Raw genomic sequence first — 54,868 nt, forward strand, 5'->3', positions numbered from 1 at the left:
GCGACGGCAACAGCGACCGCGACGGCAACAGCGACCGCGACGGCGGGGCGTGGGGATGAGTGAGCTGGTGGAGCGGGCCGGAGGGGCCGTGGAGGCCGGTGCTCGCGGGCGGCTGGGGTGGGTCTGGGGGCAGCTGCGGGAACCGTACGTCAAGCTCGTCGCCTCTCAGCTTCTCGTGGGTGGGGTGGCCCTGGTCGCCAACGTGCTCATGGTGCGGGCGCTCACTCCCGGCGACCGCGGCGAAGTCGCGCTGCTGCTGCAAGTGGTCTATCTGTCGACGCAGGTTCTGTTGCTGGGGACCGAGCGGAGCTTCGTCGCCGCCTATCACGACACGACGCCGGCGGCGGGGGTGCGGGCGTACGCGCGGCTGCTCGCCTTTCCCTGCGGGATCGGGCTCGCCGCGGCCGTCGGCTTCGCCGTCATGGCGCCCGATCCGGGTACGGCCGTTGTCGGGCTGATCGCGGCCTACGCGCTTGTCGAGACCTGGGGGCTGGCCATCCGGTCGATCGCGATCGCGGCCGGGCGGGTCACCGACTTCCTCGTTCTGCGGGTTGTCGAGGCCGTTCTGCTGCTTTCGCTGCTCGTTGCGCTCTCCGTTGCCGGGGCGGCGCGGCCCGAAGTGTGGATTCTGGCCTATCTCGTGGCCGGGATCGTGCCCACCGGGGCCTATCTCGTGCTCTGGCTTCGCGGCGTGGCCGGGCCTCAGCGCGACCACAACCGGCTGGTTCGGCGGGAAGGGATCGCGCTCTTCCCGGCGGCCCTGTCGAACATGGCGATGCTGCGCGTGGACCGGCTCGCCCTGCCCGCGATCGCCTCGACGTCGGCGCTCGGGCTCTACGCCAGTGTCTCCACGATGACCGAGTTGCTGGCGTGGCCGGTGCGGGCCTACGCCGACTCGCGGCTGGGGCGGTGGCGGGTGGCGTACCGGGAGGGGACGTTGCGCAGCCGGCCCCTGGTGCTGGCGGCGAGCCTGTACTGCGTGGTGGTGGCGCCGATCGCGGCGGCCGGGCTGCTTCTGCTCATCGTGCCGGTGTTCGGGGAGGCCTACGCGCCGGCCCGGGGAATCGTGGTGCCGCTGGTCGTGGCGGCGGCGCTCTACGCGGTGTCGCGGGTCAGCCTGGGGCTGCTCATCGCCAAGGGGCGGGGCGGGCTGGTCTCGGCGGCCGAGATCGTCGGGTTCGGGGTGAGCTTCGTGGGCTACCTCCTGCTGATTCCGCCGTTCGGCATCGCGGGGGCCGCGTACGGATCGCTGATCGGGTACGGGGCCTGCCTGCTGTTCGCCCTGGGCGCGAACCGGGTGGCGCCGTCGTGACGTGGGTCTGGCATCCTCGCGTACTTCTGGCCCCGGGCCTGGTTCTGATCCTGGTGGCCATCGGCGGGCGGTACACGCTGGACCGGGCCGGTTTCACCGATCTCGCCTGGGTCGACCTGCGGGTCATCGGGCTGGCGGTGGGGCTGGTCGCGCTCGGCGTGGACGTGGCGCGGCGGCCGCGCCGGGAGCGGACGGGCACTCGGCGGGAGGGCTGGCTCGTCGCGGCCACGCTGTTCTTCGTCTTCCAGATCGCTTCGGGGCTGTGGGCGCCCGAACCGGCGCGGGTCGGGCCGCAGACACTCGATCTGGTGCTGATGGCGGTCCTCGTCCTGGCCTTCTATCTGTACGCCACGGGCGATCCGGACGCGGTCCTCCGTACGGCTTTCGTGCTCTTCTACGTCGCCGCGATCCTGTTCGCCCTGGCCGCCCTCGCGGCCGGGCCGGGCGAGCAGGGGCGCTACTCGGCGTTCGGGGGCGGGCCCAACGTCTTCGTCCGCATCCAGCTGCTGGGGGTCATCAGCGCGATCGCCCTGACGATGCTCAGCGGGCGCAAGCTGCCGCTGGTGGCCGTTCCGCTGTTCCTGCTGACCGCCGTGCTCTCCGGGTCGCGGGCCGGACTGCTGGCCGGGATGGTCGTGGGCGCGGCGGCGCTGTTCAAGATCCGGGGCCGGCTCCGGGCCGGAGCCGTCGTCGCGGTCGTCGGGCTGCTGGCGGCCGTGACCGGGGTCATCGGGCTGCTCGCGCCGCCGGCGTTCACGAGCCTCTTTCAGGAGCGGTTCGTCGAGCAGACCGTGCGGGACCGCTACCTCTCCGACCGGACCGACATCTGGGGCGCGGCCTGGCGGCTCGCCGTGGAGCATCCGGTCGCGGGCACCGGGCTGGACGGCTTCTACGGGACGGTCGGGGTCAACCAGCGGGTCGAATACCCGCACAACTATGTGCTGGGCGTCGCGGCCGAGGGCGGGCTCCTCGGACTCGGCCTGCTCGCCCTGGCGGTGCTGCTGTGGGCCGGGACGGTACGCGGTGGCGGCCCGCGGCCCCGGCTGACCGGGCTCGCCGTGGCGGCGGCCGCGCTGGTCGCCCTGTGCAGCCTCTTCTCCGGTGACTACTACGACGCCCGGCTCTTCTGGCTGTTCGCCGCTCTGGCCGCCGCGGCCGCGGTGACACCGCTGCCGGCGCGGCGAAGGCAGGCGGTGCCGTCATGAAGCTGAGTCGCCGGGCCGCGATCCTGCTGGCCGCCGGGTCGGTGACCGCCGCCTGCGGTTCGGCCGGCCCGGAACACGTACCGCCGATGCCGGAACCGATCCGCGAGAGCCCGGCCACCGAGGCCGGCATCAAACCCGTCTCCCACTGGGCCGGCGTCTTCGGCCAGGGCTGGGATTTCCAGTACGGCAGCAGCCTGCCGCAGAGCCGGTCCGGAGACAGCTGGGACCACTACAACCTCTCGTACACGCTGGACGCTCTCGTCGCGATGTTCCGGGCCACCCGCGAACGCCGCTACCTCGACCGCGCCCTGGAGTTCGCCGAGAACGTGATGGCCGCCGCGGTCCCGTCGAAGTCCCTTGCCGGCAGCCGGTTCAAGGACGGCTACCTCGGGTGGCCGTCGTCGATGAACGGCGAGGACGGCGACGAGATCCCGCTGTACGAAAGCTATTTCTGGCGCTACGCCACCGGCCTGCTCGCCGCCATGCGGGAATCGGCGATGGTGATGGCCGATCGCGGCTACCAGGCCCGGTTCGACCGGCTGCTCGCCTTCGCCGGCACCAACGTGTTCACCAAGTGGTACGAGCGCGGGGCCGACGACTTCGTGTACCGCGAGCGCACCCACATGGCCGCGCACTGGGCGCTCATCGCCCGGCATCTCGACGTGCTGACCCCGGACGCGCGCTACCAGGCCGTCCGCACCGAGATCGACCGTCGCCTGCGCGACCAGATGCGGCGCAGCCCGGTCGAGCCGACCGCCTACTTCTGGAGCGACGTGTGGGGCTCGGCGAAGCGGCCCGGCCAGGATGTGGGACACGGCAACGGCGTCATGGCGTACGTCGTGGAATCCCGCTCCTGGACCGCCGCCGACCTGGCCGCCTTCTCGGCCGTGCTGCCGGTGATCTGGCCCGGCGGCCGCGACTACCGGGCCTATGTGGACGGCACCGGCTCCGACAACGGCTGGCTGGCCGACGGTTTCGTGAAGCTGGGCCGCTCGAGTCCGTCGGTGCAGCGGCGGCTGGAGGACCACGAGGTGGTGAACGACCAGTTCGCGGCCAACATGGCGCTCAACGCCCGAATCCTTCACGCCGAAGGGATGACGAGATGACACTCACCGCGCACGCCGCGCTGCTCGACCCGGGAGCCCGGGAGTGGAAGGAGGCCCTTCAGCGGACCGCGCACGACATCTATCACCTGCCCGATTACGTGAGCCTCGACGCCACCCTGTGCGGCGGACGGCCGGTGGCGCTCTGGTACGAGGACGCGGGCCGGCACGCGTTGTTACCACTGATCGTGCGGGAGATTCCGGGTACGGGACGGCACGACGCCATGTCCCCGTACGGCTATCCCGGTCTGGTCGGCAGCGCCCGGCCCGACGACCGCCCGTTCTGGGAACGGGCCTGCGCCTCGATGGTGGCCACGATGCGCGAGGCGGGTCTGGTGAGCGCCTTCGTACGGATGCATCCGCTCGTGCCGTCGCCGCCGCTGCCGGTGCTGGCCGACTTCGGGACGCTGGTGCGGCACGGCGAGACGGTGTCGATGGATCTGACGGTCAGCGCCGAACAGATGTGGCGGCAGACCCGGGCCGACCACCGCAACCACATCAACCGGGCCCGCCGGGCCGGCACGCGGGTGGTCTTCGACGACTGGGACCGGCTGGCCGAATGGGTCGCCGTCTACCACGACAACATGCGCCGGGTCGGCGCGCAGCCGTACTACTTCTTCACGTACGGGCATCTGGCCGCCCTGCACGACGCGATCGGCGACCGGATGCACCTGGCCGTCGCCCTGGAGGGTGACGAGGTGGTCGGCGGGAACACCTTCTTCGAGTACGACGGGATCGCCACCGGATACGTGTCGTCCACCCGGCGGGCCAAGCACCGGTACGCCGACGAACTGCTCTACGACGAGGTGCGCCGCTGGTGCAAGGAACGCGGCGACACGGCGTTCCACCTGGGCGGCGGGCGGGGCGGGCGCAGCGACTCGCTCTTCTCGTACAAGGCCGGCTTCTCCCCGCGACGGCACGCCTTCCACACGTGGCGCGTGATAGCGGACCCACCGGCGTACCTGGAACTGGTCCGGATGAAGCCCGGCGCCGACCCGGCCGACCTCGCCGGGACGTTCCCGCCCTACCGCTAGGAGGCCACCATGCGCATCACCTGCGTCGGCGGCGGCCCCGCCGGACTGTACTTCGCCGTGCTGGCCAAGCTGGCCGACCCGGGCCACCGGATCACCGTGCTCGAGCGCAACCCGGCCGGGGTCACCTACGGCTGGGGTGTCGTGTTCTGGGACGACCTGCTCGACGACCTGTTCCGCTACGACCCGGTCAGCGCCCGCCGGGTCTGGGACGCCGCCTACAAGTGGGACGAGTACGAGGTGCGGTGCACCGGCAAGGACGTCACCCACCTGCCCGGCTACGGGTACAGCCTCGGCCGGCACCGCCTGCTCGACATCCTGTCCGAGCGCGCGGCCGAACTCGGCGTCGACGTGCGGTATCAGACCGAGTCGGCCGGGCGGCCTGTGCTGCCGGCGGCCGACCTGGTGGTGGCGTGCGACGGCGCCGGCAGCCGCCTGCGCGACCAGGCCGCCGAGCACTTCGGCGCCGAGGTGGAAACGGGCCGCAACAAGTACATCTGGCTCGGCACGCCGCAGGTCTTCCGCACCTTCACGTTCGGCTTCGAACGGACCCACGCCGGCTGGATCTGGTACCACGCCTACCCGTTCTCCCGAGACGCGAGCACCTTCATCGTCGAATGCACGCCCGAGACGTGGTCGGCGCTCCACCTCGACCGCCTCGACGCGGCGGCCGGATGCGCGCGCCTGGAGAAGATCTTCGCCAAGCACCTGGACGGCCGGCCGCTCATCGACCATCGGGCGGCTTCCGGCGGTACGGGCTGGATGAACTTCCGCCGCGTCACCAACCGGCGCTGGGACCACGGCGTGGTGGCCCTGCTCGGCGACGCCGCACACACCACGCACTTCGCCATCGGCTCGGGCACGAAACTGGCCATGCAGGACGCGATGGCCCTGTCCGACGCGCTCGCCGCCGACGAGTCCCTGCCGGCCGCCCTGGAACGCTACGAGCACCGCCGCCGCTCGGCGCTGGCCCCGCTGCAAAGGGCCGCGCTGGCCAGCAGCGGCTGGTTCGAGCGGATGCCGAACTACGCCGACCTGCCGGCGAAGCAGTTCTCGTACGCGCTCTCCAACCGCCGCGGCGACTATCCACTGTGGCGGTACGTTCTGCACCTGACGACACAGACCGCGGTCACCCGGGCCATGCTGCGCGGCGCCCTGTCGGCGCGCCGCCGGCACCGCGCCCGGCGCCGCCTTTCGGCAAGGGGCACCTATGGCTGAAGCCGCCATACTCGAGCCGGGCGACCGGGCGTGGGCCGACACGCAGGCGATGGTCCGGCACGACGTCTACCACCGGCCCGAGTACGCGCGGCTCGACGCCGGATCGTCGATCGCCTTCCGGTACGCCGAGGCCGGCGCGCCGTTCCGCTACAAGGCGGCCTTCTCGCCGGGCGGTCAGGACTTCCACACCTGGCGCGTCACCGGGCGACCCTCGGGCGTACGAGAAACCGGGCAGCCCCACCCCGGAGGCGCTGGAGGGCCGCTTCCCGCCCTACCGTTGACTGATCCGCCGGGGCGTGACCGGGCCCGCGGCCCGGTCACGCCCTACAGCGTCAGTGCGTGCGAGGGTCGGCGTCGCTGCTGCGGCTGCCGGCCTTGGCCAGCCCACGGCTGACCATGTAGCCGATGGTCAGCAGCGTGATGTACCACCACGCCTTGTCGGCGGATCCATCACCCCCGGTGTACGAGGCGATCAAAAGGAGGCGTCGTGACGTACGAGATTCACCCGATCGGGGTTGTCGAGTCGGCCTTGACCGATCCCGCGAGCGCCCCCAAACAGGGCACCGAGGGCGGCGCCGACGCCTGGCTGGCCTTCGAGCCGAGGGTGGCCGAGGGCCTGCGCGACCTCGCGGCCGGCGACGAGGTGGTCGTCCTCACCTGGCTGCACCTCGCCGACCGGTCCACACTCGTCGTCCACCCGCGCGACGACCCTCGTAATCCGCTGACCGGGGTCTTCAGCACCCGGTCGGCCGACCGCCCCAACCCGGTCGGGCTGCACCGGGTGCGGGTGCTCACGGTCGACGGCCTCCGCGTGAAGGTGGCCGGCCTGGAAGCCGTCGACGGCACGCCGCTCGTCGACATCAAGCCCGTCCTCTGAAGTCACCGAATTGGTGGATCGGGCGCGCCGTTTCCGGCGCTCGACAGGACGCGAGCCAGCCGATGGAGGTCGGCGTCGGTGCAGCGGTGGTCCACCGGGAGGGTGAGCATTCGGGTGGTCAGGGTGGTGGTCTGCTCGTCGTGGCTGTGGAAGGCGGTCTGCCGCCAATGCACCGGGGCGAAGATGTGATGCCTGGCCAGGTGCTGCTGCAAGGCGTCCCGGATCGGCTCGGAGCGGCACACCAACTGGAGACGGAACGGTGTCCGGCCCGGGGGCAGGAGCCGCCAGTCCGGCGTCTCGGTGGGGAGCAGGGCGGCCAGGGCCCGGGCCCGCTCGGTGCTTCGTCGTCGAACGCCGGCTATGTCCATCAGGGGCAGGACGGCGGCCGTTGTGGCGCACGGCCGGGCGCTGCTGCCCAGCAGGGTCTGCTCGCCCTGCTGTTGCAGGGCGCGGAAGACCTCACGAGGAACGTCCTCGCCGTCCAGCCAGGCGGATTTCAGGAGCATGGCGGCCAGCTTCAGGTCGCCGCCCGGGCCGGGCGGGCCGGACGAGGCCGGCAGGCGGCGGCCCGATGGGGACCAGAGCAGGCCGCCGTCGGGCAGGGGCAGGGTTTTGCGCAGGGACGCCACGGCGTAGGCGGCCGTACTGTGACGGGGCCACTCGCCGAACGGGTCGTGGGAGTGGTCCTCGATGACGGGCACCGCGGGGTGGGCCTCGATCCAGGCCTGCCACGGGGCGGCTTCCTCGCGGGCGAAGAGGTTCTGGGCCAGGACCACGTCGCCGGGCACCGCCGGCAACGCGGTCAGGTCGAGGGTGTCCGGCAGGTGGCGGTACCAGCCGATGGGGACGACGTGGGCCAGGGACTCGGCTACGCCGGTGCAGAAGTACGACGGGACGAACAAGCGGCCCCGGGGTTGCAGGAGCCGCAGCACCGCGTGCAGGGCGCCGCACGCGGTGGCGAACAGGGCGCGGCGGGCGGGAAACCAGGCGGGCGGGCCGTCGCCGCCCAGCACACCGGGCTCCCAGTGGAACTCGGAGCCGATGTCAGGCGGCACGGTCGATGTTCAGGTGGTCGACGTGGACGGGGGGCTCGCCGCGGTTCAGGGAGGTGGCCGTGCGCCACAGGATGCGCAGGTCGAGCATCGGGGTGCGGTGGTCGACGTACCAGCGGTCCAGGATGAAGCGCTGCGGCCAGTCGATGTCGTCGCGGCCGTTCACCTGGGCCCAGCCGGTGATGCCCGGCTTCACCTCCAGGCGGCGGGCGTCCAGCGGGGAGTAGTGGGCCACCTGGGGCAGCACGTCGGGGCGGGGGCCGACGAGCAGCATGTCGCCGCGGACGACGTTGAACAGCTGAGGCAGCTCGTCCAGGCTGGTGCGGCGCAGGAAGCGGCCGCACCGGGTGATGCGGGGATCGTTCTCGAGCAGGCCGTACGGGTCGGCCATGCCCAGCGACGACGACAGGGCCACCGAATCGTGGACCATCGAGCGGAACTTCAGCATGCGGAACGGCACGCCGCCGCGGCCGGCGCGGTCCTGGACGAACAGCACGCCCTTGCCGTCGGCCACGCGGATCCACACGGCCACGGCGACGATCAGCGGGAGCAGCAGCAGAATCAGCAGGGCGGCCACCACGCGGTTGAGGAAGTCCCACATCACAGTGCCTCCACGGTCGGTCCGGTCAGGCAGTGCCGGGTGTCGAGCACGTACGCGGCGTGCGCGGCCACCAGGCTCAGGTCGAACTCGGAGTGGTCGGCCAGCACGACGACGGCGTCGGCCCGGGCGGCCTGCTCCGCGGTGAGGGCGACCCGGGCCACGCGGGGGTCGATGTGCGTGTCCTCGACGACGTGCGGGTCGGCTGCGGCCACGTCGGCGCCCATCTGCAGCAGCAGTGCGGCGACGCGGCGGGCCGGTGACTCGCGGGCGTCGCCGCTGTCGCGTTTGTAGGCCAGGCCGAGCAGGAGCACGCGGGAGCCGTTCACCGGTTTGCGGCGCTCGTTGAGGGCGGCGACCAGACGCCGTACGACGTAGTCCGGCATGTGGTTGTTGATGTCGTTGGCCAGCTCGACGAAGCGGAAGCTCTGCCCGAGCGTGCGCTGCACCCGCCACGAGAGATACGACGGGTCGATCGGCAGGCAGTGCCCGCCGACGCCGGGTCCGGGGGTGAAGCGCATGAAGCCGAACGGCTTGCTGGACGCGGCGTCGATCGCCTCCCACACGTCGATGCCGAGCTCGTGCGCGAAGACGGCGAGTTCGTTGACGAGCGCGATGTTCACGTGCCGGAAGGTGTTCTCCAGCAGCTTGGCCAGCTCGGCCGCCTTGCAGTCGGAGACCGGCACGGTGTGCTCGACGATGGTGTCGTAGAAGGCCCGGATCCGCTGCAGGGACTCGGGATTGATGCCGGAGACGACCTTCGGGGTGACGGCCAGGCGCCATTCCCGGTTTCCCGGATCGATCCGCTCGGGACTGTATCCGAGGAAGAAGTCGGTTCCCGCGATCAGACCCGAGCCCTCTTCGAGGATCGGCGCGACCAGATCGGAGGTGGTTCCCGGGTAGGTCGTCGACTCGAGCGCGACAGTCGCGCCGGGCCGCAGATAGCGGGCCAGGGTCCGAGCCGATTGCTTGATGTACGTCAGGTCGGGCGTGCCCTCGCGCAGCGGGGTCGGCACCGCGATGACGGCGACGTCGAAACCCGCGCAGGACCGCGGATCCGAGGACGCGCGGAAGCCGGGCAGCGCCCGCAAGTCGTCCGAGGAGACGTCGTCGACGTACGACTCGCCGGCGGCCAGCCTCTTCACGCGCTCCTCGTCGACGTCGTAGCCGACGACCGTGTGCCCGGCCCGTGCGGCCTGGACGGCCAGGGGAAGGCCGACGTATCCCTGCCCGGCGACGACCACCTTCATGAGACGCGCTCCTTGACGAAGGCGGGGCTCGCCGAGAGCCAGCGCAGGACGGCGATCAGGTCGTTGCGGGGCGCCGACGCGTCGAGCAGGGACAGCACCGAGCCGTCGAGCGGCGGCACCGGCACCTGCGAGATGAGCGGGTGGTACGGACGGCTGTCGTGTTCGCCCGCGCCGAACAGGCTCTCCTCGAGCTTCTCGCCCGGCCGCAGTCCGGTGTAGACGATCGCGATGTGCCGCTCGGCCGCCTCGGCCAGGCGCTTGGCCACGTCGGCGATGCGGACCGGCTCGCCCATGTCCAGCACCAGCACCTCGCCGGAGCTTTTCAGCGCGCCGGCCTGGATCACCAGCCGTACGGCCTCCTGGACCGTCATGAAGTAGCGGGTGACGTCCGGGTCGGTGACCGTGATCGGGCCGCCCGCCTCGACCTGGGCCGCGAACGCGGTCAGCACCGAGCCGCGGCTGCCGAGCACGTTGCCGAACCGCACCGAGGAGAAGGAGGCGGCCGCGGTGAGCCGTTCGGTGATGCGCTTGGAGTAGCCGAGCACGCTCACCGGGTCGGCCGCCTTGTCGGTGGAGATGTTCACCAGCCGCTCGACGCCGTGCCGGAGCGCGGTCTGCAGGACCTGGTACGTGCCGAGGATGTTCGTCTTGAGCGCCTCGGAGGGGTGCATCTCGAGCAGGGGCAGGTGTTTGAGGGCGGCGGCGTGGAACACGACGTGCGGCCGGTGCTCGGCGAAGACCTCGTCGAGGCGTTGCCGGTCGCGGATGTCGGCCACCACGAGGTTGCGGTCGTCGAGCAGGCCGCGGCCGTCCAGCGAGAGCTGCACGGCGTGCAGGCCGGACTCGTCGCGGTCGAGCATCACCAGCCGGTCCGGGCGGAAGCGGGCGACCTGGCGGCACAGCTCGGATCCGATCGATCCGCCGGCCCCGGTGACCAGCACCCGGCGGCCTTCCAGATATCCGGCCACGGCGGCCAGGTCGATGCCGATCTCGCGGCGGCCGAGCAGGTCGGCGTGGGTGACCGGGCGGATGTCGTCGACGCTGACCGTGCGGCCGAACAGTTCCACCACCGGCGGCACGACTTTGACGTCGACGTTCATCGGGCCGGCGGCCTCGGTGAGCTCGCGGATGAGGTCGGCACCGGCGCTGGGGATGGCGATGAGGACGGAGTGGGCGCCGTAGCGCCGGACCACCTCGGCCAGCGCGCGCCGGGTGCCGGCCACCGGGACCCCCATGATGTGCAGGGTGCGTTTGGCCGGGTCGTCGTCGAGCAGGGCGACCGGCACGTACGGGCTGGACGGGCTGCGCAGCATCGACCGGACGGCCTGGGCGCCGCCCTCGCCGGCGCCCATCACCACCACCCGCAGGCCGCGTTCGGCCGAGGGACGCAGCCGCTGGTCCTGAAGGAGCCGGACGGCGTACCGCACACCGGCCGCCAGCACGAGCGCGACCAGCCCGGCGCCGATGATGGCCGACCGCGGCACGAGCCGGCCGAGCAGGGTGTCCAGCAGGAACAGGACAGGCGTGGTGACCGCGAGAGTCTTGGCCAGCGCCGCGATCTCCTCGAAGCAGCCGTACTGCCAGCGGCCCGTGTACAGGCCCCACCAGGAACCGGTGACGGCCAGCACGACCGCGGCCACGGCGGCCAGCACGGCCAGGCCGGTCAGATCGGCCTCGGCCAGGTCGCCGTCGTGGCGCAGCAGGGTGGCGATCAGCAGCGCCAGCGCCAGCGCGGCGGCGTCGGCCCCGGCCCGGGCGGCCCGGCCGGGCAGGACACCGGCCCGGGCGCGGTGGCTCGGGTCCTCGGTGACCTCGCGCGCCGCACTGCTTACGACCATGGAGTCCTCCCCCGAAAACAGCGCTGGGAATGCGCTTTCAAAGGCTCGCAGTCGTTATCTCACCTCCACAGTGGCAATTGTCACGAGCGATCTGAATATCTCTCATGTTCCACATGACATGGGGCCTGACCAGGCACTACTTCGCCCAATAAGATGAATATCGCTCTTGTTCGGCATGACATTTGCGCCTTTCATCGCGCCGGAGCGTCTGCGACCGTCCATTTGTCGAGAGAGGCCATCATGCGGGTCTTGCACGTCATCGGAGCGCGGCCCGGCAGCGGCGCCGAGCATCAGTTGCGCCTGCTGCTGGGGCGATTGCCGTACGACGGGCACGTGCTCACCCTCGGTCCCGCTCCCCCGGTCCTGCGGGCGACCGGCGCCACCCTGCACGAGTGGCCGACCACCCGCGACCGCGACCTCGGCGCGATCCGCCGGATGGGCCGCCTGATCCGCGAGGGGCGCTTCGACGTCGTACACACCCATCTCTTCCGCGCGTGCGTGCAGGGACGGGTCGCCGCCCGGCTGGCCCGGACACCGCGGGTGGTCGCCACCGAGTACCACGCCGACGAGGGCCGCCGGACCGCGGCCGGGGTGCGGGCGCTCTACCTGGCCGGGGAACGGCACAGCGGCGTGACCGTCGCGGCCGCCCCGGCCGTGGCCGACCGGCTGCGGCGCTGGGGCGTGCCCCTCGACCGGGTCACCGTCATCCCCAAGGCGCTCGACGCCGGCGAGTACGCGTTCGATCCGGCACTGCGCTCGGCGGCCCGGGCCCGGCTGCGCATCCCGCCCGGCACCCCGGTCGTCGGGGCCGTCGGCCGGCTCGAACCCGAGCGGCGCCTCGACACCCTGATCCGGGCCGTGGCCGAGGTTCCGGCGGCGACGCTGCTGCTGGTCGGCGACGGACCGGCCCGGGTCGCGCTGCAACTACTGGCCGGCATCGAGGGGGTCAGCGACCGGGTGCTGTTCGCCGGGCCGGTCGAGCACCCCCGCGAGATGCTGTGCGCCATGGACGTCTTCGCGTCACCCAGCCGTGGGACCTTCGGGCTGGCCGTGCTGGAGGCGATAGCGGCCGGACTGCCGGCGCTGTACGCGGCCTGCCCGCCCCTGGAGGAGATGACGGCGGCCCGCACGCCGGTGGAGCACACCCGGCGGCTCACCCCGCACGATCCGGAGTCGCTGCCCCGGGCCCTGCGAGCCGAGGTTCTGTGCCACCTCGAGAGGTACGGGGCCCGGCTGCCCCCGCGGACCCTGCCCGACCGCTACCGCGCGAACCGGATGGCCGCCGACGTGAACGAGCTCTACGAGCGGGTCGCCGCCAGCTGAGGCCGGCCGATCGCACAGCGCCGGGCCAGATCCCGTACGAAAGGGACCCGCAGCAAGCTCTCCAGGAAGATGAAGCCCAGCCAGGCACCCAGCGTGTTGGAGAGCAGGTCGTTGACGTCGGCCCAGCGGGTGCCGTGCACCGTGACCAGCAGCAACAGCTGGGTGAGCTCGATGGTGAGGCTGATCAGGAAGCCGATGAGGACCACGCGCGGCTCCCGGGTGACCCGGAACACCGTCTGCAGGAACCAGGCCAGCGGCAGCATCATGGCGCCGTTCAGGATGAAGTCGGCCGGGCGCATCTCCAGGATGGGCACGAGAATGATCCGGTACCAGTCGGGGGAACCGGGACCCCAGCCCACGTGCAGCGGCAGCATGGTCGCGCCGAGGACGGCCACCGCGTACCAGCCGGCGAGCCACGCGTTCACCAGTTGCGCCCGGTCGCGCACCCGGCTCGCGGCGAAGGCCATCAGGGCGATCCCCAGGACGAGCATGACGGGGATCGCGGGGATTACCAATCGCTGCACCGTTCTGAGGATACGTGGGCGCCCTACCGCAGCCAGCCGTCCTTACGGGCGATTCGAATGGCGTCGAGACGGTTGCGCGCGCCCGTCTTGGCGATGATGGCGGACAGGTAGTTACGGACCGTGCCGCCGGACAGGTAGAGCCGGCCCGCGATCTCCTTGACCGAGTCGCCCTCGGCGGCCAGGCCCAGCACCTCCAGCTCCCGGGTGGTCAGGCCACGCTCGGTGGTGAGCGAGGCCGCCTGCAACATCGGGGACACCACCCGCTCGCCGAGCGCGAGACGGCGTACGGAATCGGCGAGAAGGTGGGCACTGGCCGTCTTGAGCAGGAAGTTCAGGCAGCCGGTCCGGTGGCGGGGCGGCAGCATGCCGCGCTTGGCCGGATCGCAGAGCAGCAGCAGCGCGCAGGTCGGCGCCGACGAATGCAACTCGGTCGCAACCGGCAGAACCTGACTGACCATGCGGTCGGTGTCGATCACTATGACGCTCGGCCACGTCCGCGCGGCCAGCCGGGGCAGCTCGTTGCCGAACGGCAGCGTGCCGACGAACGCCATGTCGGGATTCGTCTCGAGCAGAGCGCGCACGGGAACGCCGAAATATCCCTCTTCCCTGGCCACCGCTACCCGGATCACCACATCACCTTCCCCCGATGGGCACTGCGGGACGGGCCTGGCTGATCTGGTGACGTGGCGGTGGAGAGCCACAGGTGCCCGTCGATCCGACGCCTCCTCACGGTAACGCGCCTGTCACGCGACGGATACCGCGCTCAGCCGATCAACCGATGCCAATGCACCGGATCTGCTGAGTGTCCACTGTCACGTCCTCTCAAGTCCGGGTGCCGCCGGCCGACCAGAACGCTTACCCCTGGTCATCTCGAACAGCAGGACGGGCCGTTGACTCGTACAGCTAGGCACATCGCTCGCATTGCGGCAGCCGGCATCGCAGCCGTTCTGCTCACCGGTTGCAGCAGCATCACCGACCTCACCAGCAGCAGCAAGCCGTTGCTCAAGTCCTCGCCGTCCGCGTCACCGGCCGCGTCGGCGTCGGCGTCGGCGGCACCGGCACCCACCCCCACCCGCGCCAGTGGCCCGCTCGACACGGGAACGGTCACCCACCGCGTCGACCAAGGCAACTTCTCGGTGCAGCTGACCTACTGGACCTCGGACAACGCCAAGCAGTACACGGCGGCCTCGTCCAAGACCATCAACGTCGCCGCCCACATCGAGGACGCCGACAGCACGCACCACGTCACCGTCACCACCTTCCAGGTGATCCAGGACGACAGCGCCAAACGGGCCGTGGTCACCACCGACAGCGGCAAGTTCGACGTCACGCCGCCCTACCCCTACAACACCGTGGTGACCCTTCCGGCGGCGACGGCGGGAGCAACGAAGCTCACGCTGACGATCCGGCTCGACCTCCTCGTGGAGACCGCGCCGAAATCGAACAGCTACTACCGCTCCACCGCTCTCGACACCCTGACCCTGCCGCTGCTCACGAACGGTACCGCCCGATGACCGAGTCCAGTCCCGGCCTGCGCCGGGCCACCGACCGCCAGATCCTGATGCCGCGCAGCGCCAAGGCGGGGCCGCTCGCCCTGCCACCGGCCGTGCCGAAGCTGTCCGACCTGGAGAACGTCGAGGTGGTGTCGGGCGAGATCGCCATGGCCTCCACGGCGACACCCCGCAACGCCACGATCAGCTGCATCATCCCCTGCTACAACGAGCAGGACACGATCGCCGACGTCCTCAAGAGCCTGCTCGGGCAGACCCGGCTGCCGGACGTCATCCACGTCATCATCAACAACACCGACGACGACACCCCGGAGATCGCGCGGTCGTTCGAGGGCCGGCACACCCGTACCGTCAAGGGTGAAGAGTTCGTCACCGTCGTGCACGTCCACGACATGGGCTCCAACCCCGACAAGAAGGTCGGCGCGCTCAACTACGGCTACTTCCTGTCCCGCGGCTACGACTACATCCTCGGCGTCGACGGCGACACCACGCTCGCCCGCGACGCCGTCGAACGGCTCGAACTGGAGATGACCGACGACCCCCGCATCGGGGGACTCAGCGCCATCTACAGCATCGACAAGAACCGCTACAAGGGCCTCATGGCGCGCTTCCTGATCGCCGGCCAGCGCGCACAGTTCGCCGCCTTCAACATGGACAACCTGCTGCGCGGCCGCAACATGGCCGTGCTCGGCGGCCAGTGCAGCCTGTTCAGCATCCGGGCGCTGGAGACGGTGATGGTCCGCCACCACCAGCAGGCCCCGTGGGTCCGCGACAGCGAGGTCGAGGACAGCAAGCTCTCCCTGCAGATCAAGGACGCCGGGTACAGCACGAAGATCAGCTCGACCGCCCGCGCCTTCGTGGGCCCGATGACCAACCTGCGCGCCCTGCACGGCCAGCAGGTCAAATGGAACTTCGGCGCCATCGACCTGTTCTGGCCCGGCACGCGCGGCGACAACCAGGGCCAGCCGCTGCACCCGAACCTGCGGCTGCGCTGGTACGAGAACATCGCGATGGCGTTCAACATCGCCTCCCGCCTCGGCTTCCTGCTGCTGCTGGTGGCGGCGCTGTCCATCCACGCCTTCGTGTTCAACCCGATCTGGCTGATCCCGCCGGCCGTGGCGGCGCTGCTCAACCTGCGCCTGGCGCTGTCGATGAAGGACAAGAGCGCTTCCGACATCCTGTACGCGGCGCTGGCCCTGCCGGCCGAGTTGTACATGTGGATCCGGATGGGGCACTTCGTGTCGGCCTGGACGCAGTTCCTGGCCAAGACGGACAAGGACAACTGGGCCGCCCAGGCCAACGCCGAGAAGGGCAAGGGCTCGGCGTACGTCATGCCCCTGGTGGTCCTGCTCGCCGTCCTCGGCGGCGCCACCTACGCGTGGAGCCAGCAGAGCGTGTCCGTGCAGTCGGCGATCCTGTCGCTGGGCTGGCCGATCCTCTACATCGCCACCATCGCCCAGACCGTCTTCATGATGCGCAAACTGTTCCGCCGCCACCGCGGCTTCGCCGTCTAAAGTTCGGTGTGTGCGAGCCCGGCCGATCCCGCGATCGGCCGGGCTCAACCTTTTGCCGGTGTGGTGGCGTTAACCTCGCATGCCTTCTGCTGAGGACTTCCGGGCGTTCGTCGAACGGGAGTGGGCGCCGCTGCTGCGCACGGCCTACCTGCTCACCGGCGATCGCGGCTACGCCGAGGATCTGGTGCAGGCCGCCCTCGAGAAGACCCACCGCCGCTGGCCGCGGGTGTCGCGGATGGAGGCGCCCGTCGCGTACGTCCGCAAAGCCATGGTCAACACGGCCGTGTCGTGGCGGCGGCGACGGCGGGTCAGCGAGGTGCCGCTGCTGCTCAGCGACGCGCCGGCCGGGGATCCGTACGGGCCGCTCGACCAGCGGCACGAGGTGATCACAGCGCTGCGCGGCCTGCCGCCCCGGATGCGGGCGGTGCTGGTGCTGCGCTACTTCGCCGACCTCAGCGAGGCCGAGACGGCGGCGACGCTCGGTTGTTCGGTCGGAAGCGTCAAGAGCCAGGCCTCACGCGGCCTCGACCGGCTGCGCGCCGAGTTCCGGCCCGCCCCGACTCTCGAAGGGAAGCGCGCATGACCACCGAGGCGACGCTGCGCGACGCGCTGGCGGCTGAGGCCGGCGCCCTGGGCGTACCGCAAGATCCGTGGAAGGGTTTCGCCAAGCGCGAGAAGACCCACAAGCGCAACCGGCGGATCCGGATCGCCGTGGTGGCGGCCGCCCTGGTGGCCGCGGTGGGCGTGCAGACCGGCGTGGTGCCGCTGCCCGGCTGGGCGCCGGGCCTCGCGATCGCGGGATGGGAGACGGCGCTGGCCAAGAGCCCGCCCCGAGGTTCGCTGGCCGACGACACCGCGTGGCTGGACGGCCTGCGCGGCGAGATCAAGGACGTCGAGGACCCCGGCGAGCTGTGGAAGATCCAGGACCGGAGCAAAATCCGGTTCCTGTACGCCGGTGACGTGCCCGGCCATCGGCTGGCGCTGGCGCTGGTGCCGCTGCGGTTCGGGTTCCTGACCAGCCAGACCCTGATGTGGTACCGGGGGGAGCCGGGCGCGGCGCCGGCCGAGATGAGCGAGGACGCCCGCACCGACGGCGACGACCCGGTGGCGATCTTCAAGCAGGGCCGCACCGACGCCCCGGGCGCGCTGGTGGTCGTGGCCCCCTCGGGCTCGACGGTGGCGGTGAGCAGCGGCTTCACCTACAGCCCGGCGGGCCGGGTCGAGCACGCCGCGCCGCGGACGGGCACGCCCGGCAGCGGGCTGGCCGAGCTCACCCTGCCCGCGGCGCCGTTCGACCCCGGCACCACGGTCACGGTGTACGACTCGCACGGGCGGGTCATCCACAGCGGACCGGCGTACGGCGGATGGACGGGCCGGGCCGGCCAGAGCACGCAGGAGATCAGCGAGCGGACGCTGACGGACGCGCTCGGCGGCCGGGCCTTCGACCGGCCCACGATGCGAGGCTGGATCGAAAGCGCGCTGATCGACGCCCGCCTGCCCGCCCGGGGCACCACGGTGCGGGTCCGGTGGACGGGCACGGTGAATGGCCAGCCGGCGGCGCTGCTCACGGTGCAGCCGAACGGCGGCGGGGTCCTGGCGTACGCGTTCCACGGCGGCGCGAACACCTACCGTCAGGATCTGCGCCTGCTCCTGCCGGCCGCCGGCGCCGACGAGCGCCCGATCGCCTGGCGCATGCGGGCCGAGGGCAAGGACGACCGCACGGACCAGGTGGTGGCCGTCGGCCCACCCGGCACGGCCCGGCTGTCCCCGGGCGGCGTCCCCGACACGACGGGCGCGGCCTTCGCCTCCCTCCCGGCCGACGGCGACGCGACGGTGACGGCGTTCGCCGCCGACGGTTCGGTCCTCGGCGCCACCCCGGTTCCCCCCTTCGAAACCGACAGCGGCGGCCTCCCCGGCGACACCCCGAAGACGAGAATCGTGCCCTAGTTGTGCTGGCCAGCGACGTTGGTCAACCTGGTGATGGGTGGTGGGCGGCCGGTGCGTTTGGCGGTGGCTTGCTGATGGCGTTTGCCCTGCGCTCGACCGACGTAGCCCCAGCCGCCGCCATCGGGGATGTTGCCGTATTCGGTGGCATCCACGTGCAGCATCGCGCCGGGCCGGTCGTGTTCGTAGCGTCGGACCGGCTCGCCGGTCACCCGGTCGAGGTGGCTCAGCCGACTGAGCCGGCAACGGGTCAGGACCGCGTGCACGGTCGAGACCGGCATACCGAGACGGCCGCCGATCTGGACCGGGCCGAGGCGGTGCTTGCATCACAGACGCACAATCTTGCGGACCTGCGGCTGCGGGGTGCGCGCCGGTGGCCCTGACGAACGGTCCCGCATACCGGCGGCACCGAGTTCGCGATAGCGCCCGGCCCAGCGTTTCGCCGGGACACGAAGGCCTCCCGCCTGCTGGAACTGGTTCCTAGACAGCTCCACTCCACAGCTGGAGGCCTTCACTCGTTCACAACATCAGACCCGGATCGTCAGACAACCTCGAGCAACCTCCCCGGACAGCACACCTGGTCCTCGTACTCCACGACGTACGCGACGAGGGCCTCATCCGCCTCGGTGGTGTGGTCCTCGCCGTCACGCCAGCGCACCACATCACCGGCCGCGACCGGCTGCCAGTCCCCGTCGCCGGAGCGAACCCGCCCGCGCCCCTCAACGACCAGGAGAAGCTGGTCCCCCGTGGCCGGATGACGCCCGATGCGGCCACCCGCCGCCACCCGCAACACCGTCACCGCCGTATGTTCCGCCCGCACCAGCGCCTCCGCGGTGAGCCCGGCACTCCCATACGCGGGAACCTCACGCCCACCGCCCCCAAGCAAGCTCCGGATCTCCACGGCGCCGAAGCCTAACGGAGCCGGGCCGGCCACGGGTGTCGCGTGGCCGGCCCGGCGTGATCCGCGGTTAGCGGGGTACGACCTTTTCGACCGCCCAGGTACGCCACGTGTCCAGGTGGTGCTGGACCTGGACGAGCTGGTCGGCGACCGGGCCGGGGCCGGTCGAGCCGGGGGTGGTGCGGGAGGCCAGGGCCGACTCGACGGTGAGGACCTGGCGGACGGACGGGTCCAGGTGTTCGCTGACCGTTTTGAGGTCGTCGTCGGTCAGGTCCTCGAGTTCGCACTCGCGGACCGAGCAGAGCGCGACCAGCTTGCCGGTGATCTCGTGGGCGTCGCGGAACGGGACGCCCTTGCGGACCAGCCAGTCGGCGACCTCGGTGGCCAGCGAGAAGCCGACCGGGGCGGCCGCGGCGAGGCGGTCCACCCGTACCGTCATGGTCGAGATCATGCCGGCCAGGGCGGGCAGCAGGAGCTCGAGGGTCTCGATGGCGTCGAAGACCGGCTCCTTGTCCTCCTGCATGTCGCGGTCGTACGTGAGCGGCAGGCCCTTGAGCATGGTCAGCACCGTGACCAGGCCGCCGATCAGGCGGCCGCTCTTGCCGCGGGCCAGCTCGGCGATGTCCGCGTTCTTCTTCTGCGGCATGATCGACGAGCCGGTGGCGAAGGCGTCGTCCAGTTCCACCCAGCCGAACTCGGTCGACGTCCAGAGCACGACCTCCTCGCCCAGCCGGGAGAGGTGCACGCCGATCAGCGACGTGATGAACAGGAACTCGGCGACGAAGTCCCGGTCGGCCACCGCGTCCATCGAGTTCGGCGCCGGGGCGGTGAAGCCGAGCTCCTTGGCCACCGCGGCCGGGTCGAGCGGCAGCGACGAGCCGGCCAGGGCCCCGCTGCCCAACGGCGAGATGGCCGTACGGGCGTCCCAGTCCCGCATCCGGTCGAGGTCACGCAGCAGCGGCTGCACGTGGGCGAGCAGCCAGTGCCCGAAGGAGACCGGCTGCGCGTGCTGCACGTGGGTCAGGCCGGGGGCCGGCGTGTTCACGTTGTTCGCGGCCTGCTCGGTGAGCGCGTCGGCCAGCTCGACCAGGGCTTGCGCGACCCCGCGGGCGTGGTCGCGCATGTAGAGGCGCAGGTCGGTGGCGACCTGGTCGTTACGGGAGCGACCGGCGCGCAGCTTGCCGCCGAGCGTGCCGAGCCGTTCCAGCAGGCCGCGTTCGAGCGCGGTGTGCACGTCCTCGTCGTCGATCGTCGGCCGGAACTCGCCGGACGCACAGGCCGCCTCGAGGTCGTCGAGGGCGGCCAGCATCTGGCCCAGCTCGTCCGGGTCGAGCAGCCCGGCTGCGGCCAGGACCCGGGCGTGGGCGCGGGAGCCGGCGATGTCGTACGGGGCGAGGCGCCAGTCGAACTGCACGCTCACCGACAGACGGGCCAGGGCGTCGGCGGGACCGCCGGCGAACCGGCCACCCCACAAGGATGTCTTCTCGGTCGTCACGGTGAGTCAGTCTCCCAGACGCTGGTCGCGGGCCGACGCCATGCGTGACGGCAGACCCCAAAGCTGAACGAAACCCTTGGCCAGGGACTGGTCGAAGGTGTCGCCGGTGTCGTAGGTGGCCAGGCCGAAGTCGTACAGGCTGGCCTCGGACCGGCGGCCGGTGACAGTGGCCCGGCCGCCGTGCAGGACGAGCCGGACCTCGCCGGTGACGTGCTTCTGACTGTCGTCGATGAAGGCGTCGAGCGCCTTCTTCAACGGCGAGAACCAGAGGCCGTCGTAGACGAGCTCGCCCCAGCGCTGGTCGACCGTGCGCTTGAAGCGGGCCAGGTCGCGCTCGACCGTCACGTTCTCGAGCTCCTGGTGCGCGGCGATCAGGGCGAGGGCGCCCGGCGCCTCGTAAACCTCGCGGCTCTTGATGCCGACCAGGCGGTCCTCGACCATGTCGAGCCGCCCGACGCCCTGGTCGCCGGCGCGCCGGTTCAGCTCGGTGATGGCCTGGAACGGGGTGACGGTCTCGCCGTCGATGGCGACCGGGTTGCCCTGGTCGAACGTGATGACGATTTCGTCGGGATCCCGGGCCACCGACGGGTCCTGGGTGTACGAGTAGATGTCCTCGATCGGGGCGTTCCAGATGTCCTCGAGGAAGCCGGTCTCGACGGCGCGGCCCCACAGGTTCTGGTCGATCGAGTACGGCGACTTGTGCGACACGTCGATCGGCAGGCCCTTCTCCTCGGCCAGCGCGATCGCCTTGTCCCGGGTCCACGCGAAGTCGCGGGCCGGCGCGATCACCTTGAGTCCGGGCGCGAGGGCGCCGATGCCGACCTCGAAGCGGACCTGGTCGTTGCCCTTGCCGGTGCAGCCGTGCGACACGACGGTGCCGCCGTACCGCTTGGCCGCCTCGACCAGGTGACGCACGATCAGCGGGCGGCTCAGCGCCGACACCAGCGGGTAGCGGTCCATGTAGAGGGCGTTGGCGCGCAGGGCGGGCAGGCAGAAGTCGGCCGCGAACTCCTCGCGCGCGTCGACCACGATGCTCTCGGCGGCGCCGCAGTCGAGGGCGCGCTGCCGGATGACCTCCATGTCCTCGCCGCCCTGGCCGACGTCGAGGGCGACCGCGATGACCTCACCGCCGACCTGGTCGGCCAGGTACGGGATGGCGACGGAGGTGTCGAGCCCCCCGGAATAGGCGAGAACCACCCGTTCGCTCACGGGGTGCTCCTTTCAAGAGTGTCGATCGTGAAGCCCGCCCACACGGCCAGTTTCTCGGCCAGCGCCTCACCGCCGTGGGCGTCGCGGGCCACGACGAAGATCGTGTCGTCGCCGGCGATGGTGCCGACGACGTCGGTCAGCCCCGACCGGTCCAGGGCGCTGGCCAGGAACTGCGCCGCGCCGGGCGGCGTGCGCAGCACGGCGATGTTCCCGCTGTAGTCGACGCTGGTGAGCAGCTCTTTGAGCAGCCGCAGCAGGCGGGCCGGCCCCTGCTCGGTGGTCTCGCGCAGCGGCCGCTTGCCGTCCTCGGGGATGAGGTAGGCGCCGCTGACCTTGACCGCGCCCAGCTCCTCGAGGTCGCGCGAGAGGGTGGCCTGGGTGACCTGGACGCCCTCGCCGGCCAGCAGCTCGGCGAGCTCGGTCTGCGAGCGGATGGACTTGTCCCTGATCAGCTCGACGATCCGGGCGTGCCGTCCGGCCCTGGTCACCGGCCCGGTCATCGCGCGTTCACCGCCAGCAGCCAGGCCAGAAGAGCCTTCTGGGCGTGCAGCCGGTTCTCGGCCTGGTCGAAGACCGCGCTCTGGGCGCCGTCCATGACGTCGTCGGTGATCTCCTCGCCGCGGTGCGCGGGCAGGCAGTGCAGCACGATCGCCTCGGGCCCGGCCGCCGCGAGCAGGTCCTTGTTGACCTGGTACGGCCAGAACGGGGTGAGCCGGTCGCGCCCGTCGTCCTCCTGGCCCATCGACGTCCACGTGTCGGTGGCGATCACGTCGACGCCGTCGACCGCCTCGTACGGGTCGCGGACCACTTCGATGGAGCCGCCGGTCCACGCCGCGATCTCGCCGGCGCGGGCGACCACGGCCGGGGACGGGTCGAAGCCGGACGGCCCGGCGACCCGGACGTGCATGCCGGCGGTGGCGCCCGCGAGAAGGTAGGAGTGGGCCATGTTGTTGGCGGCGTCACCGACGTACGCCAGTTTCCGGCCCTCGGTCGCGCCGAACCTCTCGCGGATCGTGAGCAGGTCGGCCAGCAGCTGGCACGGGTGGAACCCGTCGGTGAGCGCGTTGATCACCGGCACCTTGACGCCGGAGGCCAGCTCGGTGAGCCGTTCGTCGCCGGTGGTGCGGAAGACCATGGCCGCCACGTAGCGCTCGACCACCCGGCCGGCGTCGGCCAGCGACTCGCCCCGGCCGAAGTGGGTGGCCTGGGTGTCCACGATGATCGGCTGGCCGCCGAGCTCGGCGATGCCGGCCTCGAAGGACAGTCGCGTGCGCAGGCTGACCTTGTCGAAGAAGACGGCCACCGACTGCGGCCCGGCCAGCGGCCGGTGGGCGAAGCGGTCGGCCTTCATCTGGGCCGCGAGGTGCAGGACGTCGCTCTGCTCCTCAGGATTGAGGTCGTCGTCGCGAAGAAAGTGCCTGATTTGAGGGGACGAGGTCACCGGAGACCGTCCAGGGCGGCGATGAGGGCGTCGGCCTGCTCGGTGCTGATGATCAGCGGAGGGGCGAGCCGGATGACGTCCGGCGCGGGGGCGTTCACCAGGAAACCAGCTTCCTTGAGGTCGGCGGCGAGCTTGGCCGCGATCGGCTCGTTCAGGACGATGCCGAGCAGCAGGCCCGCGCCACGGACATGGTTGACGGCGGGGTGGCCTTCGATGCCGCGCCGCAGCTGTTCGCCGACCCGCTTCACGTGGTCCAGGAGACCTTCGCCGGCGATCGTACGGATGACGGCCAGCCCCGCGGCGCACGAGATCGGGTTGCCGCCGAACGTGGTGCCGTGCGACCCGGGGGTGAACAGGCCGGCGGCCGGCCCGAAGGCAACGCAGGCGCCGAGCGGCAGGCCGCCGCCGAGGCCCTTGGCCAGGGTGATGATGTCGGGTTCGACGCCTTCGCTCTGGTGGTGGAACCAGTGGCCGGTGCGGCCGATGCCGGTCTGCACCTCGTCCAGCACGAGCAGCGCGCCCGCTTTGTCGCAGATCTCCCGCACGCCGGCGAGGTAGCCGGCCGGCGGAACCACCACGCCGTTCTCACCCTGGATCGGCTCCACGATGACCATGGCAGTTTCCGACGTTACGGATTTGTCCATTTCGGTGAGATCTCCGAAGGGCACATGCGTCACGTCGCCCGGCAGCGGCCGGAAGGGATCCGCCTTGGCGGGCTGGCCGGTCAAGGCCAGCGCCCCCATCGTCCGGCCATGGAATGCCCCATTTGTCGCGACCACGTGGACCCGGCCGGTCAGGCGGGACAGCTTGAAGGCGGCCTCGTTGGCCTCGGCGCCGGAGTTGGTGAAGAGCACCCGGCCCGAGCGGCCGGCCAGGGCGAGCAGAAGCTCGGCCAGGGCGACGGTCGGCTCGGCGACGTAGAAGTTGGAGATGTGCCCGAGCTGCTGCACCTGCTGGGTGACGGCCTCGACGACGGCCGGATGGGCGTGGCCGAGGGCGTTCACCGCGATCCCGCCCAGGAAGTCGACGTACTGCTTGCCGTTCTCGTCGGTGAGGACCGCGCCCTCACCTCGGACCAGGGCCACCTGCGGAGTCCCGTAGTTGTTCATGCCGGCCTGCGACCACCGGTCGATCAAGGAGGTCATGCTTCAGTCCTTTTGAGGGTGGTGGCGGGGTGGCCGGCTGGGGAGGGGACCACCATTGTTCCGATTCCTTCCGAGGTGAAGACTTCCAGCAGCGTCGAATGCTCGACGCGGCCGTCGACGACGTGGGCGGCCGGGACACCGCCGCGCACCGCCCGCAGGCAGGCCTCCATCTTGGGGACCATGCCGGCCTCCAGGGTGGGCAGCAGCTTTTCCAGGGCGTCGGCGTCGATCCGCGAGGTGAGCGACGACGTGTCGGGCCAGTTGGTGTAGAGCCCGGGCACGTCGGTCAGCACGACCAGCTTGCGCGCGCCGAGCGCCTCGGCCAGCGCGGCCGCCGCCGTGTCGGCGTTGACGTTGTGCACCACACCGTCCGCGTCCGGCGCCACCGACGCGATGACCGGGATCCGGCCGGCCGCGATCAGGTCGTCCACCGCCGAGGTGTCCACCTGCTCGACGTCGCCCACCTGGCCGATGTCAACGAGCGCCCCATCGACCATGGCACCCCGGCGCACCGCCGTGAAAAGCCGCGCGTCCTCACCGGAGAGCCCCACCGCGAAGGGCCCGTGCTGGTTGATCATGCCCACCAGCTCACGCCCGACTTGTCCGACCAGGACCATACGAACGACGTCCATCGCTTCCGGAGTCGTGACCCGCAATCCGCCGCGGAATTCGCTCGTGATGCCCATTTTGTCGAGCATGCGACTGATCTGCGGGCCGCCACCATGCACAACGACCGGCTTGATCCCGACATATCGCAAGAACACCATGTCAGCCGCGAACGCCGCTTGCAGCTGCGGGTTGATCATCGCGTTGCCGCCGTACTTGATCACGACGGTCGCGCCGTGGAAGCGCTCCAGCCAGGGCAGCGCCTCGATCAGGACGCCGGCTTTCTCGATGGGCGTGGTCACGACGAGTACGCCGAGTTCTCGTGCACGTAGGCGTGCGAGAGGTCGGTGGTCCAGATCGTCGCTTCCATCTCGCCCTCGCGCAGGTTCACCGTGATCTTCACGTCGCGGCCGGTCAGGTCGACCCGGGAGCGATCCTCGGCGGCGGCACCGCCCTTGCAGATCCACACGTCGTTGATCGCCACGTCGACCCGGTCGGGCTCGAAACGCGCCCGCGTCGTGCCGACCGCGGCCAGGATGCGGCCCCAGTTGGGGTCGTTGCCGAACAGCGCCGTCTTGACCAGGTTGTTGCGGCAGACCGTGCGGCCCACCTCGACCGCGTCGGCCTCGGTGGCCGCGCCCTTGACCTCGATCGCGATGTGCTTGGTGGCGCCCTCGGCGTCGGCGATCAGCTGCTGGGCCAGGTCGTGGCAGACCTCGGTGACCGCCGCCGTCAGCTCTTCCTGTGTGGGCTGCCGGTCGGAGGCGCCGCTGGCCAGCAGCAGCACGGTGTCGTTGGTGGACATGCAGCCGTCGGCGTCGATCCGGTCGAAGGTCACCCGGGTCGCCTCGCGCAGCGCGGCGTCGAGCACCTCGTTGTTGGCCGAGGCGTCGGTGGTGATCACCACGAGCATGGTGGCCAGCGCCGGAGCCAGCATGCCGGCGCCCTTGGCGATGCCGCCGACCGACCAGCCGTCGCGCTCGACCACGGAGTTCTTCGCCACCGTGTCGGTGGTCATGATCGCCTCGGCCGCGGCCGGGCCGCCGTCGGCCCTCAGCGCCTTGGCCGCCGCGTTGACGCCGGGCAGCAGCTTGTCCATCGGCAGCAGCTCGCCGATCAGGCCGGTCGAGCAGACCGCCACGTCACCGGCCCCGATCAGCTGCGGTTTCGGCCCGCCACGGAGCACCGTCGCGGTGTGCTCGGCGGTGGCGTGCGTGTCCTGGAAGCCTTGCGGCCCGGTGCAGGCGTTGGCGCCGCCCGAGTTGAGCACGACGGCCCGCACGATGCCGCCCTTGAGCACCTGCTGGCTCCAGAGCACGGGCGCCGCCTTGACCCGGTTGCCGGTGAAGACGCCGGCGGCGGTGAAGTCGGGGCCGTCATTGACGACCAGGGCCACGTCCGGGTTGCCGTTGGCCTTCAAGCCGGCGGCGACTCCGCTGGCCCGGAAGCCGCGAGGAGATGTGACGGTCACTGAAACTCCTGAAGGTTCGCGCAAGCGCTCACGGCGCGACTCCGAACACGGACAGGCCCGAGGTCTCGGGCAGGCCGAACATGAGGTTGGCGCATTGGACGGCCTGGCCGGCGGCGCCCTTGCCGAGGTTGTCGAGGGCGCTGACGACCACGATCCGGCCCGAGTCGATGTCGACTGTGGCCTGAAGATGACACGAGTTGGAGCCGGAGGTGGCGGCCGTGTGCGGCCACTGCCCCTCGGGCAGGACGTGCACGAAGGGCTCGTCCGCGTACGCGGCCTGAAGCACCTCGCGGGGATCGCCGCCGGTCAGCGGGCGGGCGGTGACGGTGGCCAGGATGCCGCGCGGCATCGGCGCGAGCACCGGCGTCATCGAGAGCGAGGTCGCCCCGGTGGCCTGCTTGATCTCGGGCACGTGCTGGTGAGCGCCGGCCTTGTACGGCGAGAGGTCGCCCATGACCTCGCTGCCCAATAGGTGCGCCTTGGCCGCGCGCCCGGCGCCCGACGTGCCGGAGCTGGCCACCACGACCACGTCGGCCGGGTCGGCGAGCCCGGCGGCGATCAGCGGCGCCAGCGCGAGCGTGATGGTGGCCGCATAACATCCCGTGTTCGCCACCCGGTCGGAAGAGGCGATCAGCTCCCGGTGACCGGGCAACTCGGGCAGTCCGTAAGTCCACGTGCCGGCGTGCGCGCCGCCGTAGTATTTCTCCCACGGCGCCGCGTCTTGGAGCCGGAAGTCGGCGCCGAGGTCCACGACCTTCACGGTCTCGGGAAGCTGCGCCGCCAGCGCCGCCGACTGCCCGTGCGGCAGGGCGAGAAACACCAGGTCGGCACCGCTCAGGCCGGCCGCGTCGGTCGCGCCGAGCGTCAGGTCGAGCCCGGTGAGCTGCGGGTGCACGGCGGACACGCGCGTGCCCGCCTGGGTGTGTGCGGTGGCCGCCACGAGGTCGAACTCCGGGTGCCCGGCGAGAAGCCTCAGCAACTCACCCCCGGCATAACCACTGGCGCCCGCTACCGCGACCCGAATCCCCATACCAACCTCCGCATGAATATGCAGAGAACCGTATCAAGGGGCGCGAGCGACGAGCAACACCATTTACCCGGCGAGTGAGTGAAACCACCGGCCCGGTGGTAAGACTGGCGCCATGGCAGACCAGACGATCATCACGATCCGTGCGGCCGCGGCGGCGTACGCCGAGGCCGTCCGCAACACGCAGCGCTTCTTCGACAAGCTCGAGGACGCCGAGGACCCCGGCGCCCTCGCGGAATACGCCGTTCTCGTGCAGCGGGAGAAGGAAGCCGTAGAGGCTCGCCTCGACGCGATCGAGGCTGCTGGTCTCGAGGTTCCCAGCATCGACGAGAGCGACCCCGACCACTGAGGGAAACAGACAGGACAAGTTTCGGAACCGTTCCGGGCTGCCGGAACCGGTTCCGAGCTGTCAGACTCCGATCGTTCATGTTTCGTTGACCGTGCCACCGCGGTCGTGACGACCGGAGGCGCGCGTGCCCGACGTCCCCCCGTACCGGAATCCCTCCCTATCCGTCGATCAGCGGGTGGAAGACCTGCTCAGCCGGATGACCCTGCCCGAGAAGGTCGGGCAGATGCTCCAGCTGGACGCCCGCGGCGACGTGAAGGAGATCGTCAGCGAGAAACTGGCCGGCTCGATCCTGCACACCTCGCCGGCGAAGATGCTCGAGGCGATCGACCTGGTCGCCAAGACGCGGCTGCAGATCCCGCTGCTCACCGCCGAGGACTGCATCCACGGCCACTCGTTCTGGCCGGGCGCGACGATCTTCCCGACCCAGCTCGCGATGGCCGCGAGCTGGGATCCGGAGCTGCTGGAGCGGGTGGCCCGGGTGACCGCCGTCGAGGTCTCGGCCACCGGCATCCACTGGACCTTCTCCCCCGTCCTGTGCATCACCCGTGATCTCCGCTGGGGCCGGGTCGACGAAACTTTCGGCGAGGACCCGTTCCTGATCGGCGAGCTCGGCTCGGCGATGATCCGCGGCTATCAGGGTGGCGGCCTGACCGATCCGACAGCGATCCTGGCCACCGCCAAGCACTTCGCCGGCTACTCCGAGACCCAGGGCGGCCGGGACGCCAGCGAGGCCGACCTGAGCCCGCGCAAGCTGCGCTCCTGGTTCCTGCCGCCGTTCGAGCGGGTCGCCCGTGAGGGCTGCCGGGTCTTCATGCTCGGCTACCAGTCGATGGACGGCGTGCCCATCACCGCCAACAAGTGGCTGCTCAACGACGTACTCAAGCAGGAGTGGGGCTTCACCGGCACTCTCGTGACCGACTGGGACAACGTCGGCCGCATGGTCTGGGAGCAGCGGGTCTGCGCCGACTACGCCGAGGCGGCCGCGGTCGCCGTCAAGGCCGGCAACGACCTGGTCATGGTCACCCCGGGCTTCTTCGAGGGCGCTCAGGAGGCCGTCGAGCGAGGGCTTCTGGCCGAGGAGGAGATCGATGAGGCCGTACGCCGGATCCTGCGCCTGAAGTTCGAACTGGGCCTGTTCGAGGACCCGCGCGCCCCCGACCCCGTACGGCAGAAGGCGGTGATCGGCTCGGCCGAGCACACCGAGCTGAACCTCGAGGTGGCCCGCCGCTCGCTGACCCTGCTGCGCAACGACGGCACGCTGCCGCTCGACCCGGCGGCCAAGTTCCGCCGGATCGCCGTGATCGGCCCCAACGCCGACTCCCCGTCGGCGCAGCTCGGCGACTGGGCCGGCGACTCCGGCCAGATCGACTGGCTGCCCGACGGCCAGCCCCGCGAGATGATCGAGACGGTGCTCGACGGTTTCCGCGCGGTCGCGCCGGCCAACTGGGACATCGACTACGCCAAGGGCGCCGAGATCGAACGGCTCGTGCCCGACCCCGAGGGTGAGACCTACCCCGACGGGCAGCCGCGCCCGCCGATCTCGCAGGCCGCGCCGGTCGACCGCCACCTCATCGACGTGGCCCGCGACAAGGCGATCCGGGCCGACTTCGCGGTGGTGGTGGTCGGTGACACGGTGAACCTGACCGGCGAACACAAGTCGACGGCCACGCTCGAGCTGCAGGGCGGCCAGATCGCCCTGCTCGACGCGATCGCGGCCACCAAGACCCCGATGATCGTCGTGCTGGTCCAGTCGAAACCGTCGGTGCTGCCCGAGTCGGCCCTCGACGCGGCCGCGATCATCCAGGCCTTCAACCCGGGCATGCGCGGCGGACGGGCCGTCGCCGAGCTGGTGCTGGGCCTGATCGAGCCGAGCGGCCGGCTGCCGCTGTCGGTGGCCCGGCACGTCGGCCAGCAGCCGGTCTACTACAACACCATCCGGGGCCAGCACGGCGACCGCTACGCCGACCTGACCCAGGACCCGCTGTTCGCCTTCGGCGAGGGTCTGAGCTACACCACGATCGAGTACGCCGATCTGACCGTGACCACACCCGAGGTGGCCGCCGACGGGGTCGTCCGGGCGACGGTCACGCTCACCAACACCGGCGAGCGCCCGGCCGTCGAGACCGTGCAGGTCTACATCAGCGACCTCGTCACGAGCGTCACGTGGGCCGGGCGCGAGCTGAAGGCGTACCGCCAGGTCTCCGTCCCGCCCGGCGAGAGCCGCACGGTGGAGCTCGAACTGCCGGCCAGCGCGTGCTCGCTGGTCACCGCGGACGGCCGTCGCGTGGTCGAGCCGGGCGAGTTCGAGCTGCTGGTCGGCCCGAACTCCCGCACCTATTCCAAGGCCGCGTTCACGATCGTGTGAGCGGCCGCGATCGGCCGGAGACCGAAACCCAGTTTCTTGTACGTGGCCAGGGCGGCGCTGTTCCAGTAGTCGACGAACAGCGCCACCCGGTCACGGCCGGCGAGCAGTTCCCGTGTCACAAAGGCGCAGAGCCCGGACGCCAGTCCGCGGCCCCGCGCCCGCTCGGCGGTCGTCACGCCGGCCAGGAAACCGATCCGGCCGCACGACCAGGCGTCGGCGGCCACCGCGATCAGGGTGCCGTCCTCGTCCCGGACACCCGCCCAGCGCGCGACCCCGGAACCGCCCGGACGGGCGTACGTCTCGGGGAAAGCGGAATCAAGCAGGGCCGTGACCTCGGGCAGCTCGCCGGAACCCAGCCAACAGGGCCGTTGATCTCCGGCCGCCGGCGGCGCCGTGGCGGTGTCCATCCAGCCGAACCGCCCGGCGACCTCGATCGCCGGCAGGCGCTCGGCCACGGCAGTCATCAGAGCCTCGGACCCGAGCGGCCGAAACGAGGGCCCGACCAGCGGAAGAACGTCGCGCAGCAGAGCGGCGACGGCGTCCGGATCGCCGTGCACGGGCATCCGATCATGCCGGGAAAGATCCGGGCAGGCGACCGCGACGGCACCGGGCCGGGCGAAGACGCGCGCCTCGGGCCGATCGGCGGCCCAGATCATCATCGGGTCGTATCCGGTGGCGGCGGCGAGATCGTCAAGCGTGAGCACCCCGCCATGCTGCCTTGACCCGGCCTGACAAAGTCAGGCACGTGCGGATCCTCACTCGCCGTTGGCTACGCCGCGGCATTCTGGCGAGCGTCGTCGTGGTCATGCTGGGCGTCGCGGTCCTGCTGACCGGCGAATTGTGGGTACGGGGTGAGGCCCGCGGCCACGTCTTCAGCGAGTCGGACGTCCCGGCGGCCCCGGTGGCGATCGTGCTGGGCGCGGAGGTCTACGCCGACGGCTCCCCGTCACCGTTCCTGGCGGCCCGGCTCGACATCGCCCGCCGCCTCTACGAGACGGGAAAGGTGAAGGCGATCCTGGTCTCGGGCGACCACAGCCGCTGGGAGTACGACGAGCCCGGCTCGATGCAGGTGTACCTGATCGCCCACGGCGTGCCGGCGTCCCGGATCGCCCTGGATTACGCGGGCTTCGACACGTACGACTCGTGCACCCGGGCCAAGCGCGTCTTCGGCGTGACAGCGGCGACGATCGTCACTCAGACGTACCACTTGGATCGCGCGGTAGCCCTCTGCCGCACCCAGGGCATAGCCACGAACGGCGTAGGCGACGACTCCGTGAAGATCTACAAGGAGCCCTGGCGCAACTCGGTGATCCGCGAACGAGGCGCCATCGTCAAGGCCGTGGCCGACGTCGTGACCCACCGGGACCCCGTCTTCCTGGGCCGCCACGAAACAACAGTCGAAGAGGCCCTCGCCGCCTCGTGACCTATTCCCGCGAGAATCGTTGCCCATGGAGGTCGTACACCCGGCCCGGCCCTCAGGCGCGACGATGTGTAGTCTCGCTTCCGCGATCGTCCACATCGTACGGATGACGCGTCCGGGCCATCAGCCGAAAAGCACCAAGCGCCGAGGATCTTGGCGGTAATGTGATCGACAAAACACCGCCGAGGAGTTCAGGTTGACCCGCGACAGCATCACCCACACCGACCGCACCTGGCTACGGAGCAGCCGCTGCGTCGGCGAGGCACACTGCGTCGAATTGTCAGTCATCGACTCAGGCGAACGGGTTGCGCTGAGGAACTCGCAAAGGCCCGGAACTGTCCTGACTTTCGACGCGGCCGAGTGGCGCAACTTCATGGACGGCCTGAAAACCGGCGAACTGCGCCTTTCACGCTGACGCCGCCGGCGGAGCCGTCGCGGCGAAGGACTCGAACTTCCGCGTGGGCGGCCCCGACGCGAGCGCCCGGAAGTATTCGTCGTTCACGAACGCCGGGAACCCCTCCCGCGATGCGCCCCTGCGGTGCCAGTCTCCGTGATGCTGCCAGTACAGTCGCGGAACCTCGCTCTCGAAGAACTTCGCCAGATACTCGCGCGCCTGAGCCTCATCGATCTTCTTGATCTCGTATGCCCAGGACCAAGATTTGATCACTTTGCCGCAGTAGTAGAAGAGATCCTCCTCCACGCCGTCCGGGGACATCCGGGAGCCCCAGCATTGCCGGTACTTGGGATTCTCCATCGCCAGGAGCACCAGCCCCTCGTTGTACTGCACGAACGCGTCGTGGCGCATCGCCTTGAGTTGGGCGAATTGCATGGTCACCGACGCCGCGACGACGAACAAGGCGATGCAGGAGATGACGGCCGCGGCTCCTCCGTAGGCCTGCCCCACATCGGCAAGTTCCCCTATCGACATTATGTCCGAGGAAACAAGACCCTTTCTTACTCACTCACGTTTGGCATAGACCAACGGCACTGCCACGTAGCCAATTGCGACAGAGCAGAAAGCAACTTTCCCGAATGACATTCAGCTGTCGGCCTGCTCGCCACAATATGCCAGATCGCCTCTGCACATGCATTCGCGCAGCGCTCAGTAGAACTCGATCGGCGTTCCCGATTTCGGGTGGTGGAAGATGTCGGCGGCGCTGCCGCCGCGATGCAGGAGCTCGTAGAACGGGTGGCGCCAGCCTGAGCTGCCGGGGGCGAACGACATCGTGCCGGCCGGGACGGCGAAGACGCCGTCGCTGATGACCGCCTCGGTGGTCACGTCGCCGATCTTCACCTGTACGGCGGCGCCTACCGCCGCCGGGGGCTCGGTGTACGAGGTTTTCAGGTTGCCGTAGCCGTCGGTGTAGATGACCGCCTTCGCCGGTGGGGGTGGCAGTTCCAGCTCGGGGCCGAGCAGGTCCTCGCCTCGGGACAGGGCGGCCACGGCGGCCGGGAAGACGTCGCGGGAACGGAACTGGGAGCCGGCGTCGGGCACCTCCACCGCGCGGACCGGCACCCCCTCGGCGGCCAGGAACGACAGCGACGCTCCCGAGGCGACGCCGACGACCAGCACCCCCGAGTCGAGCTGGGCGGCGGCCAGCGGTTCGCCCTCGTTGTCGTGGCGGGCCTCGTTCCGGTCCTCGCGGGGCGCCACGTTGGCGTAGACGATCCGGTCGGCCGGGCCGTCGCCGAAGGCGAGCTGGGCCACGCAGAAGCCGGCGCTCACCGTGTCGAACGGGGGCACCGGCACCGTGTCGAGCTCGGCGTGCGGCAGCAGCTTGGCGAAGCGCTGCCGCACCTCGGCGAAGGCCAGGTCCCCGAGGCCGTAGTCGGCCACCACCGTGATCAACATGTCCGCAGACTAGCCTCGTCAGTCGATGGTGTGGCCGCCGTTGACGGTGATCCGCTCGCCGGTGACGAAACGGGCCGCGTCCGAGGCCACGAACGCCACCACGTCGGCGATGTCCTCGGGGGTGCCGATGCGGCCCAGCGGTACATCGGCCACGTAGCCGGCGGTGTCGGCGTCGCCGTGGCGTTCGACCGGGATCCAGCCGGGCGCGACCACGTTGACCGTCACCCCGTACCGGCCCAGTTCCCTCGCCCACGTGCGGGCCAGGCCGATCTGCGCGCCCTTGGCCGCGTTGTAGGCCGAGGCCAGCGGCAGGGCCCGTTCGAACGAGTCCGAGCCGATCATGATGATCCGGCCGCCGCCGAGCTGCTTCATGCCGGGCAGCGCGGCCCGCATGAGCAGGGCCGGGCTCTTCACGAAGAACTCCAGCTGCCGCAGGTGGTCCTCCCAGGTCGTCTCCTCGGCCGGGATGAGCGGCTGCGGCCCGGTCGCGTTGGCCACCACCACCCGTACCGGTCCCACCGCGTCCACCATCTCCCGCACGGACGACGAATCGGTGATGTCGGCTTGGTAGGCCCGAGCCGACCCGCCGGCCGCGATGATCTCGTCGACGACCCGTGTGGCGGCCGCGGAATCCGACGCGTAATTGACCACCACCGGCTCGGCCTCCGCCAGCCGCCGGGCGATGAACGCGCCGAGCCCCCGCGAGGCGCCCGTGATCAGAGCCGTCATTCTCCCACCGTTCCGTCCAGCAGCTCCCGCACGGCGTCCGCGTGCCCCGCGTGCCGAGCCGTCTCGTTGATCAGATGCAGTAGCACGAAGCGTAGGTCGTACTTCCCGTCCCGCGATCGCGCCTCCAGGTCGCCCAGGGACCGGACCACGCCGGCGGTCGCGACCGCCCTCTCCCGATAGGCGGTGATGACGAGTTCGATGGGGAGCGCCGGGGCCTCGTACTCGGAAACGTCCTTGAATGTCGAACCGCCGAGCAGGACACCGTCGATCCACCGGCGCTCGACGTTGGTCAGGTGATTGACCAGGCCGGCCAGCGGCAGCAGCTTCCCGCCGGGCCGCCACCGGGCCTGCTCGGCGGTCAGGCCGAGGGCCTTGCGCAGCACCGCGCCGCGCAGAAAATCGAGCCAGGCCAGAAAGGGCTCAACACCCTGTGAGTCGGTAGGAGAAGAAGGTGAAGGGAATGTCACGTCCTCGAGGGCCGTCATTCGTGACAGGGTAGGTCCATGGCGGATGGATCACTGCGCAAGCTGGGTTTTCTGACGATCGGGCTCTTCGACGGGGCCGACCCGCGACCCGGGCACGAGACGACCCTGAAGATCATCAAGCTGGGTGAGGACCTGGGCTTCGACAGCGCGTGGGTCCGGCATCGCCATTTGCAGTACGGCATCTCGTCGCCCGTCGCGGTGCTGGCGGCGGCCAGCCAGCGCACGAGCCGGATCGAGCTCGGCACCGCGGTCATCCCGCTCGGCTGGGAGAACCCGCTGCGCCTGGCCGAGGACCTGGCGACCGTCGACATCCTCTCCGGCGGCCGGCTCAACCCGGGCGTCAGCGTCGGCCCGCCGATGAACTACGACAAGGTCAAGCCCGCTCTCTACCCCGACCACGACGAGGACTTCGGCTACGGCCGGGTGGAACGCCTGCTCGACTTCGTCGCCGGCGAGCAGGCCACCGACTTCGAGGGCACGCAGGGCTTCGAGGTCTTCTCGCCCCGCGTCGAGCCGCACGCGGCCGGCCTGCGCCAGCGGATGTGGTACGGCGGCGGCAGCCTCCGCTCGGCCCAGTGGGCCGGCGAGCACGGCATGAACTTCCTGACCAGCAACGTGGTCAAGGCCGAGGACGGCACCGACTTCGCCGACATCCAGCTCAGCCACATCCGCGCCTTCCGCGCCGCCCACCCCGCCGGGCGCGTCTCCCAGGGCCTCGTGGTCATCCCTACGGATTCGGCGTCCGAGGAGCAGAAGGCGAAGTATTCGGCGTACGTCGACAAGCGCACCCCTCGCACCCTGGAACCACAGGGCCCGGCGCGCATGCTGTTCTCCCGCGACTACGTCGGCTCCTCGGCCGAGATCGCCGACCAGCTGCACGCCCACGCCGCGTACCGGGAGATCGACGAGGTCGCGTTCGCCCTGCCGTTCAGCTTCGAGCACGACGACTACGTCCAGATCCTCACCGACATCGCCACCAAGCTCGGCCCCGCCCTCGGCTGGAAACCGGGGAGCTAGCACCACCTCGAAGACGGGGGCCGGCGGGAGCGCTTTCCGCGCCGGCGAAAAATAGCGTCGACGGCATGACGACGATGACGATGACGGGGGCCGCCGTCGCCCTTCAGGGCATCAGCCGGGTGTACGGACGAGGACCGACGGCCGTGCGGGCCGTCGATGACGTGACCCTCGACTTTCCCCGGGGTGGCTGGACGGCCGTGATGGGCCCGTCCGGCTCCGGTAAGTCCACGCTGCTGCACTGCGCGGCCGGCCTCGAACGGGTCGACAGCGGGCGGGTGCTGGTCGGCGACACCGACATCACGGCGGCCGGGGACTCGCAGTTGACCTCGCTGCGGCGTACCCGAATCGGCTTTGTCTTCCAGAGCTTCAACCTGATCGGCTCGCTCACCGCCGAGCAGAACGTGGCCCTGCCGCTGCGCCTCGCCGGGCGGAAGCCGTCGCGGGCGGAGGTCCGGGCCACGCTCGACGCGGTCGGGCTGGCCGACCGGATCCGGCACAAGCCGCGGGAGCTGTCCGGCGGGCAGCAGCAGCGGGTGGCGATCGCCCGGGCCATGGTGACCCGGCCCGACGTGCTGTTCGCGGACGAGCCGACCGGCGCCCTCGACTCCACGGCGGCCCGGACGGTGCTCGACCTGCTGCGCGCGATGGCCGACGCGGGCCAGAGCATCGTCATGGTCACCCACGATCCGGGCGCGGCCGCGCGGGCCGACTCGGTCGTCTTCCTCGGCGACGGCCGCGTGGTCGACCGGCTGACCGGCGCGAGCACCCACGAGGTGGCCGACCGGCTCGCGAAGTGGGAGCGCTGAGATGGCGGGACGGCGCTGGACCCTGTTCATCGGCGCGCTGCTGTCGGTCACGCTGGGCGTGGCGCTCGTGCAGTCCTCGCTGCTGCTGCTCATCACGGCGGCCCTGCTCGACCCGCCGGCCGGCCTGAGCGCGGTCGAGCGGATGGAGTTCGCCGACGGCACGACGGCCGCGGTGTCGATGCTGGGCGTGGTGCTGGGCGGGGCGGTCTTCCTGGCCGGCTTCATCATCAGCTCGACGTTCGCCTTCACCGTCGACCAGCGCCGCCGCGACCTGGCCCTGCTGCGCCTGGTCGGCGGAAGCCGCGGCCAGCTGCGGCGCCTGCTGCTGGGCGAGGCGGTGCTGCTGGGCGCGTTCGGCGCCGTGCTGGGCGTTCCGGCCGGCTTGGCGGTGATGAGCTTCCAGGGTTGGCTCATGCGCGAGTTCGGCTTCGTGCCGCCGGGCTTCGCCGGCGAGTGGCGAGGATGGATTCTGGGGGTTTCCTTCGGTACGGGCATCCTGCTCGCGGTCGCCGGAGTCCTGGTCGCGGCCCGGCGCGCGGCCCGGGTGCGCCCCCTGGAGGCGCTGCGCGAAACCGGCCCGGCGGCCCGGGTGATGACGTGGAGCCGAGCCCTGATCGGCCTGGTCTTCCTGGGCGGCGCGCTGGCCCTGATGATCGTGGCCCCCTTCGGCGGCCCGGCCGGCGGCATGGCGATGGCGATGAACGTCCCGATCCCGGCCGCCGTGGCGGTGGTGGCGTTCGCCCCGCTGCTGGTGCCGCTGATCGCCCGCCTGGTCCCGCTGCGGGCCCCGGGCGGCCTGGCCCGCGCCAACCTGGGCGACGCCCGCCGCCGCACCGCTTCCGTGGCGGCGCCGCTGATCGTGCTGGTCGCCCTGATCGTCGGCAACGTGGGCGCCGGCGCCTCCTTCACGGCCTCGGGCGTCCGTCAACTGGCCGCCCAGACCCACGCCGACCTGGTCGTGGAGTCCACCGGCCCACCCCGGCTGTCCGAGCCGTCCGGCGCGGCCGCTGTCTCCGACATTCCGGGCGTCGCTTCGGTGTCGGTGGAGACGCGGCTGCCGGGCGAGGTCACCACGGGCTCCGGCGAGGACCGCGAGACCGAGACGGTCAGCCTTCTGGTGATCGACCCCGGGGCGTACCCGGCAACGCACGACGACAGCGCCGCGCTGACGGGCCTTCAGGGCCGGCAGGTCGCGGCCGGTCCCGGCGGCGACGTTCCGGGCGCCGGGAGCACGATCCGGCTGAAGGTGCCCGATCGCGACCTCGGCGACCTGCCGATCGTCGCCGGCGTGCCGGCCACGATGACCGGCGGGGCCAACCTGCTCGTACCGCCCGGCCTGCTCACCGCGGCCGAACTGCGGGACGCACCCACCCGATCGTTCGTCACACTGACGAAGGACGCGGACGTGGCGGCGACCCGGGCCGGCCTCGCCCGCTTCGGCACCGTGTCGACCCTCGACGAGCGGCTGCGCGCCGACGCCGACGCCGCCAACTCGACAAACGAGAAGATCATGCTGATCGTGCTGGGCCTGGGCGGCCTCTACGCCCTGATCGGCGTCGTCAACTCGATAGTCATCGGCGCCGCCACCCGCCGCCGCGAGTTCGCCGAGGCCCGCGTCACCGGCATGACACGGGGCCAGGTCGTCCGCTCGTCGCTGCTCGAGTCGTACGCCATCACGGTCTCGGCCCTGCTGCTCGGCGGCGTGGCCGCCGCCGCGACCTTCATCGCCGTCCTCACCACGACGAAGGCCGTCACCGGCACCGCCACCCTCGACCTGCCCTGGACCCAGATCGGCGCCGTGGCCGCGATCGCCCTCACCGTGACCAGCGCCACCACGCTCATCACGTCGCTGTCGGCCACCCGCCCCCAGCCGGTCACCCAGCTCAGGGCAGCTTGAGGACGTCGGCGACGACCGCGCCGTCGGTGGTCAGGCGGACCGGGGCCGGGCTGTCGTAGACGACCAGGACGCGGTCGTCGCCGACCAGGCTCAGGCCCTCGGCGTGGTCGTCGCCCTCGCCGTAGGTCAGTTCGAGCTCGCGGGTGATCAGGTCGGAGCGGACGATGACCGGCTCCTCGGCCACCGCGGCGCCGTGCCAGCGGTAGATGCGGACCGGGCCGTCCAGGTCCATCGTCGGGCCGGCCAGGATGAGCAGGTCGTCGCCGTGTGGGCACAGGTCGCGTACGCCCAGGCCGTCCAGGTCCAGCACGTGTTTGCGGTACAGCTTGCCGTCCGGGAACGGGGTCAGGCGCAGGCGGTCCGGGTCCTCCGCGGTGACGTACGGGCGCAGTTCCAGCACGAACGCCCAGCCGCGCAGCACCGGGCCGCGCAGGCCGAGGTAGACGCGGCCGCCGCGGACGGCGATGCCCTCGATGTCCAGGCCGTTGTCCTTGCCGGGGATGCCCAGGAACGGGCCGAGGTGTTCGTCGGAGCGCAGCAGCGTCCGCAGGGCGTCCCGCTTGCCGAGGGCGGCCGCCCGGTGGCGGACGCCGTCGACCGTCACCTCGCGGACGGGCGTGGGCAGACCGTCGACGTCGACGACCGGCAGCCGTACGAGGATCTGGCGGTTGTCCTGGCCCTCGACCCGGGCCAGGCGTTTGAGCGCCCGGGAACCCTCGTGCCGCTCCTTGATCTGCTTGCGGCGCAGGCTGTGCGAGCCGACCGCCCACAGGAACTGCCCGGTGCGGGCCAGGCCCTCGACGTCGGCCTCCTCGTCGGCGTCGACGCCGGGCAGGTCGACGAAGTCGGCCAGGCGGAAACTGCGCTCGTCGCCGAACTCGGTGGGCTGCGCGGGGTCGTCGACGGTCAGCCGTTCCAGGGTCGCGGTCTCGTCGCCGGCGATCCACAGCACGGGCCCGTCCAGCCGGACGGCGGACAGGTTGGTGTGCGTCGCGGCCGTACGGGAGGCGTCCCCGAACCGGAGGCGCACGGTGTGTTCCAACGTCATGAAAGTCATCGTCGCACTGCCGCGCACCTGCGGATTCGTTCTGTCCTACTTCGGTCGGCCGATCACGACGACGGTTTCGGCGCCGCCACCGGGCTGCGGTTTCCGTCGCGGTCGTACGCCCGTACGCCGAAGAAGACGTTGTCCTTCGACAGGTCGATGGTGATCGTGCCGACCTTGCCCACGTCGCGCCGGTGCTGCCAGTCCGGGGCCGTGGTCTCCCGCCAGACGATCTCGTAGCCCGCCAGGTCCGGTTCGGGGCCGATCTCCCAGCGCAGGGTCGTCTCGTTGGTGAGCTGCGTGGTGTCGATGACCACACCGCGCGGCGTGCCGGGGGCCTGCGCCAGCGACCAGAGGACGGCCGCGTTCGTCTTGGCCACGCCGGCGATGTACCGGAAGTCGCAGAATTCGATCAGATCGCCGTATTGGACACCGTTCTCCACCCGTACGTCCTGATGCTCGTGGGCGAAGTTCTCCCGGGGCTCCGTGAAGCGGGCCGCCGGATAGCCGCGGAGGAGGAACGAGATGTGGTCGCTGCCGCGCAGGTAGCGATCACGGCGCCAGATGACCCGTACGTCAAGATCGGTCCTGAGGTCTTTGACGAACCTCCCGAGCTGCCGCGAGGGACCGTCGTTCTCACCCCCGACACTCAGCCGGGTCCTGGCCTCGGCCGCGGTCTCGGACGTCGGCACTCCCTCGACGAACAGCCGCACCTGGCGCGGACGGGGCGCGCTGCCGTCGTGCGCGTCGCCCGTACCCACGATGTCGTTGCTGAACATCGCCTGGATGTCAGCACCCCGGTCCCGGTAGACCTGAGCCATGTGATCGGAGCCGTAAAGCCCCTGCTCCTCCGCCGCCACGGCCGCGAAGACGAGCGTCGCCTCGGGCCGCCGGCGGGCGAACACCCGGGCCAACTCCATGATCACGGCCACGCCCGAGGCGTCGTCGTCGGCGCCCGGCGCGTCGGCGGTCGCGTTCATGACGTCGGTGACCCGCGAGTCGTAGTGCCCGGTCACCACGTAGATCCGCTCGGGATTCACCGAGCCCGGCAGCGTCGCGATCACGTTGGTGATCCGGGTCGGCTCCGGCACGCGCGGCGACACCGGCTGCACGAACGACTGCAACTCCACGGTCATCGGCGTACCGGCCGCGTACCGCCGCAGCTCCGCGTAGATCCAGTCCCGGGCCGCGCCGATCCCCCGCGACGGGTCGTCCTGGCTGGACAGCGTGTGCCGCGTACCGAAGGAGACCAGTCGCCGGACGACGGCCTCGATCCGCCGCGGGTCGATCTCGTTGAGGATCGCCCTCAGCCGCGGTTCCACCGAGGCCTTCGCCTCACCCGCCACGAGCGGCGCCGCCACGGCAGCCGCGGACGCCGACAGAAACGTACGCCTCGTCGAGTTGGCCATGCGTCCCACTCTCGCCCGTGCAGTGATCGATGTCTATACGTAGTTTCTGGGTAAGAGAACGCCATGCACGTGGACCCGGACGAGGCACGCTCGGCGTTCCTCGGTCAGATGGACCTTTTGATCGGCACCGCGGCCGAACTCTCCGACCAGGTCCTGCTGGCGCCGAGCCGCTGCACCGGCTGGACCGTGAGCGAGACTCTGGTGCACGTCCACCAGGGCTTGCAGGAGATGCTGCTGGGCTGCGTCACGGCGACCGACGCCCGGCCCGACACCGACGCCGCCTCGTACTGGCGCGATTTCACCCCGGCCGAACCCGCACAGCCCGACATCGCCGGCATCCAGTTCGTCCGGCGCGTGGCCGCCGCGTACCAGCGCCCCTCCGACCTGCTGAAACACCTGACCCCGACCATTGACGGGGTAAGGGCGGCCGTGCTCACCCGGAAGCCGTCGGCTGTGCGGTTCCAGGGTCACGTGCTCCCGTGGGGCGACTTCCTGGCCACCTGGGCGGTCGAGCTGGCCGTGCACCACCTGGACATCACCACGTCGCCCCCGCACGCCCCGGCGCTGCGGCTGGCCCGCCGTACCGTCGAGGCCCTGGCCGGCGAACCGCTCCCCACCACCTGGTCCGACGAGACAGCGGTCCTGCTCGGCACCGGCCGCGAGACACCCACGGCGGACCAGTCCCCGCCGGCGGCCCGGCTACCCGTCCTGGGCTGACACCCAGCGGTAGATCTGCCCGTCCCGCAACTCGTACGACGCCGGCGGCCCGGGCACACCGGCCAGCCGGGCCAGAACCTTGGTACGCCCGCGCACGGTCACGCCGCCCTCGGTCCAGTGCAGGTAGGGATGCAGCAGCCGGATCAGCGCCGCCCGATCCTCCCGCCCCACCGCATCGAGCACTTCCGCAACGATCGGATCCACCCGTCGAGAATCGCAGGCCCGCGCCGCTTCCGGCTGACGGCCTTCATCTCGGAAGGGCGCCAGCTGGGTGAACCTTACGAGATCACCTACGTCGACGACTACCGACCGTGATGTCGATGTGCTGACCATCGGGCGCTTGAGGACCGCCGCCGGCCCAGCGTGGCTACGCGGCGTGCGGTTCGCCGGCGTCACGGAGCGTTCAGCGCCCTGAGCTCGGGTTTTCGTGCGCAACCGCGTTCTTGTTTCGCCCCGGCGCCCGCACCAGGATCTACATCGACCCCGGAAAGATCCTCGTTGCCGCGAGGACCGGAGCCGTTGGAGGCAATTCTTCATGAGCGTTGCAACCATGCCGAACGTTCCGCCCGACCCTACCGGCGCCGCCACCCCGCAAGAGCTGGGACGGCGGCTCCGAGCTCTGATGACACAGCGTAGATGCTCGGTCGACGCCGTAGTGCGCCGCAGCAGCCTGGCCGGCACCCCCATCTCCCGCGCCACGGCCCACAACTTGATCGCCGCCCGCGGCCATTCGCGGCGCGACACCCTGCTGGCTTTCCTGCGCGGCTGCCAGGTCCCCCCACGCGAACAGATCCGCTGGCTCATCGCCTACGACCAGATCTTCGCCGAGGCCCGGCGCCCCGCCCCCAGCTGAGCGCGTCCTGACGGCCGCGGTGGCGGCCACCACGCCGTCAGGACGCGCTCACCCCAACTGAACATCCCCAGACCAGCTCGCCCGGCGGCGCGCTGAAAGCCCTGGTGGTCCGCCCACGGCGGCGGGCGGACCACCGGGGCCGCGCCATTTCCCCACCCGCCCCGCGACGCCAAACCCGGCGCCGAACCGAGAGCGCCGCCGCAGCCCACGGGGTCGCCGCAACCAAGTCAGCGCCACAGCCCACGCCGGCACCGCAGCACACCTGGGGACCGCAGCGCACGTAGGCACCTCAACCAAAGCGGCACCGCAGCACACGCGGGCACCTCAACCGAGGCGGCGCCACGGCGAACGTGGGCGCCCCCAACCAAGGCAACGCCGCAGCACACGCAGCGCCGCAGCCCGCGCCTGCGCCCGCGCCCCGGGACACGCCAGCGCCGCGGCACAACGTGGGCACCGCCGGCGAGCGGCACCGCCGCCGAGCGGCGCTGCGGGCGACGTGGGCGTCGCAGCCACCGTCGGCTCCCGCAGCGAAACCGAGGCCATGGCAGGCAGGGTCTCGGCATTGCCCGGAGCCGCAACGAACGCCGGACCCGATCGAGGCGGTGATCCGCGCCTCGGCCGCAGCGGCAACGAATCCCGGAGCGGGGCCGCCGCCCGCGAAGCCCTCGCCTCAGTGAACGCCGGCCCGGAAGCCGGGCTGGGTTGAAGACCCCGAGCGGGCACACCGGTCCGGTGAACGCCTCCTCCGAAGTCGGGCTGGACCGAAGCGAGACCGGGCGAAAGTAAGCGCGCCCAAGGAATTGCCGGCCCATTGAGAGCCAGGGCTGACGTCAGCACCAGGGCCGAAGGAGAAGCCGCGATCTAAGCAACGGGCCGCAGCTCGAAGCAAGAGCTAGAAGCGCGACGGTGATGGGGAGCAGGCTCTCCTACCGCGGCCGGCTGTGCAGCGCAGACCCGGTCGCCTCGTCCGTTTGCCGGGCGGGTTGCAGGCTGAGGCAGCGCAGGCGAAGACGTGGTGCGGTTCCCCGCGGAGAGTCGTCGGGACCTGGCGCACCGCCGACCCGGCTTCGGTGACCGGTGTCAGCCCGGAGCCGCTGAACGCCGGGGGCGAAGGGGCGTACGGCGCCTCGGCGGGCCGCTGTGATGGCGGCTGCCGTGGCGAGCGGCCCTGGCGGCCAGCGTGACGCGGAGGACGGCCAGGATCTTGGCCAGGGTGGCCACGGCGACGATCGACCAGAAGATGTCGGGGGTCCACAAGTGGATCTGGGTCAGGGTGTAGCCCATGGAAGCCGGTAGCACCAGCAGGACCAGCGTGGCCAGGAGCGCGCACGCGGCGACCCACAGGAACGCGGCGGCTCCGGGGCGGGCCCTGCGGCGTACGGCGGAAATCGCGATCGTCAGGGTGAGCAGGCCGGCCAGGGCGACCAGTGTGTAGAGGGTTCCCCGCAGCAGCGGATCCCAGCCGGGTGACGGGCCGGGGGCGCCACCCAGGGCCATGCGGGTGATGGTGAAGGCGATCGAGGCCAGGCGTTCGTCGAGGGCGGGACTGTAACCGTCGGCCAGAACGATCACGCCCAGGCCGGCGCTCGGCACCAGGACCAGGTGAGCCCAGAAGCCGGGGGCGGCGCCGGCGTGCCAGACGATACGGGTGCCGTCCAGTGTGGTGTCGCGCCAGCCCAGGCCGTACCCGACCTCGGTCTGTGCGGTCTGCATCTGGGTGACGGTGGCGGCTTTCAGAAGCTGAGCGGAGCCGTAACGGCCGCCGTTCAGGTGGGCCATGGCGAAGTGCGTCATGTCCTGCAGGGACGCTGTCACGTAGCCGTAGGGCAGACCGGAAAGGTCGTAGGGGGCCTCGAAACGGCGGGGATGGCCGAACCAGTAGCGGTGGCCGGCCGACTGGGCGACCGTGTGACGCATGTCGAGCGGGCCGAAGACCTGGCGCTGCAACACCTCGCGGAACGGGCGGCCGGTCACCTCCGCCACCATCGCGCCCAGGACCATGTAGTTGGCGTCGCTGTACTCGTGTGCGCCCAGGCGGGCTGACGCCAGGTCACGTACGGAACGGTTCAGGCCGTCGGGGGTGTTGTCGAAGCGGTCGGTGCGGGAGGCCCACTGTGGCAGGCCGCTGGTGTGGTTGAGCAGTTGGCGCACGGTGATCTGTGGGAAGGCGAACCACGGCAGATGGTGCCCCACCGGGTCGTCGAGGGCGACTCGGCCCTGCTCGACGAGCTGCATGACGGTCAGCGCGGTGAACGGCTTGGACACCGAGCCGATCAGGAACGGGGTCTGCGGGGTGACGCCGGACGTGTGCTGTTCGACGACGCGGTCGCGGGTGACGATCGCGTATGCCACGCCAGGGATCTCGAGTTCCCTCTGCTGCTGGTCGACGTAGGCGGGCACGGCCAGGGTGAGGGCCAGGAGCACATGGGCGAACATGGGACCTCCATAACCATATGGCTGTATGGTTATCGCAGTAAACCGTATCTCGATATGGTTATGCAATGGCGAGAACCGCTGATCATGAAGCCCGCCGCCGGCAGGTCGCCGAGGCCGTCGAGGAGATCGTGGCGACCGAGGGCTTCGACGCCGTCACGGTGGCCCGGACCGCGAAGGCCGCCGGCATCTCGGTCGGCCTGGTGCAGCATTATTTTCGGACAAAAGACGAAATGCTGCTGCACGCCTTCACCACGGCGCGGGAACGCCTCGAAAACCGGATCCAGGACGAGGCGAAGAAAGCCGACAAAGCGGGGGCGAGAATCGAGCAGATCCTGCTGGACGCGCTGACCGAGCTTCTGCCGCTGGACGACAGAAGGCGCCGGGAGTGCCGGGTGGAGCTGGCGTTCACCGGCCGCACGGTCGACAACCCCGAGCTGGCCGCGGCCCTGGGCCGGAGCAACTCCCACATCCGCGGCACGGTCACGCGGGCCGTTCAGAACGGCAAGGAGTGCGGCGAGGTTCCCGGGGACACCGACGAGGCGGAGGCCGCCGTACGCCTTCTCGCGCTCACCGACGGTCTGCGCCTGCATGCCTACACCGAGCCGGGTGCGGTCGCCGCGCGCGAGGCGATCGCCGGTGAGCTGCGGCGAGTGTTCCCCGGGGAGTGTCACCACCGCCCCGGGGAACCACGCGTCAGGCGCCCCGCAGGGTAGCCCCGAACCGCTGGGACACGGCGGCCACCGCCGCGTCGCGCGCGGCCAGGGTCTCCTCCGAGGTCAGCGTGCGGTCGGGGGCCCGGAAGGTCAGCTTGTAGGCCAGGGACTTCTTGCCCTCGCCGAGCTGGTCCGACTCGTACAGGTCGAAGAGCGCGACCGACTCCAGCAGCTCGCCCGCGCCCTCGGCCAGGGCCGACTCGAGGGCGGCGGCCGGGGTGCCGGCGTCGACGACCAGCGCCACGTCGATCAGCGCGGGCGGGAAGGACGAGATCTTCTTCGCCTGGGTGACCGGCGCCGCGGGCACCGCGTCGAGGTCGAGTTCCATGACGCTCGTACGCTTCGGCAGCTCCAGCGCCGACACGACCGCCGGGTGCAGCTCACCCGCGTGGCCGACGACCTGGCCGTCGACGCTGATCGCCGCGCAGCGTCCCGGGTGCCAGGGGGCCAGCTCGGCCGCCGCCACCGTCACCCGGTCGGCGGTGATGCCGGCCGCCGACAGGGCGATGCGGGCCGCCTCGACCGCGTCCGCCCACGTCGCCTCGCGGCCCGCGCCCCACCAGCCGGCCGGCGCGATGTCGCCGGTCACGGCCGCGGCCAGGTGCCACGGCTGGTGCGGGACGATCGCGTTCGCGGCCCGCCATTCCTCATTGGTGGGCTTGCGGTCGACGCCCATCGGCGGCGGCGCGGTGACCGCCAGCGTCGGCTGGAAGACCAGGCCCGTCTCGAACAGGGCCAGGTCGCGGTGACCCCGGCCCAGGTTGCGCTTGAGCGTCGCCAGCAGCGTGGGCAGCAGCGACGTCCGCAGCAGCGGCTCCTGCTCGGAGAGCGGGTTGGTCAGCCGGACCGCGCTGCGCCGCGGGTCGTCGGCCGGGTAGCCGAGCTGGTCGGCCGCGCCCGGCGCCACGAACGGGTAGGACAGCACCTCGACGTAGCCGTTCTCGGCCAGCGCCCGGCCGACCGTGCGGCGACGGCGCTGGGCCGGCGTGATACCGGACCCGCCGCGCGCCGGCGGCAGGATGCTGGGGATGTCGTTGTACCCGCCGAGGCGGGCCACCTCCTCCACCAGGTCGATCGGCGTGAGCAGGTCGGGACGCCACGACGGCGGCGTCACCTCGAGCGGCGTGGTGTCACGCACCTGGCAGCCGACGCGACCAAGAAGATCGACGACGTCCGAGGACGAGTACGCGAGGCCGATCCGCTGCGCCGGCAGCGCGGGATCCAGGGTGATGGTCGCGGGTGCGGCGACGTGGTCGATGTCGAGCACGAGCGGGTCGACAGTGCCGCCGGCGTGCTCGACCAGAAGCGAGACGGCGCGGGACAGGGCGACCAGCGTCAACTGCGGGTCGACCCCGCGCTCCCAGCGCTTGGCCGCCTCGCTGAACAGCTTGTGGCGGCGGGCCGTGCGCCCGACCATCACCGGGTCCCAGTGGGCGGCCTCGAGCAGCACGTCCACCGTGTCCGGCTGCCACTCGCTGGTCTCGCCGCCCATGACCGCGGCCAGCGAGATCGGGCCGGTGTCGTCGCAGATCACCATGTCCTCGGCGTCGAGCACGCGGGCCACGCCGTCCAGGGTGGTCAGTTTCTCCCCGGGCCGGGCCCGGCGCACCACGAGGCCGCCGTTGAGCCGGTTGAGGTCGAAGACGTGCATCGGCTGCCCGAGCTCGAGCATCAGGTAGTTCGTGATGTCGACCGGCAGCGAGATGGCCCGGATGCCAGCCGCGACGAGGCGCTTCTGCATCCACTCGGGCGACGGAGCGGAGGGGTCGATCCCCCGCACGACGCGGGCCGAGAACCGGTCGCAGCCGACGGTGTCCTCAACCGAAACAGGATAGGGAGAATCGGCCGTGGGAGAAGCCGCCGTGACGCCCGCCGGGTCGGTGTAGGCCGCCGAGAACGCGTAGGAGAGCTCGCGAGCGAGGCCGCGCAGGCTCATCTCATAGCCCCGGTCCGGGGTGATCTCGACTTCCACCACGACGTCGTCGAGACCGACGGCCCCGCGCGCGTCCGTACCCGGCGTGGCCGAGTCGGCCGGAAGCACGATGATGCCCGAGTGGTCGCCGCTGAGCCCGAGCTCCGCCGCCGAGCAGATCATGCCGTTGGAGTTGCGGCCGTACGTCTTGCGCGCACCGATCTTGAAACCGCCCGGCAGCTCGCCGCCCGGCAGGATCACCACGACGAGGTCGCCCTCGGCGAAGTTGCGGGCGCCGCAGACGATCTCCTGGGGAGCGTCGCGGCCGACGTCCACTGTGGTGAACCGGATCGGCTTCTTGAATCCGGTCAGCTCCTCGATCGTCAGCACCCGCCCGACGACCAGGTCACCCTTGATCGTGGCGGTCTGGTCGACGATCGACTCGACCTCCATGCCGAGGTTGGTCAGCGCGGAGTCCAGCTGGTCCGAGGTGAGGTCCGCGGGCAGCTCGACGTACTCGCGCAGCCACGAAAGCGTGGTCTTCATCGCGTCAGACCTCCATTCCGAAGTTCGTGGTGAAGCGGATGTCGCCCTCGACCATGTCGCGCATGTCGCTGACCCCGTTGCGGAACATCAGGGTGCGCTCCACGCCCATGCCGAACGCGAAACCGGAGTACCGGGACGGGTCGATGCCGCAGGCGGTCAGCACCCGCGGGTTGACCATGCCGCAGCCACCCCACTCGACCCAGCGCGGGCCGTCGCGGTGCTGGGAGAACCAGACGTCGAACTCGGCGCTGGGCTCGGTGAACGGGAAGTAGTGGGGCCGCCAGCGGGTGCGCGCCGAGGAACCGAACATCGCCTTGGCGAAGTGGTCGAGGGTGCCGCGCAGGTGGGCCATGGTGATGCCCTCGTCGACGACCAGGCCCTCGATCTGGTGGAAGACCGGGCTGTGGGTGGCGTCCAGCTCGTCCGAGCGGTACGCGCGGCCGGGGCTGACCACGTAGATCGGCGGCTGCTTGGTGATCATCGAGCGGACCTGGCCGGGCGACGTGTGCGTCCGCATGACCAGGCCGGGCAGGTCCACGTAGAACGTGTCCATGGCGCCGCGGACCGGGTTGTCGGGCCCGATGTTCAGCGCGTCGAAGTTGGCCCACTCGAGCTCCAGCTCGGGACCCTCCACGATGTCGTAGCCCATGCCGGCGAACAGGTCGCCCATGTGCTCCATCAGCGTGGTCAGCGGGTGGCGGGCACCGCGCGGGGCGCGGTTCCACGGCAGGGTGACGTCGACGCGCTCCTGGACCAGCACCTTGGCCGCGCGGTCGAGCTCGAGCTCGGCCTGGCGGGAGTCGTACGCGCCCTGCACGGACTGGCGGGCCAGGTTGACCCGCTTGCCGGCGTCGGACTTGGCGGCCGGCGGCAGCGAGCCGATCTCCCGCCGGGCCAGCGAGACCGGCGAGCGGTCGCCCAGGTGCAGGGGCTTGAGCGCGGCCAGCGCGTCGAGGTCGCCGGCGGCGTCGAAGGCCTTGCGCGCGTCGTCGACGGCGGCCTCGAGGGCGGCCGGATCGAGCAGGGCGGCCTGCTTCGGATCGTACGGATCGTTGCGATAGGACATGGTCGGGCTACTCCCCTAACACCTGATGAGCCATCGGGCAGTGTACGGAGGCACGGCTCAGCCGCAGCCCGCCGGTCAGGGAAGACGCCCAGGAGTGTCTAGCGCCCGCGACCAGCGGGCCGGCTAAACAGCATCATCAGTCCTGGCACGTGGACCAGCATACCGGTCGTCACGACGGGACAGCGACCGTGATACCCGCGTGGGCCGGGATCGGCGAGTCCATCGCGGTCAGCGCCTCACCCGCCTCGGCGAGGTCGATCACGGAGGCCACCAGGCGGCCCGGGTCGAGCCGGCCACGGGCCACGAGCTGGAGCATCGGCGCGTAGTCGGCGGCGGCCATCCCGTGCGAGCCGACGATCTGCAGCTCCTGCGCCACGACCAGGTCCCAGGGCAGCGGCGCCCGCGCGTCGTCGCCCAGCATCAGGCCGACCTGCACGTGCCGGCCGCCGCGGCGCAGACTCCGTACCGAAGCCTCGGCCGTTTCCGCCGAACCGTAGGCGTCGATGGCGATGTCGGCCTCGCCGACCACCGAGGGCACCACGACCGCGCCCAGCGAGGCGGCCATCGCGGTCGCCGCCGGCGAGAGGTCGAGGGCCAGCACCCGCAGCTTCAGGGCGACCGCGATCATCACGGCGGACAGGCCCACTCCCCCGCAGCCGTGAACCGCCACCACGGCGTCGTCGGGCACCGGACCATGTCCGGTCAGCGCCCGGAAGGCCGTCGCGAACCGGCAGCCGAGGGCCGCCGCCGGGACGAAGTCAACAGCGTCCGGCAGCCGTACGAGGTTGGTGTCGGCCGCCCGCACCTGCACCTGATCGGCGAACGACCCGGGGTGGGTGAAGCCGGGCTGGGTCTGGTTCGGGCAGATCTGCGCTTTCCCGGAGACGCAGTACGGGCACCAGCCGCAGCCGTTGACGAACGGCGCGGTCACCCGGTCCCCCACGGCGAAGCCCTTCACCTGGGGCCCGACAGCGGCCACGACCCCGGCGAACTCGTGGCCCGGGATGTGCGGCAGCGGCACCGGGTCGTGCCCGCGCCAGGCGTGCCAGTCGGAGCGGCAGACGCCGGTGGCTCGCACGTCGACCACCGCGCCGTCGGGCGGGCAGTCCGGCGCCGGCACGTCGGCCAGGCGCGGCGGCGCGCCCACCGCGTCGTAGACGATGGCCCGCATCAGCGCTGGGCCCGGGCCGACGCGTACAGGCAGACGGCGGCGGCCGCGGCCAGGTTCAGGCTCTCGGCGCCGCCGTAGATCGGCACGCGCACCCGCCGATCGGCCTCCTCGAGCACTGACGAAGGCAGGCCGTGCGCCTCCGACCCGAACATCCAGGCGGTCGGCGCGGCGAGCTCGCCGTCATCGGCCAGGGAGTCCAGGTCGTCGGCGCCGTATCCGCTGGTGGCGAGCACCCGCAGACCGGCGGCTTTCAACTCGGGAACGACATCGAGCGGGGCACGGACCACATCTACATGAAACAACGATCCGGCCGAGGCGCGGACGCATTTGCCGTTGTACGGGTCGACGGCGTCCCCGGCGAAGATCACCGCGTCCGCCCCGGCCGCGTCCGCGGTGCGCAGGATCGTGCCCGCGTTGCCCGGGTCGCGGATCTCGGCGACCACCGCGACCAGCCGGGGCTGCTTGGCCAGCGCCTCGTGGATCGGCACGTCGACGCGCTCGCAGACCGCGACCAGCCCCTGCGGGTTCACCGTCTCGGCGAGCGAGGCCAGCCCGTCGTCGTCGATCGGCGAGACGACCGGCGCCTCGGCCGCGAGGTCGGCGTACCGGGAAAGGCCGTCGCCGGTCCCGAAGAGCTCGGCCACCACCCCCGCGGCCAGCGCCTCCCGGACCGCCTGCGGTCCTTCGGCGAGGAATCGGCCGGCCTGGTCGCGGTCCTTGCGGCGCTGCAGCTTACGGGCCGAGACCACCCTGGGCGTACGGGACGTGAATGTCATCCGGGCTGCTCTTTCTCACGAAGCAGGGCGCCCCCCGTTCGTACGGGAGACGCCCTGAATGGTTCTTCGAAATCAGGCAGCCTGAGCGGCGGCGCCGCCGGTGCCCTCGGCCGCCACGGCGGCCCGCGCGACCTCGACGATCGCCGTGAAGGCGGCGGCGTCGTTCACCGCGAGGTCGGCCAGGATCTTGCGGTCCACCTCGACGCCGGCCAGCTTGAGGCCCTGGATGAGGCGGTTGTAGGTCAGGCCGTTGGCCCGGGCCCCCGCGTTGATGCGCGTGATCCACAGCTGGCGGAAGTCGCCCTTGCGGTCACGACGGTCGCGGTACGAGTACTGCATCGAGTGCAGCACCTGCTCCTTGGCCTTGCGGTAAAGGCGGGAGCGCTGACCGCGGTATCCGCTGGCGGTCTCCAGCAACGTGCGACGCTTCTTCTGGGCGTTTACTGCCCGCTTGACGCGTGCCATTTCAGTACTCCTAACAGGGGAACGTGTGTGGCGCGCGCGTCAGCGGCCCAGCAGCTTCTTCACTCGCGGAATGTCCGCCTTGGCGACGGCGGTGGTGCCCGTCATACGGCGCGTGACGTGCGAGCTCTTGCCCTCGAGCAGGTGGCGCTTGCCGGCCTGCTCGGTGCGGAGCTTGCCCTTGCCGGTCACCCGGACGCGCTTGCCCGTGCCGGTGTGCGGCTTGAACTTAGGCACTTGAGCCTCTTTCTGGTCTTTCCGTGCGATCGAGGGGCCGGCTGGCCCCACGTCGCACGGAAAAGCTGTCTACTCTGCGGTGGTTTCGGCGGGCACGTCCGTCGCGACGCCTTCGCCCTCGCCCTCGCGCGGCTCACGGCCGGGCTTGGCGGCGGCGACGTTGGCCGCGACGGCAGCGGCCTTCGTGGCCCGATGCGGGGCCAGCACCATGATCATGTTTCGGCCGTCCTGCTTCGGACTGGCCTCGACAAAACCAAGCTCCGAGATCTCCTCGCTGAGCCTGCGCAGAAGCCGGAAACCCAGCTCCGGGCGACTCTGCTCGCGACCGCGGAACATGATCGTCACCTTGACCTTGTCGCCCGCCTTGAGGAACCGCACCACGTGACCCTTTTTGGTCTCGTAGTCGTGCGGGTCGATCTTCGGACGGAGCTTCATTTCCTTGATGACGGTCTGCTGCTGGTTGCGCCGCGCTTCGCGTGCCTTCAGTGCGCTCTCGTACTTGAACTTGCCGAAGTCCATGAGCTTGCACACCGGCGGCCGCGCCATCGGAGCAACCTCGACCAGGTCCAGATCGACGTCCGCGGCCAGCTGAAGGGCGCGCTCGAGCGGGACGATGCCCACCTGCTCACCCTCGGGGCCGACCAGTCGGACCTCACGAGCCCGGATCTGTTCGTTGACGCGTGGTTCGACGCTGATGGGGCCTCCTCAGTTAATGTTTTCACCGCGCGGTTCCCCAACCACGCGGTGCTGCCAATGTCGGTCGGCCCCGCGCCCTCGGTTGCCGGGCGCCGGGAAAGCAGAAGGCCCCGCTCGCACGTCGTGAAACGCGCATGCCGGGGCCCGCTCGACCGGTCATCGGCGCCCATGAGGACGCACCCCGCGCCGCGAATATTCCCGTGACGCAGGTGACCGGACCCGGCCCTCGAAAGGACTGCGGGTGGGAGCCGGCGGGCTCCTCTTTCGCGCCCCCGATGGAGCAGGGCGTGGTCGACTGCCGTGAAGTCTACCAGGTGCTTCGCGTTACGCCTCGACCGCTGCCGCGTGCAGGGCGCGCAGCGTCCGCACGCCCTCCACCGCGTAGTCCTTGTCGGCCGCCTGCAGCGCGTGGATCGAGATCTGCTCCTCGTCGTGCAGCTCCAGCTGGGCCCAGGGCGAGTTGCGGTCGAAGCGCACCTTGCGCACCACCGACCACGGCAGGTCGTAGCCGCCGACCACGTTGCGGATCTTGATGTGGTCGGCGTCGGCCGTCACCTTGGGCCGGCAGAAGGCCAGGATGCCGAGGCCGATCAGGATCCCGAGGCCGATCATGGCGGCCTGGTCGCCGCGCTGGAACGTGCCGGAGTTGTCGAAGCCGGCCGACCCGTGCAGGCCGAAGCTCAGCACGGTGAACAGCAGCGCGACTCCGACCGCGAGCGGCACAGCCACCCAACGGATCTTCAAGGGCCGGTACGTGACCGGCTTGGTGTCCACGGCGCTCAATTTACAGCCTGCAATTCGCGATGTCGGTGACGAGGATGGCCCGGGCGCCCAGCTCGTACAGCTCGTCCATGATCCGGTGTACGTCCTTGCGCGGGACCATCGCCTGCACGGCGACCCAGCCCTCGCGGTGCAGCGGCGAGACCGTCGGCGACTCGAAACCCGGGGTCAGCCCGGTCGCCTCGTCGAGCAGGTCGGCCCGGACGTCGTAGGCCAGCATCACGTAGCTGCGGGCGACCAGGACACCCTGCAGGCGGCGGATCAACTGGGCGGCACCCGCGGCCTCCTCGTCCGGGCGGCCGATCAGGATGGCCGACGAGCGCAGCAGCGGCTCGCCGAAGGTGACCAGGCCGGCCTGGCGCAGCGTGGCGCCGGTCTCGACCACGTCGGCGATCAGGTCGGCCACGCCGAGGCGGACCGCGTTCTCGACCGCGCCGTCGAGGCGCACGACGTCGGCCTTGAGCTCACGCTCGGCCAGGTACCGCTCGACGACACCCGGGTACGCGGTGGCGATGCGCCGGCCGCCGATCTCCTCGGCCGTGATCGGGCTGTCGGCCGGTGCGGCCCAGCGGAACGTGGCCCCGCCGAAGTTCAGGTCGAGCACCTCGCTGGCCGGGACACCCGAGTCGACCAGCAGGTCCCGGCCGGTGATGCCCAGGTCCAGGTCGCCCGAGCCGACGTACGTGGCGATGTCGCGGGGCCGCAGGTAGAAGAACTCGACGTGGTTGGCCTCGTCGCGGCAGGCGAGGTCCTTGGGGTCGGTGCGCTGGCGGTAGCCGGCGTCGCGCAGCATCTGCGACGCGGGCTGGGACAAGGTCCCTTTGTTGGGGACGGCGATACGCAGCATGACGGACGTGCTCCTCGTGATCGATCTGTCGGTGATCGGGGCGGCACGTCAGAGATGTCGGTAGACGTCCTCGAGTTTGAGACCGGTCGCGATCATCAGGACCTGGGCTTGGTAGAGCAGTTGGGAGATCTCCTCGGCGGCCCGCTCGGGGCCCTCGTGCTCGGCGGCCATCCAGGACTCGGCCGCCTCCTCGACGACCTTCTTCCCGATGAAGTGGACTCCGCGCTCCAGGGCGGCGACGGTGGACGAACCCTCGGGCCTGGCCACCGCTTTCGCCTGAAGCTCGGCGAACAGCTCTTCGAACGTCTTCACGCCGAGCATTTTGCCAACTCGTCACGGGATGGCGACGAACGGCCCCAGCAGGTGAGACGTGGCCTAGGCTGCCGGTCATGGTCAGCCGAAACACCCTCACCTCTCTCGGCGGCGCCGCGCTGCTGGTGGCCGCCCTGGCGGCCTGCGCGCCCGCCGACGACAACTCGTCACCGACCGCGTCCGCCTCGTCCTCGGGGAATGTCTGCCCTGCTGGCGCCCTGAACACCAAGACGGCTGGCAAGTTGACGATCGGTACGGACAACCCCGCGTACGAGCCGTGGTTCTCCGACAACGATCCCAAGAACGGCAAAGGTTTCGAATCGGCCGTCGCCTACCAGGTCGCCCAGCGTCTCGGGTACGCGCAGGACAACGTGATCT

At 71.0% G+C, this 54,868-nt stretch carries 58 protein-coding genes and 1 pseudogene (2 of these 59 cut by a window edge); 24 read left to right on the forward strand and 35 right to left on the reverse strand.

Translation table 11 applies throughout. From position 1 onward, the window contains the following. The 8 genes from ACGFJ7_RS14540 to tsaA form a co-directional block, all read left to right on the forward strand. A protein-coding gene (locus tag ACGFJ7_RS14540; RefSeq protein ID WP_392642454.1) for a polysaccharide biosynthesis tyrosine autokinase crosses the window boundary here: on the forward strand, window positions 1–59 show its end. It extends 2,239 nt beyond the left edge of the window; only the last 59 of its 2,298 coding nucleotides appear in the window; the start codon falls outside the window, past its left edge; its stop codon occupies window positions 57–59. Then, window positions 56–1,312, forward strand: a complete 1,257-nt coding sequence (locus ACGFJ7_RS14545; RefSeq protein WP_392642455.1) for a lipopolysaccharide biosynthesis protein — start codon at window positions 56–58, stop codon at window positions 1,310–1,312. Before ACGFJ7_RS14540 ends, ACGFJ7_RS14545 begins: the two co-directional genes overlap by 4 nt. Continuing rightward, window positions 1,309–2,517 carry an O-antigen ligase family protein gene (locus ACGFJ7_RS14550; RefSeq protein WP_392642456.1) on the forward strand — a complete coding sequence of 403 codons (1,209 nt, stop codon included), beginning with the start codon at window positions 1,309–1,311 and terminating at the stop codon, window positions 2,515–2,517. Before ACGFJ7_RS14545 ends, ACGFJ7_RS14550 begins: the two co-directional genes overlap by 4 nt. Beyond that, window positions 2,514–3,623 (forward strand): hypothetical protein, encoded by a 1,110-nt coding sequence (locus ACGFJ7_RS14555; protein WP_392642457.1) that lies wholly within the window; start codon window positions 2,514–2,516, stop codon window positions 3,621–3,623. The genes ACGFJ7_RS14550 and ACGFJ7_RS14555 overlap by 4 nt, the downstream gene beginning before the upstream one ends. Then, window positions 3,620–4,654, forward strand: coding sequence for a GNAT family N-acetyltransferase (locus ACGFJ7_RS14560; protein ID WP_360239074.1), 1,035 nt, complete (start codon window positions 3,620–3,622; stop codon window positions 4,652–4,654). Before ACGFJ7_RS14555 ends, ACGFJ7_RS14560 begins: the two co-directional genes overlap by 4 nt. A gap of 9 nt (window positions 4,655–4,663) precedes the next feature. Continuing rightward, complete coding sequence (locus ACGFJ7_RS14565) at window positions 4,664–5,869, forward strand: FAD-dependent monooxygenase (RefSeq protein ID WP_360239077.1); 1,206 nt, start codon at window positions 4,664–4,666, stop codon at window positions 5,867–5,869. Continuing rightward, a complete protein-coding gene (locus tag ACGFJ7_RS14570; RefSeq protein WP_360239080.1) occupies window positions 5,862–6,263 on the forward strand; it encodes a hypothetical protein in 402 nt (133 codons plus the stop codon). Before ACGFJ7_RS14565 ends, ACGFJ7_RS14570 begins: the two co-directional genes overlap by 8 nt. A gap of 93 nt (window positions 6,264–6,356) precedes the next feature. Further along, window positions 6,357–6,746, forward strand: coding sequence for a tRNA (N6-threonylcarbamoyladenosine(37)-N6)-methyltransferase TrmO (gene tsaA / locus ACGFJ7_RS14575; RefSeq protein WP_360239083.1), 390 nt, complete (start codon window positions 6,357–6,359; stop codon window positions 6,744–6,746). Window positions 6,747–6,748: 2 nt separating this feature from the next. Here the strand turns inward: tsaA and ACGFJ7_RS14580 are convergent, their stop codons facing one another. The 4 genes from ACGFJ7_RS14580 to ACGFJ7_RS14595 are packed head-to-tail and all read right to left on the reverse strand — an operon-like array spanning window position 6,749 to window position 11,484. Beyond that, on the reverse strand, window positions 6,749–7,801 hold the full coding sequence (locus ACGFJ7_RS14580) for a hypothetical protein (RefSeq protein WP_392642458.1): 1,053 nt from the start codon (window positions 7,799–7,801) through the stop codon (window positions 6,749–6,751). Further along, complete coding sequence (locus ACGFJ7_RS14585; RefSeq protein WP_360243415.1) at window positions 7,791–8,399, reverse strand: sugar transferase; 609 nt, start codon at window positions 8,397–8,399, stop codon at window positions 7,791–7,793. The genes ACGFJ7_RS14580 and ACGFJ7_RS14585 overlap by 11 nt, the downstream gene beginning before the upstream one ends. Continuing rightward, a complete protein-coding gene (locus ACGFJ7_RS14590; RefSeq protein ID WP_360239090.1) occupies window positions 8,399–9,646 on the reverse strand; it encodes a nucleotide sugar dehydrogenase in 1,248 nt (415 codons plus the stop codon). Before ACGFJ7_RS14590 ends, ACGFJ7_RS14585 begins: the two co-directional genes overlap by 1 nt. Beyond that, window positions 9,643–11,484, reverse strand: a complete 1,842-nt coding sequence (locus ACGFJ7_RS14595; protein ID WP_392642459.1) for a polysaccharide biosynthesis protein — start codon at window positions 11,482–11,484, stop codon at window positions 9,643–9,645. The genes ACGFJ7_RS14590 and ACGFJ7_RS14595 overlap by 4 nt, the downstream gene beginning before the upstream one ends. 240 nt (window positions 11,485–11,724) lie before the next feature. Between ACGFJ7_RS14595 and ACGFJ7_RS14600 the strand changes: the two genes are divergently transcribed. Beyond that, entirely contained in the window at window positions 11,725–12,807 is a 1,083-nt protein-coding gene (locus ACGFJ7_RS14600; protein ID WP_392642460.1) for a glycosyltransferase, read from the forward strand. Here ACGFJ7_RS14600 and ACGFJ7_RS14605 read toward each other — a convergent pair. Together ACGFJ7_RS14605 and ACGFJ7_RS14610 are read right to left on the reverse strand one after the other, a co-directional pair. After that, a complete protein-coding gene (locus tag ACGFJ7_RS14605; RefSeq protein ID WP_360239097.1) occupies window positions 12,783–13,331 on the reverse strand; it encodes a VanZ family protein in 549 nt (182 codons plus the stop codon). The two genes, ACGFJ7_RS14600 and ACGFJ7_RS14605, sit on opposite strands and share 25 nt — an antisense overlap. Before the next feature lie 23 nt (window positions 13,332–13,354). After that, window positions 13,355–13,960 carry a response regulator transcription factor gene (locus ACGFJ7_RS14610; protein WP_392642461.1) on the reverse strand — a complete coding sequence of 202 codons (606 nt, stop codon included), beginning with the start codon at window positions 13,958–13,960 and terminating at the stop codon, window positions 13,355–13,357. A gap of 261 nt (window positions 13,961–14,221) precedes the next feature. Here ACGFJ7_RS14610 and ACGFJ7_RS14615 point away from each other — a divergent pair, with 261 nt between their 5' ends. The 4 genes from ACGFJ7_RS14615 to ACGFJ7_RS14630 all read left to right on the forward strand — a co-directional run bounded on the left by ACGFJ7_RS14615 (window position 14,222) and on the right by ACGFJ7_RS14630 (window position 18,303). Continuing rightward, the gene (locus ACGFJ7_RS14615) at window positions 14,222–14,845 is read left to right on the forward strand and encodes a hypothetical protein (protein ID WP_392642462.1); all 624 of its coding nucleotides are present in this window, start codon (window positions 14,222–14,224) and stop codon (window positions 14,843–14,845) included. After that, window positions 14,842–16,356, forward strand: coding sequence for a glycosyltransferase family 2 protein (locus ACGFJ7_RS14620; RefSeq protein ID WP_360239106.1), 1,515 nt, complete (start codon window positions 14,842–14,844; stop codon window positions 16,354–16,356). Before ACGFJ7_RS14615 ends, ACGFJ7_RS14620 begins: the two co-directional genes overlap by 4 nt. A gap of 79 nt (window positions 16,357–16,435) precedes the next feature. Further along, window positions 16,436–16,939, forward strand: coding sequence for a SigE family RNA polymerase sigma factor (locus ACGFJ7_RS14625; protein WP_360239109.1), 504 nt, complete (start codon window positions 16,436–16,438; stop codon window positions 16,937–16,939). Further along, entirely contained in the window at window positions 16,936–18,303 is a 1,368-nt protein-coding gene (locus ACGFJ7_RS14630) for a hypothetical protein (protein ID WP_360239112.1), read from the forward strand. The genes ACGFJ7_RS14625 and ACGFJ7_RS14630 overlap by 4 nt, the downstream gene beginning before the upstream one ends. Window positions 18,304–18,365: 62 nt before the next feature. Here ACGFJ7_RS14630 and ACGFJ7_RS14635 read toward each other — a convergent pair. From ACGFJ7_RS14635 to argC, 10 genes and pseudogenes are all read right to left on the reverse strand, one after another. Then, a pseudogene (locus tag ACGFJ7_RS14635) lies at window positions 18,366–18,749 on the reverse strand (helix-turn-helix domain-containing protein); the annotation flags it as partial. 92 nt (window positions 18,750–18,841) lie between these two features. After that, on the reverse strand, window positions 18,842–19,120 hold the full coding sequence (locus ACGFJ7_RS14640; protein WP_360239115.1) for a cupin domain-containing protein: 279 nt from the start codon (window positions 19,118–19,120) through the stop codon (window positions 18,842–18,844). Window positions 19,121–19,268: 148 nt separating this feature from the next. Further along, window positions 19,269–20,693, reverse strand: a complete 1,425-nt coding sequence (gene argH / locus ACGFJ7_RS14645; protein ID WP_360239118.1) for an argininosuccinate lyase — start codon at window positions 20,691–20,693, stop codon at window positions 19,269–19,271. A gap of 6 nt (window positions 20,694–20,699) precedes the next feature. Further along, window positions 20,700–21,902 carry an argininosuccinate synthase gene (locus tag ACGFJ7_RS14650; RefSeq protein ID WP_360239120.1) on the reverse strand — a complete coding sequence of 401 codons (1,203 nt, stop codon included), beginning with the start codon at window positions 21,900–21,902 and terminating at the stop codon, window positions 20,700–20,702. Then, a complete protein-coding gene (locus ACGFJ7_RS14655; protein ID WP_360239123.1) occupies window positions 21,899–22,402 on the reverse strand; it encodes an arginine repressor in 504 nt (167 codons plus the stop codon). Before ACGFJ7_RS14655 ends, ACGFJ7_RS14650 begins: the two co-directional genes overlap by 4 nt. Then, window positions 22,399–23,343, reverse strand: coding sequence for an ornithine carbamoyltransferase (argF, locus tag ACGFJ7_RS14660; RefSeq protein WP_360239126.1), 945 nt, complete (start codon window positions 23,341–23,343; stop codon window positions 22,399–22,401). Before argF ends, ACGFJ7_RS14655 begins: the two co-directional genes overlap by 4 nt. Further along, window positions 23,340–24,488 carry an acetylornithine transaminase gene (locus ACGFJ7_RS14665; RefSeq protein ID WP_392642463.1) on the reverse strand — a complete coding sequence of 383 codons (1,149 nt, stop codon included), beginning with the start codon at window positions 24,486–24,488 and terminating at the stop codon, window positions 23,340–23,342. Before ACGFJ7_RS14665 ends, argF begins: the two co-directional genes overlap by 4 nt. Continuing rightward, entirely contained in the window at window positions 24,485–25,396 is a 912-nt protein-coding gene (argB, locus tag ACGFJ7_RS14670; protein WP_360239131.1) for an acetylglutamate kinase, read from the reverse strand. Before argB ends, ACGFJ7_RS14665 begins: the two co-directional genes overlap by 4 nt. Further along, window positions 25,393–26,565 (reverse strand): bifunctional glutamate N-acetyltransferase/amino-acid acetyltransferase ArgJ, encoded by a 1,173-nt coding sequence (gene argJ, locus ACGFJ7_RS14675; RefSeq protein WP_360239134.1) that lies wholly within the window; start codon window positions 26,563–26,565, stop codon window positions 25,393–25,395. Before argJ ends, argB begins: the two co-directional genes overlap by 4 nt. A gap of 28 nt (window positions 26,566–26,593) precedes the next feature. Then, window positions 26,594–27,595: an N-acetyl-gamma-glutamyl-phosphate reductase gene (gene argC / locus ACGFJ7_RS14680; protein ID WP_360239137.1), complete on the reverse strand. Its 1,002-nt coding sequence runs from the start codon at window positions 27,593–27,595 to the stop codon at window positions 26,594–26,596. 112 nt (window positions 27,596–27,707) lie between these two features. On the opposite strand from argC, the gene ACGFJ7_RS14685 reads away from it, so the two are divergent. Further along, window positions 27,708–27,941, forward strand: a complete 234-nt coding sequence (locus tag ACGFJ7_RS14685; protein ID WP_360239140.1) for a hypothetical protein — start codon at window positions 27,708–27,710, stop codon at window positions 27,939–27,941. Window positions 27,942–28,116: 175 nt separating this feature from the next. After that, window positions 28,117–30,306, forward strand: a complete 2,190-nt coding sequence (locus ACGFJ7_RS14690) for a glycoside hydrolase family 3 N-terminal domain-containing protein (RefSeq protein ID WP_392642464.1) — start codon at window positions 28,117–28,119, stop codon at window positions 30,304–30,306. On the opposite strand, the gene ACGFJ7_RS14695 is transcribed toward ACGFJ7_RS14690, so the two are convergent. Beyond that, complete coding sequence (locus ACGFJ7_RS14695) at window positions 30,276–31,010, reverse strand: GNAT family N-acetyltransferase (protein ID WP_360239146.1); 735 nt, start codon at window positions 31,008–31,010, stop codon at window positions 30,276–30,278. The genes ACGFJ7_RS14690 and ACGFJ7_RS14695 overlap by 31 nt on opposite strands. A 41-nt stretch (window positions 31,011–31,051) precedes the next feature. On the opposite strand from ACGFJ7_RS14695, the gene ACGFJ7_RS14700 reads away from it, so the two are divergent. Next, window positions 31,052–31,729: an ElyC/SanA/YdcF family protein gene (locus tag ACGFJ7_RS14700; protein WP_360239149.1), complete on the forward strand. Its 678-nt coding sequence runs from the start codon at window positions 31,052–31,054 to the stop codon at window positions 31,727–31,729. Between the two features lie 193 nt (window positions 31,730–31,922). Next, window positions 31,923–32,141, forward strand: a complete 219-nt coding sequence (locus ACGFJ7_RS14705; protein WP_360239152.1) for a DUF397 domain-containing protein — start codon at window positions 31,923–31,925, stop codon at window positions 32,139–32,141. Here ACGFJ7_RS14705 and ACGFJ7_RS14710 read toward each other — a convergent pair. The 4 genes from ACGFJ7_RS14710 to ACGFJ7_RS14725 form a co-directional block, all read right to left on the reverse strand. Continuing rightward, a complete protein-coding gene (locus ACGFJ7_RS14710) occupies window positions 32,133–32,654 on the reverse strand; it encodes a DUF6082 family protein (protein ID WP_360239155.1) in 522 nt (173 codons plus the stop codon). The two genes, ACGFJ7_RS14705 and ACGFJ7_RS14710, sit on opposite strands and share 9 nt — an antisense overlap. A gap of 174 nt (window positions 32,655–32,828) precedes the next feature. Continuing rightward, window positions 32,829–33,578, reverse strand: coding sequence for a hypothetical protein (locus ACGFJ7_RS14715; RefSeq protein ID WP_360239158.1), 750 nt, complete (start codon window positions 33,576–33,578; stop codon window positions 32,829–32,831). 18 nt (window positions 33,579–33,596) lie between these two features. Then, entirely contained in the window at window positions 33,597–34,307 is a 711-nt protein-coding gene (locus ACGFJ7_RS14720) for an SDR family oxidoreductase (RefSeq protein WP_360239161.1), read from the reverse strand. Then, window positions 34,304–34,792 (reverse strand): DUF664 domain-containing protein, encoded by a 489-nt coding sequence (locus ACGFJ7_RS14725; RefSeq protein WP_360239164.1) that lies wholly within the window; start codon window positions 34,790–34,792, stop codon window positions 34,304–34,306. The genes ACGFJ7_RS14720 and ACGFJ7_RS14725 overlap by 4 nt, the downstream gene beginning before the upstream one ends. An 18-nt stretch (window positions 34,793–34,810) precedes the next feature. On the opposite strand from ACGFJ7_RS14725, the gene ACGFJ7_RS14730 reads away from it, so the two are divergent. The 3 genes from ACGFJ7_RS14730 to ACGFJ7_RS14740 all read left to right on the forward strand — a co-directional run bounded on the left by ACGFJ7_RS14730 (window position 34,811) and on the right by ACGFJ7_RS14740 (window position 38,512). Next, entirely contained in the window at window positions 34,811–35,809 is a 999-nt protein-coding gene (locus ACGFJ7_RS14730; protein WP_360239167.1) for an LLM class flavin-dependent oxidoreductase, read from the forward strand. A 74-nt stretch (window positions 35,810–35,883) separates the two neighbouring features. Beyond that, complete coding sequence (locus ACGFJ7_RS14735; RefSeq protein ID WP_360243418.1) at window positions 35,884–36,615, forward strand: ABC transporter ATP-binding protein; 732 nt, start codon at window positions 35,884–35,886, stop codon at window positions 36,613–36,615. A gap of 1 nt (window position 36,616) precedes the next feature. Beyond that, window positions 36,617–38,512: an FtsX-like permease family protein gene (locus ACGFJ7_RS14740; protein ID WP_360239170.1), complete on the forward strand. Its 1,896-nt coding sequence runs from the start codon at window positions 36,617–36,619 to the stop codon at window positions 38,510–38,512. Here ACGFJ7_RS14740 and ACGFJ7_RS14745 read toward each other — a convergent pair. Together ACGFJ7_RS14745 and ACGFJ7_RS14750 are read right to left on the reverse strand one after the other, a co-directional pair. Beyond that, a complete protein-coding gene (locus tag ACGFJ7_RS14745; protein WP_360239173.1) occupies window positions 38,499–39,560 on the reverse strand; it encodes a DUF3616 domain-containing protein in 1,062 nt (353 codons plus the stop codon). The two genes, ACGFJ7_RS14740 and ACGFJ7_RS14745, sit on opposite strands and share 14 nt — an antisense overlap. A gap of 62 nt (window positions 39,561–39,622) precedes the next feature. Next, on the reverse strand, window positions 39,623–40,966 hold the full coding sequence (locus tag ACGFJ7_RS14750; protein ID WP_360239176.1) for a M20/M25/M40 family metallo-hydrolase: 1,344 nt from the start codon (window positions 40,964–40,966) through the stop codon (window positions 39,623–39,625). Window positions 40,967–41,029: 63 nt separating this feature from the next. Here ACGFJ7_RS14750 and ACGFJ7_RS14755 point away from each other — a divergent pair, with 63 nt between their 5' ends. Continuing rightward, a complete protein-coding gene (locus ACGFJ7_RS14755; protein ID WP_392642465.1) occupies window positions 41,030–41,683 on the forward strand; it encodes a maleylpyruvate isomerase N-terminal domain-containing protein in 654 nt (217 codons plus the stop codon). On the opposite strand, the gene ACGFJ7_RS14760 is transcribed toward ACGFJ7_RS14755, so the two are convergent. Further along, window positions 41,666–41,887 carry a nuclear transport factor 2 family protein gene (locus ACGFJ7_RS14760; RefSeq protein WP_360239182.1) on the reverse strand — a complete coding sequence of 74 codons (222 nt, stop codon included), beginning with the start codon at window positions 41,885–41,887 and terminating at the stop codon, window positions 41,666–41,668. The genes ACGFJ7_RS14755 and ACGFJ7_RS14760 overlap by 18 nt on opposite strands. A 418-nt stretch (window positions 41,888–42,305) precedes the next feature. Here ACGFJ7_RS14760 and ACGFJ7_RS14765 point away from each other — a divergent pair, with 418 nt between their 5' ends. Further along, on the forward strand, window positions 42,306–42,536 hold the full coding sequence (locus ACGFJ7_RS14765; RefSeq protein ID WP_360239185.1) for a hypothetical protein: 231 nt from the start codon (window positions 42,306–42,308) through the stop codon (window positions 42,534–42,536). A 1,080-nt stretch (window positions 42,537–43,616) separates the two neighbouring features. Here ACGFJ7_RS14765 and ACGFJ7_RS14770 read toward each other — a convergent pair. After that, complete coding sequence (locus tag ACGFJ7_RS14770; protein WP_392642466.1) at window positions 43,617–44,972, reverse strand: serine hydrolase domain-containing protein; 1,356 nt, start codon at window positions 44,970–44,972, stop codon at window positions 43,617–43,619. A 65-nt stretch (window positions 44,973–45,037) separates the two neighbouring features. Between ACGFJ7_RS14770 and ACGFJ7_RS14775 the strand changes: the two genes are divergently transcribed. Further along, on the forward strand, window positions 45,038–45,685 hold the full coding sequence (locus tag ACGFJ7_RS14775) for a TetR family transcriptional regulator C-terminal domain-containing protein (RefSeq protein WP_360239191.1): 648 nt from the start codon (window positions 45,038–45,040) through the stop codon (window positions 45,683–45,685). Here the strand turns inward: ACGFJ7_RS14775 and pheT are convergent. The 10 genes from pheT to ACGFJ7_RS14825 form a co-directional block, all read right to left on the reverse strand. Then, window positions 45,666–48,143 (reverse strand): phenylalanine--tRNA ligase subunit beta, encoded by a 2,478-nt coding sequence (gene pheT, locus ACGFJ7_RS14780; RefSeq protein WP_392642467.1) that lies wholly within the window; start codon window positions 48,141–48,143, stop codon window positions 45,666–45,668. The two genes, ACGFJ7_RS14775 and pheT, sit on opposite strands and share 20 nt — an antisense overlap. 4 nt (window positions 48,144–48,147) lie before the next feature. Then, window positions 48,148–49,209 (reverse strand): phenylalanine--tRNA ligase subunit alpha, encoded by a 1,062-nt coding sequence (pheS, locus tag ACGFJ7_RS14785; RefSeq protein WP_360239197.1) that lies wholly within the window; start codon window positions 49,207–49,209, stop codon window positions 48,148–48,150. A gap of 169 nt (window positions 49,210–49,378) precedes the next feature. Further along, window positions 49,379–50,380, reverse strand: coding sequence for an alcohol dehydrogenase catalytic domain-containing protein (locus ACGFJ7_RS14790; protein ID WP_360239200.1), 1,002 nt, complete (start codon window positions 50,378–50,380; stop codon window positions 49,379–49,381). Then, window positions 50,380–51,156: an RNA methyltransferase gene (locus tag ACGFJ7_RS14795; RefSeq protein WP_360239203.1), complete on the reverse strand. Its 777-nt coding sequence runs from the start codon at window positions 51,154–51,156 to the stop codon at window positions 50,380–50,382. Before ACGFJ7_RS14795 ends, ACGFJ7_RS14790 begins: the two co-directional genes overlap by 1 nt. A 72-nt stretch (window positions 51,157–51,228) precedes the next feature. After that, window positions 51,229–51,621, reverse strand: a complete 393-nt coding sequence (rplT, locus tag ACGFJ7_RS14800) for a 50S ribosomal protein L20 (RefSeq protein ID WP_360239206.1) — start codon at window positions 51,619–51,621, stop codon at window positions 51,229–51,231. 39 nt (window positions 51,622–51,660) lie between these two features. Beyond that, window positions 51,661–51,855, reverse strand: a complete 195-nt coding sequence (rpmI, locus tag ACGFJ7_RS14805) for a 50S ribosomal protein L35 (protein WP_360239209.1) — start codon at window positions 51,853–51,855, stop codon at window positions 51,661–51,663. A 69-nt stretch (window positions 51,856–51,924) separates the two neighbouring features. Next, window positions 51,925–52,551, reverse strand: coding sequence for a translation initiation factor IF-3 (gene infC, locus ACGFJ7_RS14810; protein ID WP_360243421.1), 627 nt, complete (start codon window positions 52,549–52,551; stop codon window positions 51,925–51,927). Between the two features lie 324 nt (window positions 52,552–52,875). Then, on the reverse strand, window positions 52,876–53,325 hold the full coding sequence (locus ACGFJ7_RS14815) for a PH domain-containing protein (RefSeq protein WP_392642468.1): 450 nt from the start codon (window positions 53,323–53,325) through the stop codon (window positions 52,876–52,878). 10 nt (window positions 53,326–53,335) lie between these two features. Continuing rightward, a complete protein-coding gene (hisG, locus tag ACGFJ7_RS14820) occupies window positions 53,336–54,178 on the reverse strand; it encodes an ATP phosphoribosyltransferase (protein WP_392642469.1) in 843 nt (280 codons plus the stop codon). 48 nt (window positions 54,179–54,226) lie between these two features. After that, window positions 54,227–54,499 (reverse strand): phosphoribosyl-ATP diphosphatase, encoded by a 273-nt coding sequence (locus ACGFJ7_RS14825; protein WP_360239218.1) that lies wholly within the window; start codon window positions 54,497–54,499, stop codon window positions 54,227–54,229. A 68-nt stretch (window positions 54,500–54,567) separates the two neighbouring features. On the opposite strand from ACGFJ7_RS14825, the gene ACGFJ7_RS14830 reads away from it, so the two are divergent. After that, window positions 54,568–54,868, forward strand: partial view of an ABC transporter substrate-binding protein gene (locus ACGFJ7_RS14830; protein ID WP_360239221.1) — the 5' portion only. The gene runs 572 nt beyond the window's last position; only the first 301 of its 873 coding nucleotides appear in the window; the start codon lies at window positions 54,568–54,570; its stop codon lies off the right edge, out of view.

The organism is Actinoplanes sp. NPDC048988 (assembly GCF_043197815.1).
Lineage (GTDB): Bacteria > Actinomycetota > Actinomycetes > Mycobacteriales > Micromonosporaceae > Actinoplanes.

What these genes read in the sequence shown, in the direction of transcription:
- ACGFJ7_RS14595 (WP_392642459.1), bottom strand. Translation starts at nt 11,484, where the DNA reads ATGGTCGTAAGCAGTGCGGCGCGCGAGGTCACCGAGGACCCGAGCCAC.
- rplT (WP_360239206.1), bottom strand. Translation starts at nt 51,621, where the DNA reads ATGGCACGCGTCAAGCGGGCAGTAAACGCCCAGAAGAAGCGTCGCACG.
- ACGFJ7_RS14565 (WP_360239077.1), top strand. Translation starts at nt 4,664, where the DNA reads ATGCGCATCACCTGCGTCGGCGGCGGCCCCGCCGGACTGTACTTCGCC.
- ACGFJ7_RS14740 (WP_360239170.1), top strand. Translation starts at nt 36,617, where the DNA reads ATGGCGGGACGGCGCTGGACCCTGTTCATCGGCGCGCTGCTGTCGGTC.
- ACGFJ7_RS14545 (WP_392642455.1), top strand. Translation starts at nt 56, where the DNA reads ATGAGTGAGCTGGTGGAGCGGGCCGGAGGGGCCGTGGAGGCCGGTGCT.
- ACGFJ7_RS14775 (WP_360239191.1), top strand. Translation starts at nt 45,038, where the DNA reads ATGGCGAGAACCGCTGATCATGAAGCCCGCCGCCGGCAGGTCGCCGAG.
- pheT (WP_392642467.1), bottom strand. Translation starts at nt 48,143, where the DNA reads ATGAAGACCACGCTTTCGTGGCTGCGCGAGTACGTCGAGCTGCCCGCG.
- ACGFJ7_RS14745 (WP_360239173.1), bottom strand. Translation starts at nt 39,560, where the DNA reads ATGACGTTGGAACACACCGTGCGCCTCCGGTTCGGGGACGCCTCCCGT.
- ACGFJ7_RS14600 (WP_392642460.1), top strand. Translation starts at nt 11,725, where the DNA reads ATGCGGGTCTTGCACGTCATCGGAGCGCGGCCCGGCAGCGGCGCCGAG.
- ACGFJ7_RS14625 (WP_360239109.1), top strand. Translation starts at nt 16,436, where the DNA reads ATGCCTTCTGCTGAGGACTTCCGGGCGTTCGTCGAACGGGAGTGGGCG.
- ACGFJ7_RS14710 (WP_360239155.1), bottom strand. Translation starts at nt 32,654, where the DNA reads ATGTCGATAGGGGAACTTGCCGATGTGGGGCAGGCCTACGGAGGAGCC.
- ACGFJ7_RS14555 (WP_392642457.1), top strand. Translation starts at nt 2,514, where the DNA reads ATGAAGCTGAGTCGCCGGGCCGCGATCCTGCTGGCCGCCGGGTCGGTG.
- pheS (WP_360239197.1), bottom strand. Translation starts at nt 49,209, where the DNA reads ATGTCCTATCGCAACGATCCGTACGATCCGAAGCAGGCCGCCCTGCTC.
- ACGFJ7_RS14795 (WP_360239203.1), bottom strand. Translation starts at nt 51,156, where the DNA reads ATGACATTCACGTCCCGTACGCCCAGGGTGGTCTCGGCCCGTAAGCTG.
- argC (WP_360239137.1), bottom strand. Translation starts at nt 27,595, where the DNA reads ATGGGGATTCGGGTCGCGGTAGCGGGCGCCAGTGGTTATGCCGGGGGT.
- ACGFJ7_RS14685 (WP_360239140.1), top strand. Translation starts at nt 27,708, where the DNA reads ATGGCAGACCAGACGATCATCACGATCCGTGCGGCCGCGGCGGCGTAC.
- ACGFJ7_RS14770 (WP_392642466.1), bottom strand. Translation starts at nt 44,972, where the DNA reads ATGTTCGCCCATGTGCTCCTGGCCCTCACCCTGGCCGTGCCCGCCTAC.
- ACGFJ7_RS14665 (WP_392642463.1), bottom strand. Translation starts at nt 24,488, where the DNA reads ATGACCTCCTTGATCGACCGGTGGTCGCAGGCCGGCATGAACAACTAC.
- ACGFJ7_RS14715 (WP_360239158.1), bottom strand. Translation starts at nt 33,578, where the DNA reads ATGTTGATCACGGTGGTGGCCGACTACGGCCTCGGGGACCTGGCCTTC.
- ACGFJ7_RS14620 (WP_360239106.1), top strand. Translation starts at nt 14,842, where the DNA reads ATGACCGAGTCCAGTCCCGGCCTGCGCCGGGCCACCGACCGCCAGATC.
- ACGFJ7_RS14630 (WP_360239112.1), top strand. Translation starts at nt 16,936, where the DNA reads ATGACCACCGAGGCGACGCTGCGCGACGCGCTGGCGGCTGAGGCCGGC.
- ACGFJ7_RS14570 (WP_360239080.1), top strand. Translation starts at nt 5,862, where the DNA reads ATGGCTGAAGCCGCCATACTCGAGCCGGGCGACCGGGCGTGGGCCGAC.
- ACGFJ7_RS14720 (WP_360239161.1), bottom strand. Translation starts at nt 34,307, where the DNA reads ATGACGGCTCTGATCACGGGCGCCTCGCGGGGGCTCGGCGCGTTCATC.
- ACGFJ7_RS14750 (WP_360239176.1), bottom strand. Translation starts at nt 40,966, where the DNA reads ATGGCCAACTCGACGAGGCGTACGTTTCTGTCGGCGTCCGCGGCTGCC.
- hisG (WP_392642469.1), bottom strand. Translation starts at nt 54,178, where the DNA reads ATGCTGCGTATCGCCGTCCCCAACAAAGGGACCTTGTCCCAGCCCGCG.
- ACGFJ7_RS14825 (WP_360239218.1), bottom strand. Translation starts at nt 54,499, where the DNA reads ATGCTCGGCGTGAAGACGTTCGAAGAGCTGTTCGCCGAGCTTCAGGCG.
- ACGFJ7_RS14585 (WP_360243415.1), bottom strand. Translation starts at nt 8,399, where the DNA reads ATGTGGGACTTCCTCAACCGCGTGGTGGCCGCCCTGCTGATTCTGCTG.
- ACGFJ7_RS14765 (WP_360239185.1), top strand. Translation starts at nt 42,306, where the DNA reads ATGACACAGCGTAGATGCTCGGTCGACGCCGTAGTGCGCCGCAGCAGC.
- ACGFJ7_RS14755 (WP_392642465.1), top strand. Translation starts at nt 41,030, where the DNA reads ATGCACGTGGACCCGGACGAGGCACGCTCGGCGTTCCTCGGTCAGATG.
- ACGFJ7_RS14655 (WP_360239123.1), bottom strand. Translation starts at nt 22,402, where the DNA reads ATGACCGGGCCGGTGACCAGGGCCGGACGGCACGCCCGGATCGTCGAG.
- ACGFJ7_RS14730 (WP_360239167.1), top strand. Translation starts at nt 34,811, where the DNA reads ATGGCGGATGGATCACTGCGCAAGCTGGGTTTTCTGACGATCGGGCTC.
- ACGFJ7_RS14735 (WP_360243418.1), top strand. Translation starts at nt 35,884, where the DNA reads ATGACGATGACGGGGGCCGCCGTCGCCCTTCAGGGCATCAGCCGGGTG.
- ACGFJ7_RS14790 (WP_360239200.1), bottom strand. Translation starts at nt 50,380, where the DNA reads ATGCGGGCCATCGTCTACGACGCGGTGGGCGCGCCGCCGCGCCTGGCC.
- ACGFJ7_RS14590 (WP_360239090.1), bottom strand. Translation starts at nt 9,646, where the DNA reads ATGAAGGTGGTCGTCGCCGGGCAGGGATACGTCGGCCTTCCCCTGGCC.
- ACGFJ7_RS14725 (WP_360239164.1), bottom strand. Translation starts at nt 34,792, where the DNA reads ATGACGGCCCTCGAGGACGTGACATTCCCTTCACCTTCTTCTCCTACC.
- ACGFJ7_RS14560 (WP_360239074.1), top strand. Translation starts at nt 3,620, where the DNA reads ATGACACTCACCGCGCACGCCGCGCTGCTCGACCCGGGAGCCCGGGAG.